The organism is Chryseobacterium sp. AG844, from assembly GCF_003182335.1.
Classification (GTDB): Bacteria; Bacteroidota; Bacteroidia; order Flavobacteriales; family Weeksellaceae; genus Chryseobacterium; species Chryseobacterium cupriresistens.
Genome location: NZ_QGTV01000030.1, coordinates 1 through 57400 on the forward strand (window position 1 = coordinate 1; position 57400 = coordinate 57400).

Consider the following 57400-nt stretch of genomic DNA (forward strand, 5'->3'; position numbering starts at 1 on the left):
GCTGGAACGCCCGTGGCCTCTTCTGTCGTGGGTAACCACTCTGTAGCCTTTCTGTAAAAAGAAAATCACCTGTGCATCCCAATCGTCTGATGATAAAGGCCATCCGTGGTGAAACATTAATACCGGGCCTTGCCCCTGATCTTTGTAAAAAATTTCTGTTCCGTCTTTTAATGTTAATGTGCTCATTGTTGTTTATTTTTAATGTTATAAATTGATTTTGTTTAAATATTTTTCTGATTAATAGGCAGTATTTTCACGTACCAACTGGAAAAGGTCTTCTGCACCGCCATTGAATTTATTTCCATTAATGAAAAATGAAGGCGTTCCGTTGACTCCGCTGATGATGCCGCTTTCAAAGTCCGAGTCTACCTTTTCTGCCAATTCCTTCTTATGAATATCAACTTTGAACTGAGGGATATTTAATCCCAGTTTTTCTGCAAGCTTTAACGGAAGATCAGCATTCAGATATTCCTGGTTTTCATAAATGGCATCATGCATTTCCCAGAATTTTCCCTGCAAAGCTGCCGCTTCTGCCGCCAGTGCTGCCGTTCTTGCATACTGATGCATTTCTGACAGAGGAAAATTTCTGAATACAAATCTGATCTGATCTCCGAATTCTTTCATTAACTCTTTAAGAACCGGATAGGCTGCTCCGCAGTAAGGACATTGATAATCCCCGTATTCTACAATGACTAAGCTGGCATCTGAGCTGCCCTGAGTGTGGTCAGCATTGCTGACTGATGGTTTAAGTGACATAATTATTTCGTGTTAAGGTTTTCTAATGCTTCTAAAATTCCGTCTGCACCAGGATTGATTGCGGTGGGAGAGAGATAGCTCCATTCGATGAGGCCGTCTTTATTGATGACAAAAAGGGCTCTGTTGCATTCTCCTTCTTCGTCATTGTAAACACCATATTTCCTGGCTGTTTCTCCTTTGGCTTCAAAGTCTGCAAGCAGTGGAAAGTGCAGGTTTCTGGATTGTGAAAATGCCAGGTGGCACCATTTGCTGTCTACGGAAATTCCGAAAATCTCCGCATCATATTTTTTGAAATACTTCAGCATTTCGTTGTATAATGCCATCTGGTCACTGCACACCGGGCTCCAGTCTGCCGGGTAAAATGCAAGAATGACATTTCGTCCTCTGAATTCGGATAAGGTAATCTTCTGATCCGGGGTTGCAAATAATGTAAAATCAGGGGCAACCGTATTTTTTTCTAGCATAGGATTAGTTTTTAAATGTTGGAATTGGTATTGTAAATGCACAGATGAGCAGTAAGGCTGCCGGAAACATCAACGTCCAGTTTCCTGAATAAGAGAGCAGGAATGGAGCTGCTGAAGCACCCGAGAGAAAACCCATCCATAAGAATAACAAATGAAAAATATTCACTTTGTATTCCTTCCGCTCGTCTGCCTGATTACTCATGACAAACAGAGCTGCTGTTCTTGCCAGGCTGTTTAAAGTTCCTGTCACAAAATCAGTATTGATCTTTTGGTTACCCACCGAAGTGACAATGGTGTTCATCAGACCCATTGAGAAACCGATAACAGCTATAGACATTTCATTAGCAATATGCTCATAATAATCAGTCATACTGTAAAGGATCATGATGCCGGAGACAGTGTAGAAGATCATCTTTGTGCTTCTGAACTTCTTTGATAATGATAGACACGTTCCTGTATAAATCCCCGCCAGAAAAAAGATGATTACAATGACAGAACTGATGATAACACCATATTTTTCACTGAAAACTGCTGCACCTAACTGGGTCGTATTGCCGCTCATAAAAGAAACGTAGGTTTTCCACCGTATCAGTCCTGTAGCATCTGTATATCCTGCGATAAAAGCAAGGAATACTGCCAGTTTCTCCTGTGTTCTGACGGTCTTGTCAGGAAGCAGGATTTTTGTTTCCGGAAGCACAGGCGCTATTTTCTAGGTTTGATGAATACTTTCTTTTCCGGGAATTTTTCTATTTCTCCTTCCTTCAGTCCGAAATTGGTGATGACCACATCTTTCGGGTTTCCTGCCAGCCATTCGCTGATATCAATGGATTCATAGGTGCCGCTATTAAATCCGATCAATACTTTACAGACGGTATCTCCGGTATTTTTGATATAATGCCCGGCTCCCATAGGTACATAGCCTACATCACCGGCATTGAACTGTTCTGTGACAGATACTCCTTCCGCCAGGAATACCGACATTTCTGCCTGTCCGGATATAAAATACTGCCACTCATCGGCATTAGGATGCCAATGCATTTCTCTTAAAGCTCCGGGCTGCAGCTCCAGTACAGAACCGGCCATTGTGGTGCTGATCGGAAATTCCTTACTCGTAACCAGTCTCTGCAGCCCTCCGCCGGGAATGATTCTTGGCTGCTGGGAATGCAGAGGATAGCGGTGAAGGCTTGTCAGTTCAATGTCTGATTCCTCGGGAAGGGCTGTGGCATTAATGGACAGTTCATCCGGAACAACTCCTGCTGCGAAGTAAACCTCTTTCTGTGGAAGTTCTGCTACTTCTTCAAGGCTTAGTCCTAAATTCTGTGCAACGATTTCAGGGGGCATACTTGACACAAAATCTGTAATGCTGAAGGTATGGTCTTCCGAAAAATTACCGTTGTCAAAAATCAGAATGAAATGACATTCCTCTGTTCCGGTAGCCTGGATGGAATGTCCGTAGCCTTTCGGGAAATACCATACGTCACCGGGTTCAAAATTATCGGTATAACTCTGTCCGTCCGGATGGATAATCGTTGTACGTACCGTTCCTGAAATTACATACGCCCATTCTGCGGCATTGGCATGCCAGTGAAGTTCTCTCATGCTTCCGGGCTGTAATCTCATAGAAACTCCGGCAATACCTACAGAAGCAGGGAATTCTTTTACGGAAGCACCTCTTGTTGTACCGCCGTCATTGGTACGCGGTTCTTTTTTTTCTAATTCGTATCTGAAACTTAACGATGATGGATTCATGGTATTATTTTTTTGTGATTAATGCTCTTTGTTTTTGCTATTGTAAAGCTACTTCTGAATTTTACTTTTTCTTGATGTCATTCGGTGAAAAGGCAAAATGAGTCGTTGAGAATATGAAGGGCTTGCTACTTTCTTAAAAAGGCTGGTTGTATTGCCCTGTCAGTGCTTTATTTTCAATGCTTTTTGCAAAGTTTGGTGTTTCCTCATGATTGTGGGCATCAGAAGCGGCCTGTCTTGATGCAGCAGCATCTGCAAGGTTGATCCCGTGTTCTTTCATATATTCAAACATTTCGGGGGTGGCTGTCGCATGAATTTCATTGGTATAAAGACAGGTGTTTTCATCAATCTTTGTCACTTTCAGTTCCCATAAGACCTGAACTTTTGTGCGCCCGTTTTGGGTAATTGAATCCGAGATGGAAAGCATGCGGCAGTAATCAGGACGGTGAATATCTGCAACATAATGCTGTACCATCAGTGCATCTCCAATCGTTTCTACATTTAAAGACACTGGTTGGCCATCAAAAGTAACTGAAATAGCAGCTCCGATATGCTGGGTAGAGCAGCGTTGGTATTCGGCGTCCGGCAGATTAAGCAGCCAGTCTGCGATATTCACTTTTTTAATGGGTGCATGGATGATGGCACTTACGCTTGAATGAGATAGTGCGTTTTCGGGAGTTTGTAAGATTTCCATAGTTGTTGATTTTGATTGTTATGTTATTGATGATGTAAAGCTACAAATCGGCCGTTCTCATTTTTAATGCTGTTCGGTCAATAGGCGAAAACTGTCGTTGAATAAGCTGGTGGTGTTCAAATGGTAACAGGGTGAACACTATGAAAACAAAAAAATCACTGTGGGTTACAGTGATTGATAAATGATAATTTTTAAATAGGGTTATTGATACAGCCATTTTTTGATCAGCCTGGTATAATTGGGCATCACGGCAAACACCATCAGAAAAACGATGATTCCGGAATTGATGAATCCATCAGAATAATGATTGGGCGGAATATGTAAAAACCGTAAAAAAGGAATGATCAAAGCAGGAATAAGAACAGACAGCGGATAAATGGCAGACCAGGTTGCCAGAAACTGTTTCCAGCGTACCGGAACTTTATTCCCTTCATTTTCTGTAGTAAAAAGAAAATCAAGCCCGGATCTGATCTGGTAATGGTCGTTTTTCCTGAACAGTGGATTCGCTTTCTCAATAAGCTTTTTCCGGTTATCCGACTCCATCCAGCTTTTAAGATGATTAATCGTATCAAAACGGATAATGACAGTGTATACAAAAGTCAGATCGGGAATAGGACGAATAATCTGCAGATCAATAAAGCCTTCAGAATGTTTGGTGACAGGCACAATTTCGTCCAGCCATTTTTCATACTGTGATTGTTTTCCATCCAGAATATGATGGGTAATCACTACGGAGGCACCCTGATTTTCCATAACTGATTTTTTATGGGTTAATTTAATACGCTCTTTTATACTGCCACGGAATTTCTGTTTCAACACCTAATGCTCTGGCTGAATGCATGGCAAAATAAGGATCTCTAAGATGTTCCCGGGCGATAATCACCAGATCTGCATCTCCATTGGCAATGATATCATTGGCCTGTTCCGCTTCTGTAATCATTCCCACAGCTCCTGTTAAAATCCCGGTCTGTTCTTTAATCGCTTTTGCAAAAGGAACCTGATATCCCGGAAATACCTTATCCTTGCTTACATTGGTAAATCCGCCGCCGGATGCCGTAATGAAATCTACACCGTTTTCTTTTAGGATTTCCGAAAGTCTGATACTGTCTTCCAGAGTCCAGGCTTCATCCGATTCTATATAATCAACTGCAGAAATTCTTACGAACAGAGGCATTTCAGCAGGAATAACTTTCCTGATTTCCTGAACGGTTTCTACAAGAAAACGGATTCTGTTCTCAAAACTTCCGCCATATTCATCCTGTCTTTTGTTGATCACTGCGGAATAAAACTGATGGAATAAATAACCATGGCCTGCATGCAGTTCAATGGTATCAAAGCCTGCTTCAAGGGCACGAAGGGCTGCTTTAACGAATTTAGTCTTCAGTTCCTGGATCTCATCAATGGTGAGTTCTTCTGCAAAAACTCCGTTGAACTCATGAGCTGAGGAGGATTTTACGGTCCAGCCTCCTTCTTCCGGAGTGAGGGGTTTCATTCTTTCATTGGGATGTTTCAGGCTTCCTTTTCCTCCTGCATGCCAGAGTTGAACCCCTATTTTGGAGTCCTGTTCATGCACAAAATTTACGATGTTTTTCCAGGCATTTTTCTGTTCATCGTTCCAGATCCCTACATCGGATAATGTAGCCAGACCTTCTTCTGAAACAGCTGTACATTCGGTAAGAATCAATCCTGCACCGCCAACAGCCCTGCTTCCAAGGTGAACGAGATGCCAGTTGCCGGGAACTCCGTTTTTAGCGCTGTATTGCTGCATAGGAGATAGTACAATCCTGTTCTTTAAGGTAAGACTGCCAATGTGTATGGGTGAAAATAAATTCATTTTTTCTTATTTTTAAATTGTTTTTGAAAATGCTTCAGCTTCGGAAACTGCTTCTGTCAGAACTTTCTGTACTTCTGTTAGTATTTTTTGCAGATCAGAGCTTTCTGCTGATGCTGTTTCAAGAATATCAAGTTTTTCCTTTAACAGAGGATGTAATCCCATGATGGCAATGCTGGATTTCAGATCATGAGCCCACAGTTTCACCTCCTGAAAATCTTTGTTTTCGTAAGCCGTTGTCAGTTTCTGTAGATGATTGGGAATATTCTCAATAAACTGTTGAGTGACCATTTGTTCGAAGCTTTTGTCGCCACCGCTTACCGCCTGCATATAGGAGAGATCAATATACTGATAGTCAGATGACGGATTTTCGGTTTTCTTTTCGTTTTTATTATTTTCTTTAAAACCGAGTTTAGAAATCAGCATAAACAGCTCTTCTTCATTGACAGGCTTAGGAATATATTCGTTCATCCCACGGCTCAGGCATCTTTCTCTTTCCCCTGCCAGCGCATGGGCGGTCATTGCGATGATCGGAATATCCAGTCTGAGTTCTTCCCGTATTTTTTGGGTGGCAGCATATCCATCCATCTGCGGCATCTGTATATCCATTAAAACAAGGTCGCATGCATTGCTTTTGAGATAACTTACTCCTTCAAGACCATTCGATGCAATATGAAAATCAATATTCCACTGGGAGAGCAAATGTTTCATCAGGCTTTGATTGATCACATTATCATCAACCACCAGTACTTTCAGGGGCGTATTGGATTTATCTTTAAAATAGTGGGGATCAACAGCTGGAATGACAGTAAGCTGTTCCTCAGCAATTCCGTAAGGAATATAGAAATGAAATGTAGTTCCTTTGCCCTGTTCACTGCTTACTTCGATGTTTCCGTTCTGCAGTACAATCAGGCTTTTCACTATGGATAAACCTAATCCTGTTCCACCGTAATTTCTCGTAGTTGAATCTTCTCCCTGGTTGAATCTTTCGAAGATTTCAGTGAGCTTTTCTTTGTCAATTCCAATTCCTGTATCTGAAATTTTAAATCCCAGAACGGCTTCCTTCTCTTTCTTCTGTTTACTGTAGATTTCAACAGCAATATTTCCCTGATGGGTAAATTTTATGGCATTTCCGATGAGGTTTACTAAAATCTGCGTCAGTCTTGTGGCATCTCCCACCAATGTGTCAGGAATGGAAGGATCAATCGTACTGGATATGGTAAGTCCTTTTTCTCTCGCCCGTTCTGTAAAAAAAGTTTCTACGGAATTAACCAGTCCGTTGATGCTGAAAATTCCCGGGGTAATGCGCATCATCCCGGCTTCTATTTTGGATAAATCCAGTATGTCATTAATGATCGCCATCAGGTTTTCCCCGGAACGTTGTATTGAAGAAACAAATTCTGCTGAAGTTTCATCCAGTGGGCGTTTTTGCAGCAAATTGGTGAAACCGAGAATTCCGCTTAAAGGAGTTCTGATTTCGTGGCTCATATTGGCAAGGAAATTTTCTTTGGTCTGTGCTGCTACCAACGCTTTTTTCTCGGCAATATCAAGTTCGTTTATAAGTAACCTCTGGCGTTTGAACTGACGAAGAATGTGATATCCAACGACAGAACCTCCCAAAATCAGTAAGACCAATATTGAAATGTCATAAAATCTTGCTTTCTGCCCCATTTCCTCACTTTTCTGGCTGAGTTCAACCATATTCAGCTTTCTGCTTTCATATATTTTAGCCGTGATGCTGGTGATTTCATTAGAAATTTTTCGTGCACGCGGATTGGCAATCGAGGTATTATCGTCCATGTTTCCAACAGAAAGATAACGGTGCAGGAGTTTATCTTTGGTTGTTTTCTTTTCCATGGCAAGAACGCTTAATCTGTGAATCAGCTTTTCTTCCTCAGCATTTACATTGTCTTTGGAAAGAGAATCCAGGAAATTTTCAATCTGACTGATTTTTTGGTCAATGCCTTCAAGATGCGTGGTGTCATTCGTTGCAATAGACGCCCTGATTCTGCTTTCCACTCCCAGAATATCACGGTCAATCTCCCGTAAATGATTGCTTGAACGCAATTCGCTCAGCAAGGTATTGTTATTCTGAATCAGCGCCTTGGTATTCCCTGCAGAATTGAGCTGAACAGCTATCAATAGGAGTGAGCCTGCAATAAATGTCAGGATAATAAAATAGCTGAATCGTTTGTTATCCATTACTGAAGATATATTTTTCATAAATAACGGTCTGATTTAAGATAAAAATTCCGGTGAAGAGCCGGGATTACTCCGGGCCCATTCAAAAATAGAGATCAAAAGATGGACAAACATGCCATATATCTGTCATGCTAAAAGACATTCATTCTGGTATTGAGTGCCTTACGGTACGCATCCGCTACGGGAATGAATTTGCCGTTGATCATAATACCGCCGTCCTGAAGGGTGTCAATTTTGCCTACAGAAACAATATAGGAACGGTGAACTCTTATAAAATGATCCTTGGGAAGACGTTCTTCGGCAGTTTTCATTTTACCGTGAATGGCAAACATCTTTTCTTTGGTGTAAAACTTTACATAATCACCCATGGCTTCTGCGTAGAAAATATCATCCAGTTTTAAGCGCCTTGTAATATTGGAATCCCTTACAAAAAGAAACTCATCCCTTGTGATTTCCACATTTTCTTTTCTGCTTTCAAGAATCGTCTGTGCCTTGCTTACAGCCTGCAGAAATCTTACCGGCATAATGGGCTTCAGAAGGTAATCTGCAATATTAAGCTCAAAGGCTTCCAGTGCATATTCCTTCTTTGAGGTCGTGAAAATGATGATGGTCTCTTTACCGGAAAGGGTTTTCGTGAGTTCAATTCCTGTCATTTCCGGCATTTCTATATCGAGAAATATCAGATCGACTGAATTGGACTGAAGATAATGATAAGCTTCTATGGCATTGGAAAACTCGCTGACAATGGAAAGATCCGGAACCTGTTTGGCGAGGTGTGCTAATGTTGTTCTTGCAATATCATTATCATCCACGATTAAGGCTTTCATAGGTATAGTTGTTTATGATTCACACAAAGATAATTATAACTTTTTTATTTTGTGTTATCTGAAATAGGAACGGATCATCCAGGCCATTTCTTCATGAGCTTCCATCAGGCCTGTAATGAAATCACTGGTGCCATAATCTTTGTACTTTTCTGCAAATGGAGTGATGTTTCCACGGAGAAATTCAATGATGCTTTCATGGTCACTTAATAAATCTTTCATGTATCCGAGGCCATCGTTTGTTCTTTCACTGTATTCCGTTAAATGAGTCAGTTCCAGATAGATTTTCATAGTCGCCGGTGCATAATGTCCGATTTTACGCATTCTTTCTGCAACGCTGTCAATCAGTTCATCCAGTTGTTTGTACTGTTCTTCAAAGAAAATGTGATTGGCGTGGAAATTATCTCCGGTTACGTTCCAGTGGGCATTTCTTGTTTTGATGTAAAGCAGTGTTTCATCTGCTAATAGTTTTGCTAATTGTTCTGCAACAGCTTCTGTGTTTTTTTCTGTAATTCCGATTTTTGTTTTCATAATAATAAGATTTTAGTTGGGCATTATTGCTTTTTTCTGATGTAAAGGTCTGCAATAACGCAACAAAACGGCTTGGAATTTCGATGAACGGGCAGAATCAATCGGTGAAAAGCGGACAATTTCCACTTTCCATAAGTTTCAAAATAATATAACACATAATTTTATCAACTGCAGAGATGCTTCCTTAAAAAATCAAGACTGCCTTCAGCCAGCTCCTGGGCATCATGAGGTGATTTCTGCCACAAGGAAACCTGTTCCTGCATTCCGGGAATTGAAGAAGAGAAATTTTCAAGAACGAGATTCCCTTCAAAATTGATATTTTTCAATGCTGAGAAAAACTCTTCCCAGTTGACAGTTCCTTCTCCCGGCATACCCCGGTGGGATTCTGTAACATGAATATGCTTCAGCATTTTTCTGGAATTGATAATCGGATCATAGAAATTATTTTCCTCAATATTCATATGAAAGGTATCAAGGTGAAGGAAAAGATTATTTTTGCCTGTTTTCTTTATAAGTTCCAGGACATTTTCTGCCGTATTGCAGACATAGGATTCATAGCGGTTAATAGGCTCTATGGCAATATCGATACTTTTGGTTTGGGCGTAATCCGCCACATGGCACCACACATCAGCAATGATTTCTTTTTCGTTTTCTGTAAGTGGCTTTCCTGTAAAAACACCGATTCCGCCATGCAGGACACCAGCCAGAAGATGGGTTTCCAGTTCATATACTTTATCGATGGCTTTTTTGATAAGCTTTTCCGCTGCTTGGGGATAAAACGCAATGTGAGCATCTTTGGGAAGGTTCAGTGAGCATACTGCTTCCAGATGGTTGTCTTTCAGCTGCTTTTTTACGGTTTTGGCATCAAAATCCATTGATCCGGGCAGCAGAATTTCGATCAGATCAAAGCCAGCCTGAGCCGTTTTTTCTATCGCATATTTTCCAGATTCCGCATTCCATAGCGGTGTGATCCAGGAGAGTAGGGAAGCCCCTAACTTTATATTCATCATATTTTTTTATTTAATTTAAAAAATCCACCATTCTGTTCGTATTCCGAAATAAGTCCCGTATCTTTTGGCTCCTGACTGCTGTAAAAACGGTGAGTAAAGACTGTTCATAGCCTCATCATTGTACCTTGATACTTCTGCAATAAAACGGATGTGGGGTCTTGCCCAGACGCTTCTTTCAGCGGTAGGTACGATGGTAGGAGCCAAAACCAGCTTCATCATTGATGCTGCATCCTGGATTCCGTTTTTTCGTGTTGCATAGTGAAATTCAGAGAGAATATGAAACCAGTTGTTGTAATAATAAGTGGCTCTGATTCCCGTATTAAATTCTGTTTTTTTGTTGAAAATTTCACGGTTATAATAGTCCATCGCTTTGTCAGTACTGCTTGATCCTCCCTTACTTTTGGTGAAAACGGCATAGGGATTAAGCGACCAGCGGTTTGAGATATTCCAGAGGAAATGTTCAACAACCGTAAAAGAGTAAGCTCCTTTATATGTTTTTGTGACTTCATCAGGAGCTCCGTAGGTTCGCCAGGTCTGTGTATTACCATTATCACCTCCATTGGCAATTCCTGTCCCGTATCTTACAGAAAGCTGATTGAATGAACCCGGAATTGTCGTTGCAATATCTGTATTTAATTTAGCTCCAAAAACCCAGCCCTGATCAGATGGATATTGCTCTACAGAATTTTCCCCTGATTTTTCTACATGATGAAATTCTGCCAGTAATTTCAGCTTGTGCTTTGTATTTTTAAAGGGAAGGGTCTGCTCAAGGACAAAAACTTCTCTCTGTCTGTAGATCAGGTTTTTTGATCCGCTGATCACATTGGTGTATGAATATGGAGTGGAATTGCTGGCTGTGGTATCAATAGCTGCCGGGAAAAACATTGAAAACCTTGTGTTTTTATGTTTTAGTCCCCAACCGGTTGCCGAATGGTCATCAAAATAAAAGTAATCTGCAATATGAATGTCATCATATCTCAGCCATCTTGATCCCGCCCAGACATCCCAGTCACTTCCCATAATGTTTCTTGCTTCAACAAAGGCTTCCGGCAAGGCAACAATCATTCCCTGATTGGATTTTGAGTCTACATTTCCCAGAAAAGTCCCTCCTGAATAAAAGCTCAGTCTTGCCTGCATATCGATCTTTGTACTTTTTGTACTGTCACCGTTCACCACCGGGCTAAAATGGAAGGATGGTAAGAAATCTACATAATCTCCCTGATCCATTCTGCCTCCTAAAGATCCCTGATTGTTCAGATTCAGCTGTCTTCCTGTTTTTCCATCGGCATTCGGAGAATAACCGGCTCCGATTCTTCCCGTTGTTCCGAAGGAAAATTTCTTATTGGTTATCGTGATCTGGGCATTAATTTCCCTGCCAGCACACGTAAGTAACATGAGCCAGGCTAATAAAAGCTTTGTTTTCATAGGGATTATTTAAGTGTTTTAGGCTTGTAGTACTTTAATGCAAATAATAAAATAACAACATAGCACAGAATAGGAAGCAGATACGCATGAGCAATATCTTTTTCAGCAATTCTTCCCATGATCGGTGGAAAAACAGCTCCTCCAAACATGGCCATAACCAGGAATGAGGAAGCCTGCTGAACTTTAGATCCTAATCTTTTAAGCCCAAGACTGAATATGGTAGGATACATCACACTGAGGAAAAGATTGAGCAAAATAAGGCTGACAAATGATATCCATCCGAAACTTTGGGAAATAATCAGGCACAGAACAATATTACATGCGGTAAAAATAGCCAGCAGTTTGTTGGGAGCAATAAATCTCATCAGGAAAGTTCCGATAAATCTTCCGATCATCATCATGGCCATACTTAAAGAAAAGTAATAGGAAGCCTGAATTTCCGGAAGGTGCATTTTTTCTACCCCGTAATTGATAAAATAAGCCCAGGTTCCGCCCTGTGCGGCAATATTAAAAAACTGGGCAATAACTGCAAATATAAAATGTCTCTGTTTGTAAAGTGGTGCATGCGGATCTGATACGGAAACATCTTCTCCTTTTTCATTGTCTGAAATGATGATATCTTCTGCATGAGGGTCTTTCAGATCAGGAACTCTGATAAAGCTGAAAATAATGGTAATCGCGAGAATGACAATCCCAATCCAGGTATAAAGATTTTTTACTGAATCCAGGGATCCTGATCCTGAATCAGGAGTTCCGAAAATAAAATATCCGCCTAAAAGAGGACCGATAATAGCTCCCAGACCATTAAAAGACTGGGCAAAATTAACCCTCTGATCACTCGTCCTTTCATCCCCCAAAGCGGCTACAAAAGGATGGGCTACCGTTTCAAGGGTTGCCATTCCCATCGCAAGAACAAAAAGAGCTAGTCTGAAAAAGTTAAATGAGGAAGTGTCGGCGGCCGGAATAAACAGAAAGGCTCCCAGTGCAAACAATGAAAGACCCAGGATGACTCCTAATTTATAACCAAATCTTTTCATAAACAGACCTGCCGGAACGCCCATCAATGCATATGCCCCAAAAATGGAAAGCTGTACCAGCCCTGATTTGGACTTCGAAATGTGAAGAACGTTCTGGAAATGCTTATTCAGAACATCACCCATGGTAAGAGCAATAGCCCAGAAAAAGAATAAGGAGGTAACAAAGGACAGGATGATATAGTATTTCTTATCTGTAAATTTTGGAGTATTCATATCGTATGTTTTTAAGAGGTTTTACAGCTGTTTTTTTCTCTGAATGCCTTGAATTCTTCATAGGTATAATCCGGACATGCTCCTGATTTCGAAGTGATAAAGGCTCCCAGTGAAGTTGCCTGTTTCATGATCTCTTCCGGCGATTTTCCCTGAATTCTTTTAGACAGGAAGCCGGCCAGAAAAGAATCCCCACTGCCCACAGTATCTGCAATTTCAATATGAACTGCCGGAAAATTATAGGCAGTATCCCCCACAAAATATCTGGCGCCTTTACTTCCCTTGGTCAGAACAATTTCATTTAAATTAAAGTAAGCCTTAAGATGTTTAATGCTGGTATCTTCATCAATATAGTCTTCACCGAGATATTCAAGAATTGTTCTGAGCTCTGCCTTATTCATTTTAACAAGGTCAGATTTGTGCAATAATTTTTTAATGAATTCAAAATCGATAAAAGGAGGGCGGAAATTAACATCAAAAACCCTGAACTTTGAATATTCCAAAAGTTGCAATAGTGTATTTTGGGAAGCTTCACTTCTGGTGATCAGACTTCCAAAAACAAATGCTTCTGAATTTTGAATCAGTTCTTTATGTTCCGGCAGAGGTTGGATATAGTCCCAGGCAACATCCTGTACAATATCATATGCAGCCTCTCCATGCTCATCAAAATCAGCAATGACCGTTCCTGTGGCTTTTTCCTGGTCTACCTGTATAAAATCTGTGGTTATTCCCCAATCCTGAATCTGATTAAGAAGACGGTGTCCTAATTCATCATTTCCTATACGGCTTAGCATCTTGGTATCGATTCCCATTTTGAAAAGATTATAAGCAACATTAAATGGTGCACCACCAGCTCTGGACCCTGTAGGAAAGATGTCCCACAGAACTTCTCCAAAGCAAACGACATCGTTGAATTTATTTGTTATCATATTAGGTTAAACGTTTAAGTTATTGTTTAAAAAAAATGTTTTATATCAGATTAATTATTTTAAAGAGGCTTTAGCAACCAGCTTTGCGGATAATGTTATTCTTTTTCCGGTTGCAGTATAATCAGTGATTTGCCAGTCCAGAAGCTTGATAGCCTCTTCAGCCATTTCTTCAATGGGCTGCTGGATGTAGGTAATCTCCGTAGGGAAGAGGTCATAGGCATCCGTTTCATCAAATGCCAATACTGAGACCTGTTCCGGAACTTTTATATTGTTTTTAACGAGATAGGAAAGCCCTGCTACCGCAAGTTTATTACTGGAAAAATATAACGCAGTATTTTCTGGAGTTTTCCCCAACGTACTTTCAAGCTTAGAATGTACCTCCTGTACAATATTTTCCAATCCTACCAGAAGATATTGAATTTCAACTGTTTTGCTGGAAGAGCTTACCGCTTTCTCAAAGCCATGCTGGCGGTCCAGAAGGTGTGGAAGATCAGTTTCATAGCCAACGTAGATCATTTTGTCAAAGTTCTTATTAAGAAGCAGGCTGGCTGTACTTTCTGCGATCTCCTGGTTATCAATGGTAATTCCGGGAACAGAAACACCTTTAAGATATCTGTCGATCGTTACAACAGGATATTTAATATGAATAAGGTTTTCTAGTGTCTTTTCTGACCCTGCTACGGGGGCAACGATCATTCCGTCTACCTGCTGCTGTGAAAAGAGTTCGGTAAGTTTTTTAAATTTTTCTGCATTCTCATCAGAACTGCCGATGATCAGGGTATAACCCAACTTTAAAGCTTTATCTTCAAGATTTCTTGCCATATGGGAATAGAAGTCATTGGAGATATCCGCCACGATTAATCCAAGAAGCTTTGTTTTATTGGTTTTCAAACTTTTTGCAATCTTATTCGGAGTATAGTTAATCGTTTCAGCAATTTCAAAAATTTTTTTCCGGGTCTCCTCACTGATACGCTGTCCTTCCTTTCTGTTAAGAACATAAGATACGGTGGCTACGGAAACTCCTGCCAGTTTAGCAATATCTTTTATGGAAGACCTTTTCATTTTATTTTTTTAATGCACAAAAATATTTCAGAAAATAGTAAAAAAACAATAGCTGTTTTTTTTGGTGGTTTCCGAAAAATATGTAATTTCGCACTTTTTTTAAAAATAACCAACATCTTCATTATCAGCGTTTTACTTTATTGTTGTCTTTTTTCAATATGAATAAATTGTTAACTTATTGAATGTAGAGATTAAATTTAGGTTAAACGTTTATCCAATAAATTTAATTTTTTAGATTTAAATAGCTGGAAACTAAGTTTTATATTTAATAATAAAGAAACATAATAATGAGAGTTTTTACTTTATACTATAAAATAAAACCCTGCAACTCATATGAATTGCAGGGCTTATTTTGAGAATACAGTCTTTTAACTTAAAATATCACATGGCGCTACACAGATCACCCATGGACATCTTTTGATTCCCGGAGGTGGGCAGCAGGCTTCAGAGCAGCTTGTCGCTCCGCCATTAATATTCCTCAACTGGTCTCTTGAAATTTTTTTTACATTTTTCATAGTCAAGTAATTGAATTACACTGAAATTAAGGCTGGTTTCCGCCACCGCATCCGTCGTAAGGCATACATTGCCACTTACCACCGATTAAACAAAGTTGACCACCTCTGCAGTCAATTCCTCCCTTAATTGTTTTCAATTCTTTTCTTTCGATTTTCTTTAAATTTTTCATAATAAATTGTACGTTTAGTTCAATTCGAAATTAATAAAATTTTATCAACCATGATAGAATTATTGTAAAATTTTTATTTTTTAGTTGCTTAATTGTAGAATGATTAAAGTTTATTTTATGTAATGAAGTAAAATGTTTTTTGGGAATAAGTTTAAACCAATCCTTAAACTATTCCTCTCATTTCTATAAAATCTTGCCCTGTGACAAGTCCGTTTTCCGATCGGGTTGGTAACTTTGACTTAAAATTAATCCACCAAATCTGATAATATTATGAAAAGTCTATTCAAATTCTCTGCAGTATTGTTCTTTATTATTATCCTTGCCTCCTCTCCGGTATATGGACAAAAAATAAAACCTTCTGAAAGTGGTTATGCACCTGTTAATGGCATCAAAGTTTATTATGAAGTCTATGGCAAAGGAAAGCCTCTTGTACTGTTACATGGCGCTTTCATGACGATTGATTTGAACTGGGGTGAATTGATCCCGGAATTGTCCAAAAACAGAAAAGTAATAGCTCTTGAATTACAGGGACATGGTCACACGCCTTTTTCAGAAAGGAAATTATCACATGCTACTTTAGCCAGTGATGTTACAAAGGTAATGGACTATCTGAAAATAGACAAGGCAGATGTGGCAGGGTACAGCTTTGGAGGTGAAGTGGCCTATAAACTGGCTATTCAAAGTCCGGAAAGACTGAACAAACTGGTTATCATTTCATCAACCTATAAAACTAACGGATGGCTGCCCGAAGTAAATAAAGCTCTTGAAGGAATGAAACCTGAACTCTTCACAAACAGCCCTATGCATACTGCCTATAATGCTGTAGCACCTGATAAAACAAAATGGAAACCATTTCTGGAGCAGATGATGGCTTCTGCCGGACAGCCTTTTGACCTGGGTGATGATAATATCTCTAAAATTCCGGTGCCTGTCTTAATCATAGCTGGTGATAATGACGGATTGGATAAAACAGAACTTTCAAAAACCTATAAATTATTGGGAGGTGATGTTTTTGCAGATATGGGCGAATTGCCAAAGTCCCAGCTGGCTATCGCTCCCGGACAAACCCATGTGAGTCTGATGATGCAGACGGCAATGATTCTGAATTATCTTAATGGTTTTTTGAAATAATAGAATGCCATCAAAGAATTGAAATCTGTTTATAAAGTTCAAAATCTGTACTATGAATACAAAATTTGAGGCCGGAATTAATATTGCTATAAAAATTCCCAAAAATAAATACGAAAAAACGGTTGCTTTTTACAGGGATATTTTAAAATTGAAGGTTGAGGAAAAGCCGATAAAAAATCCCACTGTTTCCAGAACCCACGAGGTGAAATTCGGGAATAATATCATATGGCTGGATTGTGTTGACAACTATACCCATTCCGAAACATGGCTGCAGCTTACCGTTCCCGATGTAGAAGCTGCTACACAATATCTGCTGTCAAACGGTGTGGAAACCTGTGACGAAATAGAAGAGCTTCCTGAAAATATGCACTGGATTACCGATCCTGCCGGTACCGTGTTCAATTTACAGGAAAGAAAATAGCCAAAAACAGAAATACAATGTAAAAAATTGCTTAAAATGGGGCTTTGACTAAAATTTTAATATCTTTAGCCATCAAATCATTACAATTTAAAATATTTTTATGCAGACGAGACCATTCCATTTCATTGTCACCATCTTTTTTCTGGTATTAAGTGCAACTGCATTTTCACAGAAAACAGCCGCGTTGGGTTCTTTACTGGACAAAAACTCAGAATTCATATTCCCGCAGACTCCGGATAAAATTTCAAAAGCATTGAACGTAAAAACTGTTTTTTATGAAGATGCCAACGAAGAAAAATATGCAAAATGGCCTATGAAAACAGGACTGGAGCTTTATTGCAGCCTGGGAAAAGACAATAGTATCAATGAAATGTTTTTTGTGACTTCAGACAATAAACCTGTCATTGTGGAAGGACTTCCTTTTGGTCTTGTTCTGAATAAAAGTACATTACAGGACAGTAAAACGAAGTTCGGTAAGTACAATGCCAAAATACAAAAATCGGGAGCAGACAGTGAATTTCCTGGAGGGTCAAAACTGGTTTTTAAAAAAGGGAAACATTATACAACATTGCTTTTCGACAGTAAGAACCTGTTAAAATCAATAGGTTTAACAACAGAACTTACGGATCCGGCTGCCAATTAAGTACTAAAAAACAAAATAATTATAGTATCCGTCATTATTGACGGATTTTTTTATCCTCAGACGGTGTTAACTTTAAAAGAAATCTATATCGTCAGTCCATGGTTGTTTTTTACCTCAGCCATCACAAAAGTACTGTGCGTGCTGCCGATAGAATCTACGGATCCCAATTTGTTAAATACAAAATCCTGATAATGCTTCATATCCCGCACCTGAACTTTCAGAAGGAAATCAAAATCTCCGGAAATATTATAGCATTCGGCAACTTCTTCAATTTCTAAAATTTCTTTTACAAAATCATACCCCACAGACCGGTCGTGAATTTTAAGTTTGATCTGGCAGAACACCGTAAATCCGCGGTTCAGTTTTTCAGCATCAAGAACTGCCGCATATCTTTTAACAAAACCTTCCTGTTCAAGCCTTTTTACCCTTTCGAAAACCGGTGAAGTAGAAAGGTTCACTTCTTTAGCGAGCTCTTTAACGGTGAGTTTGGCGTTTTTCTGGAGGAGCCTGAGCAGCTGTACATCCTTATCATCGAGTTGTTCCACAGAATATTATTCTTTTAAATGATTAAAACAGTCAAATATAAAGAATTATATGCTTTTATTTTTACTTTATGAAGTTTAATTTGCTTAATTATTTGTTTCCAATTGTGGTTTTATTCTGTATTACTAATTTTACACAAAATTAAAAACTTTTACTGATAACCTTTGTTAAAGGTAAAAGTACAGTTCTTTACAGATACTTCATCAAACAGGAAAGGTTTTACTTAAGGTAGATTAATAGGGAATCGTGTGCAAATCACGAGCTGTCGCGCAACTGTAAGTAACCCACCAAAAGTTTCTGTCCTTGCAGATCCACTGCCAAAAGCGGGAAGGATGACGGAAACTGTTACAAGTCAGGAGACCTGCCTTTACTGAATTGACAATGCTTTCGCGGGCTGAAGCTTTGGGTCATACAGATGGTGTATCAGATTTTGTATTTTCTTCTGAAGGGAAATACATTGTCTGCTATGTCACTATTTCCTGAAACTTTTTCCGCAAAACATAACGAAGCATTGTAAAGGACTTCCCAATAAGTTTAATTAAAAAGTTTAAAAAAATGCAAACTCACATTCTTGGCTATCCGCGTATTGGTAGCAAAAGAGAACTCAAAAAAGCCTGCGAGCAGTACTGGTCAGGTAAAATCCTTTTGGAAGAACTTCTTAACACCGGAAGAACTCTCTGCAGTCAAAACTGGAATATCCAGAAAGAAGCAGGAATAGATCTTATCCCATGTAATGATTTTTCATATTATGATCAGGTATTGGATATGAGTCTTGCCGTAGGTGCCATTCCAACAAGGTATCATGAAGTGGTGCTTAAAAAAAACAATACTGAGCTGGATCTTTACTTTGCCATGGCAAGAGGATATCAGAAAGACGGATTGGATATCACTGCCATGGAAATGACCAAGTGGTTCGATACCAACTATCACTACATCGTTCCGGAATTTTATAAAAATCAACAGTTTAAGCTCAGTTCAGATAAGATTTTCAATGAATTTGCAGGAGCAAAACAAGCGGGAATCAATGCAAAACCGGTGATTATCGGACTGGTTTCTTATCTGTTATTAGGAAAAGAAAAAGAAGAGGGATTTGATAAGCTGGATTTGGCAGTAAATCTTCTTCCAGTCTATACCGAGATTTTAACCAAACTTCAGGATCAGGGTGCGGAATGGATTCAGTTTGATGAACCTTTTATGGCATTGGATTTAACAGAGAAAGCCAAAGAAACTTATCGTTATGTGTATGCCGAAATCAGAAAACGTTTCCCGAAACTGAAATTTATTGTGGCTTCCTATTTTGACGGATTAAAAGACAATACTTCACTTGCCGTTTCACTTCCTGTCAATACATTGCATGTTGATCTGGTTAGAAATCCTGAGCAGCTGGATGATATTCTGAATGTTATTCCGGACAGTTTAAACCTTTCATTAGGATTGGTTGACGGTAGAAATATCTGGAAAAATGATTATGAAAAATCCTTGTCTTTCATCAGAAAAGCGGTTGAAAAATTAGGATCTGAAAGGATTTTCATTGCACCATCATGCTCATTGCTTCATTCACCTTGTGACCTTGATTTTGAAACCAGTCTTAATCCTGAAATTAAAAAATGGCTGGCTTTTGCAAAACAAAAAGTAAAGGAAGTCGTAACGCTTAAACAACTGGCATCCGGAACGGAAAATGAACAGGTTCTTGAAGCATTTGAAGAAAATAAAAAAGCAATTGAAAGCAGAAGAACTTCTTCTCTTATCCATAATGATAAGGTAAAACAGAGAGTAAATTCAGTTACTGAAAAAGATGCTCAGAGAATAAATACTTTCAAAATCCGTAAAGAAGAACAGCAGGAAGTATTGCAGCTACCTTTATTTCCAACCACTACAATCGGATCATTCCCGCAAACCACAGAAGTAAGAAGCTGGAGAGCAAAATTTAAAAAAGGAGAGCTTACTGCAGAACAATATGATACCTTATTGAAACAGGAAACGCAGAGAACAATCCGCTGGCAGGAAGACATCGGAATTGATGTATTGGTTCATGGAGAATTTGAGCGAAACGACATGGTGGAATATTTCGGGGAACAGTTGGAAGGATTTGTATTCACTAAAAACGGTTGGGTACAAAGCTACGGAAGCCGTTGTGTGAAACCTCCTGTCATCTTCGGTGATGTTTCCCGCCCAACTCCGATGACGGTGTACTGGTCTCAATATGCCCAATCTCAGACTAAAAAATGGGTAAAAGGAATGTTGACAGGTCCGGTTACCATTTTACAGTGGTCTTTTGTACGTGATGATCAGTCTCGTTCAGAAACTTGTAAGCAGATTGCCTTGGCAATTCGTGATGAAGTGGTGGATCTGGAAAAAGCAGGGATCAGAATTATTCAGATTGATGAACCTGCCATCAGAGAAGGTCTTCCATTAAGAAAAACAGATTGGCAGAACTATTTGAAATGGGCCGTAGAAGCTTTCAGAATTTCAGCAAGCGGAGTGGAAGATGCTACCCAAATTCACACTCACATGTGTTATTCTGAGTTCAATGATATTATTGAAAACATTGCCGATATGGATGCAGACGTCATTACCATAGAATGTTCACGGTCTCAGATGGAGCTGCTGAATGCTTTCGCCGATTTCAAATATCCGAATGAAATTGGTCCCGGAGTATATGATATTCACTCACCAAGAGTACCATCGAAAGAAGAAATGACTGAGCTGCTGAGAAAGGCTCAGAATGTAATTCCTGCCAATCAGCTCTGGGTAAATCCGGATTGCGGACTGAAGACAAGACATTGGGAAGAAACCGAAAAAGCTTTAATCGCAATGGTTGCCGCTGCTAAAGAAGCTTCAGTAGAATATGCTGTTTAGAAAAATTTAAAATAATTAGATCATATAATTCAGATCGTGTTATGATTTTCATGGCACGATCTGTTATTTTTAAAGGTTAAAATAATGGATATCCTATAATATTCTATTCATTTTTATATTCTATTTTTGCAGCTCGGCAAATTTTGACATTCGATCATTTTAGATAGATGTTAAAAGCTGAGCAAACTAATATACTATACATTAAAACCATGAAAGAAGCATTTCCTGAAATGAGATCGGAAACCTATAATCCTCAATACATCGCCACAGTAAGGTGGAGTATTGTGATTCTTTTTGCTGCCATTGCTGTTGTTTTACTGAGATTTTTTATCGATACCCTATCAGAACCTTCTACAGACACAGCTTCTGATATGATTTTCTTTTTGCTGTTTCTTATCGCAGGTTCACTATCCGGGTGGCTCGTGTATGAAATGATGAGGAACCAGGATGAAAAAATCATTGGTCTGCTCATTAATCATCAGGGAATACTGTTTCTCAACAAGCATAATAAAGTACTGTCAGCAATCAAATATTATGATTTGGTAAAAAGTGATAATCCTTATACAAAAGATATATTTTCAGAATCTGCTACAAATGGAAAATACGGAAGTTTCAGAAAGAACCTGTATGTTCATCAAAAAGATGAAAACAGACAACCCCAAAAGAAACTGGTCGGCCTGGATGTGATTCCACTTAAAAACCGATATGATCTTATCGGGCATTTTCTGAAAGGTGTACAGATGTTTCGCCCGGATCTGAAAATTAATCCGGAAGTGTACAAAGATTTTTATCTTGATGAAAAAGCATTACGGTACACTCCGGAAAATCTTAAAAGCGATATGAAAGTGAAAATCATTACAATAGCAGTCGTTATTCTTGTAATTCTTGCTTTCAGGTATTTCTTTTTAGATGAGATCTAAGTTATTTTGCCTGTAAAGCACTAGGCGGATAGCCGAATTGTTTTTTAAAGGCAAATGAGAAATGAGATAAATTTTCAAATCCAAGATCCAGATAAATATCAGAAACAGACTTTCCTTTTTGGCTTAGCAGAAAATGAGCTTCCTTTAATCTTCGAAGCTGAAGCCATTGTCTTGGAGGGATTCCGAATATCTTTTGAAAATCCCTTTTAAATGCAGACAGACTTCTCCCCGTTAAATAAGCAAAACGTTCTACATTAACATTGAAGTGAAAGTTTTTATTCATAAAAGCTTCAATATCTATTTTATAGGGCTCGGAAAAATCAAACAAAATATCCTTAAGGCCGGGATCGTAATTCAACAGTAAGAGGAGAGCTTCTTTTTGTTTAAGCCTCAGGATTTCTTCGGAAGCAGGAAGATCTTCATACGGTAATAATGAGTACATAAAAGAATGTAATGCCTTTTGCTCTGGTTTTATATAGGCCTGAACATTGTCCTTTTTTTCTGCCTGATACCCATATTCTCGGCTGAAATCATGAAGCATGGCATCGTCAAAATAGATGGATATAGTTCTGATTTCCCCGTTTTTGGGTGGATATTTTGCAAATTTTAATAAATGGTTTTTTCTGGCAGAATAGAGTTCTCCTTCTTTAAATATCGTTTTTGTGATGCCGTCATTAAGTTCCATTTCCCCGGAAAGCACCAGGCCGAGGCTGTGAATCCGGGCAAACTGTTCTCCTTCCCTGAATTCTGAAAAATGACAGGAGTAATTGATGGGAAAAGGAATATTATTTTCGCTCATAGCTCAGATAGTTGTTTCTTGATCAATTCTTATTCAAACTTACAAAACTTTTAAGGATCATAGAATCTCCACAGCAAAGTAATCCTGAGAATATTTGCTGTGAAGAAGATTATATTAAGCCAGAATCGTTTTGGGTTCCAGGTAAGCTTCCAGTCCGAATACACCAAACTCCCGTCCAATACCGCTTTGCTTGAAACCACCGAAAGGAGCGTATGGATCGTGGGCAAACCCGTTAATACAGATTCTTCCGGCATCAATCTGTGCAGCTACACGTTCTGCATGTTCATGATTATCAGAACTGATATAAGCTGCAAGACCATAAGTAGTGTCATTGGCAATGGCAATTGCTTCTTCCTCATCAGCATAAGGAATAATAGACAGTACAGGCCCGAAAATCTCTTCCTGTGCAATGCGCATATCATTACGGACATTGGTAAAGATGGTTGCTTTTACAAAATTACCGCTTTCAAGACCTTCCGGTTTTCCTTCACCACCTGCAAGCAGAATGGCTCCTTCTTCCTGTCCCAGACGGATATAACTTTGCACTCTTTCAAATTGTTTTGTACTCACCATAGGTCCTACAAGAGTATCTTCTTCAGCAGGATTTCCTACTTTTACCTGTCCGGCTGCTTTTTTAGCCAGTTCATTTACCTCCTCCAGTCTGTTTTGCGGAACCAATAATCGGGTAGGGGCTATGCAGGCCTGGCCATTGTTCATATAAGCCCCGAAAACGGCCATTGGGATTGCTTTTTCAAAATCGGCATCTTCAAGAATAATATTAGGAGACTTTCCTCCAAGTTCCAGGGTTACTCTCTTCATGGTGTCTACAGCTCCTTTGGCAATTGCTTTTCCCGTAAGTGTAGATCCGGTGAATGAGATTTTTGCGATATCAGGATGCTGAGTAATTTCATTTCCAACTACATTTCCTAATCCGTTAACAATATTGAAAACTCCTTCCGGAAGGCCGGCTTCGTGGAAACATTCAGTAAGCAGCTGGGTTTGTGCCGCACTCATTTCGCTGGGTTTGATAACAGCGGTACATCCGGCAGCAATGGCAGTGGCAAGTTTATTACAGATAAAGCTGTTGCTGGCATTCCATGGGGTGATGATTCCAACTACACCTAAAGATTCAAAACGTACTTTGGAATGTCCCACCGTTCTTTCGAAATCATAAGATTCCAAAGTATTGATGGTGGCTGTAAAGGCAGAGACTGCATTTTGGACACTCATTCTGCTGAACTGTAAAGTTCCTCCATATTCATTCACCATAACAGCAACCAGCTCATCTTCTCTTTTGCTTACAGCATCGTGCAGTTTTCTGAGAAAATGGATCCTTTCTTCCTTTGTTGTTTTTGAAAAAGTTGTAAAAGCTTTCTTTGCTGCTGCAATGGCCATTCTGGTATCTTCTTCATTTCCCAGAACCACTTCTCCGGTTTTTTGGTTGGTAACGGGATTGATAAGATCAAAAGTTTCTGTTCCTCTTGGCGTAACAAATTCGCCGTTGATGTAAATTTTATTAATCTGATTCATTTTTGATGATTTTAATACCACAAATTTCGGCAGAAACGAAAAAGAGAGGTTTGTTGTAAAGCTCAATTTTTCTTTGTTGTATGGTCCATTCTAAAGCTTGTTCATTTTATTTTTGAATTTATCCGTAAAAAGTTCCGTTCTCCAATAAAATTGACTACTTTTATCATAACCAAGTAAATAAAACGTTTTGAGAACAACTCTTAAACTTATTTTCGCTTAGTATCAGTCTCAGTAACCACAGGCTGATCGTTCTTTCGTTTGGGTAATTCTGCCCGAACAGGTTTTTATTTCATCCTATTATTTGTCGTATTCACTGTTAAAGGTGACTTTATCTCTGCTATTCCGGCTTTGACCAATGCTATTGATCAAAACTTTACTGCAGAGAAAAACTATAGCTTACCTGATCTTTGAATAATACTACAGAGGTATACCTTTCTGTAATGCGTGAATAATATGGAAAAATCCAACAAAGAATATTAAGCACGATTATAAGTAATGAATACCCAATATATCTGGGAGGTAAAAGCGAAAAATACTCCCTTACTCAAAAAGAAATGCAATCAATGTAGCAGCGACAGATTTCAATGCAGTGATAAATTCAGACTGAATGCCCAGAAAAAGAATATTGATATATGGTTGATTTATCGGTGTGTAAAATGCAGCAATACCTATAATATGACCATATTTTCAAGAATCAGAACAGAATCTATCAGTAAAGAAATATTCCGTAAATTCTCAGAAAACAATGTGGAAACTGCCTGGCAATACGCTTTCTCACAGGAAATAAGAAGAAAAAATAATGTGGAAGCCGACTTGGAAAGTGTGGAATATGAAATTCTATACCCAAATCTTCCCGTAGAAGATCTTATGAATAGGGAAGATGAGTTCATTTCTTTTCAAATACAGTCTTCTTTTGATTTTAATATGAGAGTCTCAACAGTAATCCGGACATGTTTAGGGCTTTCATCATCTAAACTGAACCTCTTGCTTGCTTCAGGTAAGGTTTACTTTAATGAGAAGCCTCTTCAAAAGAAATATAAGTTCAAGAATGAAGATATTGTTGATATCAACAGGCAGGAGCTGATCAATATTTATCTTATCGGAAAAGAGGATTTTTTCTCAACACAGTAAATGATCAATAATTATAAAAGCCTTCCGGTTGTTGATCGGGAGGCTTTTTATTGAGTTCACTTTATGTATTTCATTTGGATTAATCCCATTTATTTTGGGTTGAAACGGCATATTTTCCTGCGCCGGTAAAGAAAAAGCTTAAGCTTACAAGCATATAGATGACAAGCAGTTCCAAAGCCCAGCCTCCAAAGTCATTAAGCTTGAAAATGTTGGCTGTTTGCGCCAGTAGGGTAGCCGTGAAGCAATTGGCAGCAAAGATTAATCCTGCCAGACGGGCCCGGAATCCTAAGATCAACAGTACAGGAGCTATAACTTCTCCCACAAATACACCATACGCAAAGAATGATGGTAAGCCGTACATGATCATCATGTCCTCAATAAACCCAATTCCGTGAATCAACTTACTGATTCCATAAACAGACATGGGAAATCCGATTGCTATTCTTATGATCAGCATTCCTAAATCAATGTTCTTTTTCATTTCTTATCATTATTTAAAAGTTATATTTTACAAATGCCCCGATATTTTCCAGGGTCTTTTTGCCGTTATTAAACTGGTCGAAATTCGAGGCCAGCCCGTACATCCTTTTATCCTGTTTCAGGCCCAGTCTGATAAACTGCAGCCCTCTGGGGTATCCGCTGTCATCGAGGTTTCCAATAGCGAGTACACTGAAATATCCCTTTACATTTTCTGTCAGATAAGGGGTGTATTCAAATGATACAGACTGTTCCAGAGAAAATCCTTTCTGATACGTAGTTCCTATAGAGTAGGAAAGTGAATAGGAGGACTGGATGATTTTATATTGCAGGTAAATACTGAAAAATGCGCCGGGATTTTTCGTTCCCAACGCCGCATTGGCACTTAGTCTTTTGGTAAGATTATACGAGAGGGTATTTCTGATGAAGAATATGTTTTCTTTGTCTTTGGTGTATTCTGTATCAAATAGGGTAAGATTGTTCAGTTTCAGCCGTTCGTTCAGCTGATAATTAACATTGTGCATATAAGTATAGGAACGATGTCCTAAAACAAGATCCGGGGTATAGGAAAGTTTCTGTGCATTCAGGTTCAGCGAAGCTAATGCAAGAACTGTTACAGCGATAATTTTTGCCTTCATATTTCACTCATTAAATTTCTGTGAGCAAAATTATTCGGGCTGGAGGGGAATAAACTTAAGAAATCTTAAGAAACGTCAGACAGGTGTTTTTTTCTCAGATAGCTCAGATATTCTACGGTGATTCCGAGGTAGGAAGCGATCATGTATTGAGGAAAACGCTGTTCGATATTACGGTAAGTAGTGACAAATGTGCGGTATTTGGTATAAGCATCAACACGGGAATGTTCAAAGGTTCTTTCCTGTAACGTAACATAGGCACTCTGCATCTTCAGACGCCAGAATTCTGAGACAGCCGGAACTTCTTTGTACAATAATTCCAGATTATTTTTACTGATCTGTATGATGGTGGTATCTTCATTAGCCTGAATAAACATTCTTGAAGGCAGTTCGCTAAGATAGCTGTAAAGATCATTTACCCACCAGTTTTCAATACCCAGCTGAGTGGTATTTTCTTTTCCTTTTTCATCAATGTGGTACGCATAGAGGCTTCCCTGTGCAATGAAACGCATATGTCTGGAAACCTGTCCTTCGCGAAGCAGATAATCTTTCTTTTTAAGTTGTATAATTTCTAATTTGGAAGTAATACAGTCAATATCTTTATCTTCTAAAAAAACGATTTCTCGAAAGTGTTCTATGAGTTGTAAAACTATTGTATCTGTATCCATCATTAGATTTTGTACTATAGGCACAAATTTACGTAAATATTAAATTACGGGATTAAGATGAAACATTTATACATAAGAAGACCACAATTTATCGTGTAAATTGTGGTCTTCTACAACTAAGAACTATTTAACTACGATTCTGTTTTCAAATAACCATAATGCAAAGCTGTATCTTTTCCGAATAGACTTGAGAAAATATTCTGAAACTCATGGATATACTTGCATTTTATAGCATTTCCATATATTTTAAGCCCTTCCATTATTTTTCTGGAACTCAGGTCTATATCATATTTTATAAAAGCTTCCGGTCTTTCATACCGTATACTCTGATCTGAACTGTCTGTTCGTGAAAAGCCGAGCTTTTCAAGCCATTCTTCCGTTATTTTAATCGGTTTAATGGATGCTGCCGGGACCGAAATACTTTGAATATCATTTTCAATTTTAACAAAATAAGCCTGTTCGACATTTTGAAAGATCTCAGCAATGGTATAAATCTGATTTTTATACTCAACCAAGTTCTTGATTTTTAGATCTGCTACGTTCATAATATTTTGATTTTAAATGGTGATATGGTCTTTAGTAAAATAGCAAATAGTATGCCCGACATTGCATTGTTAAGCCCCGTTTTACAAAAAGGATAGGTTAAATTTTGCTATAAAAAATTAATAATACGTTAAAATAGTACACTTATGCGCAAACTATCACATAATCATGAAATAAAGCATGTGGTATCTATGTGGTATTAGTTTTTTATTCCCGCTTTTGGATTGGTATTAAAAGTGGTAAGAAGAAGAGCGGTTATAACACTTATCATAAGAACTGCTATGAAAACATTCCAGGAATAAGCATGAAGCAGATAGCCGGTACCACTTCCCAGAATACTTGAACCAAAATAATAAAAAAGCCAGTAAATAGAAGTGGCTGAAGATTTTCCCCGCCTTGCATACAATGCAGTCATCTGGCTGGCCATAGTATGAGCAGCGAAGAATGAAAGGGTGAAAAGCCCGAGTCCGAAAATAAGAATATAAATATTTTCAGATAATAGAAGGGCAGCTCCGGTAAGCATGCACAGGATAGAAGCTTTCAGAATGCTATTCATTGGAAACCTTCTGGAAAGACGGCCTACGATCATCGTTCCAAAGACTCCAAAAATATACATCAGAAATATAAAGGCAATGATAAAGTGGCTTAATGAAAAAGGTTTTGCTTCCAATCTGAATGTAAGATAATTATAAACACTCACGAAAACTCCCATCAGCAATGCTGCTGTACAGTATAACCGAAGCATATAAGGGTTGGTAAGGAAAAATTTCATCTGTTTTACCTTAAGATGATAGTCTGTTTTCTGTGGATTGAAGAACTTTGATTCCGGAAACAGTTTCCAGAATACAGCGCCTAGGATTAAACTTTCTATGCCAATCAGAAGAACGGCATTACGCCATCCGAATTCCCCCGCAAACAAAGTAGCCATTATTCTTCCGCTCATTCCTCCAATGGTATTACCGCTGAGATACATACTGATGGCTGCTGGTACTGCCAGAGCATCCACTTCTTCCGTAAGATAGGCCAGAGCAACTGCAGAAACCCCGGAAACAACAAAACCTTTCAATACTCCAACGGCAATCAGGAGTGTTAAATCGGGTATCCAGGTAGAAATAACAGTAAGGCTCGCAGAAGAAATCAAAGAAAAAACCATGAGGCTTTTTCTGGAATAACTGTCAGCTTTAAAGGCAAAAAATAATAAGCCCAATGCCATACCTATTGTGGATGATGAAACCAGCAGGGAAGTATCGCCTACAGACACTCCGAACTGCTCTGCAACCATAGGCAGCATCGGCTGGAAAAGATAAAGTTGTGCAAAAACCGAGAGTCCTGAAAAGAAAATACAAAGTTTTATATATCGGAAACGTGAGCTTCCCTGAAGTGCTTTTTCAGATGAATTCATGATTTTTTTGCATTAAAATGCAGTGGTTTGATGGAAAAATTAAGTGATGTAAATTTCCTGATTATTTTCCGAATTTAAAAATCATTATCTCAATGATGTGGATTGGCGAAACAAATCAATGAAGCTGCAGACTGTTGATGTACTCTGAAGGAGTAATATTCTCCATCTGTTTGAAAACTCTGTTGAAGGTGGACTGATTAGAAAATCCTGCTTCTGTGTAAATATACATAAGGGTTACTTTTTCAATGTCATTTTCATGAAGTAATCTTTTTACACACTCAATTCTGTGCATATTCAGGTAATTATTGAAGTTGGGATATCCTTTTGTACGAATTGATTTTGAGATATAACTGCTGTTAATATCCATTTCTGTAGAAAGCTTTGAAATATTAAAATTAACATCTTTATACAGCTGTTTCTCTCTCATCACTGATTCAATTTTTTCAAACAGTTCATCCGCAAAAGGAGCTTTGTCTGCTGTAGGAACCGGCTGTATCGCTGTACTCTGGGCTTTCTCCTCAATTTCATGGTAAATTTCAACCCGTTTTATTTTATCCTTAAAATAGAGCAGGAGTGATATTACGGCTACATTGGAAATCATAAGGATGGTATCGGTAATTCTCACATCTTCTGGTTGGTGTATCGGGAATTTAAAGCTGAAAGATTTAGAAATAAGGTATCCCGCTATAATATTCAGCAAAACATACATGCTGTAAATAAAAACATACTTTCTTTGAAAGAAAACATAGGCTGCCAGCGGAATCGGAATAAGCCAGACAAAACTCGCTATAGAATTGTTCCAGAAAGCCAACATAATGTAAAAATTATAAAGTGTCGCAATAATAATGTAGGAATGCACAATGACATTCACCGAGTAGGATTTGCGTACAATCAGATATGTATAGACCATTAAAAAAAGTCCTCCGAAAAGATACCAGGCCATTATTTTATCGGGAATAATAAAAGTAAATATTAAACCAAATAGGGCAAGAATAACAGACATCAGAATATTATAATAATACACCAGTTGTCTTTTGTACTGTTCAATTTTTATGTCTTTTTTGGTGGTCATTTGTGGCAGAAGGTAATTTTAAATCATTCCAATATTTTCTCTTAACAGTCAGATTTCAGAAAATGACTGGTTTAACTTTCTGGTTATTAGTGATTTGTGTTTTGTGAGCTGTTTCCTGTTTTTCATTGATTATTGATGGATTTGATTTATCAGCGCGGATAACTTTGCATCAGCTAGCTCAACAAAGGCTGATTGATGATCTTTCAATTAACCCCTAAACGATTTATTCAATTTTTAAATAAATCAAATAATTTTTAAACAAATATACTAAAATGAAAAAAATAAAATTACCTCTTGCCAGCATTATGATGTGTTTTTCAATAGCGGCATTTTCCCAGGTTGGGATCAATACAGATTCCCCTAAAGTAACTTTGCATGTAGAAGGAAAGCCCGATGTGGCTACTGCGGCTGATGGAGTGATGGCTCCCCGAATGACAGGAGATCAGTTAAGAGCTAAAGATAATGTTTATCTGGCAGCTCAGACTGGAGCTTTGGTGTATGTAACACAGGCTGTAACTGTTCCTTCTGTAAAAACAGCAAAAGTAGATAAAGCCGGCTATTATATGTTCAACGGAACTACCTGGAAATTTGCTTTTGGGGGACAAGATAATGATATTCCCATTGGAGATTTAATCTATTATCACGGAAGCATTCCTGCAGGTACTTCGGGAGCCAATACATTGGCCAGTACCTATCTTACTGATCTTCCGGTTTTGGGAGGTTTTCTAAGACTTGATGCCCAGTTTAACAGCAGTTCAGCAGGTACGGGAGCGGCTACCACTTTTAATCCGAGACTTTACAATGTGGGAACTTCAGATGTGAAAATCTGGGTTTCGGAAATGTCTACCCATACCGGTGATTCTGATAATGGAAATATTAAATTATCACCGGGAGCTTACAGACAATTTGATGATGGTGTTTATCTTACCCAGACCCATAATGAGACGGTAACATTTGATATTACCGTACAGGAACCGGAGCCAAGATGGTACAGAGTGTATTATGCATTCCGTGTAGATAATAAATCTACAACAGGAAGCAGCGATGCTACAACCACAGATTCCAATACTTCTGATAATACAAGGGAGTTGTTTCTCTCGGTACAGAGACTGTACTAATACACCGACAGATGATTCTAAAAATACAATGATAAAAAATAACGCATAAAAAATCACTGGGTTAGCTATTAAAATCTCATGAGATTTGTGTTTTTTCGGGGCAGGAATACTTTAAATTCCGGCCCCGTTTTCTTAATGCATCATTTCATAGACTTTAATCAGCTCTGCAATATTTCCGACATTAAGCTTTTGAAAGATTCTTTTTTTATAAGTACTTACCGTAGACATCTGAATATTTAGCCTGTTGGCAATTTCCAGATTACCGTTGCCGTCCGCAAGAAGTTTAAAAATTTCGTATTCCCTTGATGATAACTTTTCGACAGGATTATTCCTTTTGTTTTGAATAATCAGGCCAATCAGCTCCGCAGGGTAGAAATAACCCTTTTCAATGACCGTTTTTACGGCATTCTTAATTTCCTCTTCACTGCTTTGTTTATTCAGATAGCCTTCAGCTCCTTCTCTGATATACTGGATCGCAACATCCTTGTCATATCCTGAGAAAATGAGAATCTTTAGGTCATTCTGAATATCTTTTAGCTCCGGAATCATCTTTTTATACTGGGTTCCCGGCATATCAATATCTAAAATAAGAAGATCATACCGTTGATCTCTCAGCTTTTCTTTCACCTGGTCATAATTTTCAGCAAAATCTATATTCAGACCCGGATAAGCAGTTTCAAGAACCAGACAGGTTCCTGCCCTTACTACATAATGATCATCAGCAATTAAAATTTTTTCATTCATAAAGATTAGTTTTTTTGAGCGTTACTTCCACAACAGTTCCCTTAGGATGGTTTTGCCTGAAATTCATTTCAGCATTGATCTTTTTTACCAGATGGATAACCATATGCAGACCCAATCCTTTTCCTTTAAAACTGGGGGTTTCCAGTTTTGGATTTCTGAACAGATTCATATAGATAGCAATCTGTTCCTCAGACATTCCTGTTCCTGTGTCACTAATTATTATTGTGGATTTTTGTAGATTTTCGGTAATCCTAAGGGTAATGTTTCCCTGAGAGGTATTCTTCACAGCATTATCAAGGAGGTTATGAATAATGGCTGTTAAAATACTTTCATTTACCCTGGAATAGATGACACCCTCAGTAAGATTGGTAATCGTAGTTCCTTTTTCTTTAGCAATTTCACAGAACAGCTTGTTCTTGGTCTCCAGGATTCTGTTGATGGGATATTCCTTTTCTTCGAAAATATTTTCTGCCTTATAAAGTTCAGTATACTCTTTCAAATTCAGCGTAAACTGATAAAGCTGCTCTGATGATTTATAGATACTGTCAAAGTACTTTTTCTGAAGTTCCACATCATCAGACTCATGAAGTTTCTGGGAAAGCATGGCTATAAATCTGATAGGAGTGGTAATGTCGTGGCTGATGGTTTCCACCAGTTTTTTCTGGTATTCCGTTTCTTTCTGAAGGTTATTTTTTACGACTTCCAGGTGAAGAGAGGTTTCCTTCAGTTCAGAGTTTTTATTATGGACAATCTGTTTTAAAGCTTTATTTTTTATCCTAAGAAAATTCGTGGTTAACTGAACGATAACGATGATGATAATAAGGATAATGATGGAGGCAGACACTCTGAACAGTAATGTCTGATAAAAAAGAGGCTGAATTTTGAAACGAACGGTCTTTTCTTCATATTTCCCGTCAGCAGATATCAATACCCTTACCCTCAGGGTGTAATCTCCCGGAGAAAGATTGCTGATAGTGTATTTTAATTCTTTCCCTGTTGCAATCTTTTCCCATCCGGTATTTTCTTTTCCGGATATTTTAGCTTCAATATAAAGGTTTTCAGGATTGGAAAAATAAGGAATATCAATAAAGACATCCGCTGTTTTGTAATCATTTTTCAAATCAAGGATCTGATGGAAATACTGAGGCTCAGAATTACCGATTTTTACCCTTTCTATATAAATGTTATTTCTTCCCGGGTAATACGTCTGAATATTTTCCGGATTGAAAAACACAAAACCATCCATTGAAGGGAATACAAAATCCCCATTCTCAAGAGCATAGGCGTTAGGTTCTGAACTTCCATTAAATTCATTGGTCAGAAAACCATCCTTTTTAGTGAAACGATAATAGAAAACCGGAGTGTTTTTATGGTCTGCATAGCGCAGCAATTGCTTTTTGGAAACTTTAAACATCCCATTGTTTGAAGAAATCCAGTAATATCCCTTTTTGTCTTCAAGAATATAATGAGCTGACTGAAGATAATCGTTGATGTCATTCGGCATCTTGATAAGCTTATGATTCCTGAAAAGATAGAAGCCGCTTTTCTCCGTCGTAATCCATATCAGATTATCTTTTGTCCTGATAATGCTTTTGACATGGATATTTTTGATCAAAGGAGTTATGGTATTGCTTCGCAGTGCTATGGAATAAAGGCCGTCGCTGTTTCCGGTCAGAATTTCATTCTCATTATATTGATGAAAAATATTGACAAAACTTTTAAAAGTATAGGTGTAATCCGGCTGGCTGAATATATCCTTTTTGTATAAATGAAGCTGAGTGCCTGAAAGATCTGTGAAGGTAGTGCCGTAAAGAGTTCCGCTTTTCATAAATGTTTCAAGCCCCTTTTTAACAAAAGTGGAATCCTTCTTTTTATAGCCCGAATTTTTATAAAACCTGACAATATGGTTTCTCTTTTTGATCAGAATATTTCCGGAATTGTCATACATCATGAGATAATTGTCATTGTTTCCGAAAAGGTGGCTGTTTACAATTCCGTTTCTTCCGAATTCTGTTCCGTCCTCAGCAATGATTGTGCTTTGGCTGAAAGGAAGAGATGCGAAATATACATTGCTGGAAAAATCAGCTTTTTTTCTTGATACATAGAAATTGGAAAGCTGAAGAACATTCAGACCGTTATTAAGCGTTCCCAGGTACAATTTGTTGAACGCTTTATCATAGAACATCGAACAGTAGGAATGATTTCCGATTTCTTCAAAATTGACAAGAAATTTTAAACGGAGATCCTTTTCGTTGCCTTCTAAAAGGTAAATATTGTCGTGGTTAATAATAAAAGTCTGATTGGTAATCTGCTGCCAGTATATTTTCGTATCAGGATGGTTAAAAAGTGTTGGTTGATCAGAAACAGAAAGATTTCCCTTGTAGATAGAGTAGGTTTTTCTTTTTTTCAGATCATTGATGAAAAGGTGGTTATTCAGTACAAAAATGTAATTCAGGTCTTTATTGGTAAAAGGCAGTGTAATCTTTATTTCCTTGTTTCCTTCCTTATAAATGATGGCATTTTTTTCGGTAAAATGATAAACAGAATTCTTAAGCTGAATAAAATACTGGACGTCATTATAGAAATCCGATGTAATGATATTATTGGCAATACGGTGCAGGATATCGGTACCATTGCAATAGGTCATTTTATCATGGGCAGTGAGCCTTGCGATTTTGGGAAACCTGTTTTTAATAATGATTTTACTTTCCTGAAAATTATTAAGAACCGTTATACTATCAAGACAGGGATCTCCTATAAATTCACCAAAATGCAGATTATTTACCCTGAAATTACTGAAGGTAATAAAAGAACTGCCGTCATACCTCACCAGCCCGTTTTCGGTAGAAATCCAGATAAAGCCATATTTGTCTTTGACAATGGCCTTTGCACTGCTTTGTGGAAGCCCATTGTCTATGTTGTACCACATAGAGGTATAGTGCTGTCCGGAAATGTTTAGATAGATGCAAGCAAAAATAAATGCCCAAACTCTCATATATGTGCAAAACTTATCTATATCTGCTGCTAATGCAATAGACGGTTAATAATGGTATTTGTACAAGTCAAAGTTTTTTTAAAAGGCAGGAACGATTGAGAATAAATTTTTATCATTGAAGTTTTCTGGTCTTTTGTGTTTTATATTTTTTGATCGTGTAAAAATAGTGAAATTATGGCGATAAATTAGTATTGCATATTTTGTTTTCTCTAAGTTTTATCATGTTTTGCAGACAATACATCATTCCGGGTTTTTACAAATATTATCGTATTTCAATAATAAGTGATAAATTAATGTAAGATTTATTTAAAATTCTCGCCTATAGATCTCAGTATTATGCTGGATTTGTGATTATTTTTAGAATTTTATAAATGGTAAATAATGTTGTGTTTGGAAATTTTTAATTAATGGCTGAATATTTTGTTATGTGTTTTTTTGTAGTAATAGTTTGACAAAAAATACAGGTTTATTCTACATGATAACTTTGCCGTTGCCTATGGATATTCATATTTTTGCAAAATATTCTCATAACTATTAAAGAAGATTTATTACCCAAATAATGATTCTAAGAACACAAACGGTTTTTATCTCAAAAAAACAAAAGAGACTGTACTTAAAGTAAACAGTCTCTTTTTATTACCAGCAATCAGAATACACAGAGTTGAATAAATGATAGATGTAGTCTTCTGTTATTTAAGTTTCGGCTGAAGCCAGATGAAAACGTCTTATTTTAGACCGGGCTAAAGCCCGGCCCTATTGAATTTCCAATATTGAAGATAAAACATAGAAAGTATAGGATTTTTATGGTAATTATTTTGTTTTTTTCTCGCAGATAACCTTTTCTAAACAAAAAACCTCCCGGAAATGATGGGAGGTGAATAAAATTGACTGTATATTGAAGTGTAATTCAATCGTTATTGGTGAGTTTCAAGCCACTTCAGCCTGCGCTGGTCAGGCAGATGTTTTACTTTAAAGTTTTCGAAAACAGCATTGAATCCTTCTCCGTCAGGACAGGCTGCCATTAAGCCAACCATTACAGGAGTGTTGTCCTGAAGAGGAGCATTCCGCATCATGATATAATTTTTATCATCAAAAGAATAAAATATTTCCACAGCATCCAGCCTTCTCACTGCTTTTATCCATAGGGCAGGAGGTGTTTTTTCCAATGTAATGACACTCCAGTCACTTTTGTTGTGGGTTACCACAGTGCTGAGATTGTATTTGCCGTCTACAAATTCTACTCCGGCTTTGATATAATGTTCCTGATCTGTTCTCAGCATAAGGCCCATCTGGTCAAATCTTGCTTTATAACTGCCTGCTATTTTTACTTTTGCTTCAAATTCACCACCATAGGTAGCATAATAGAAAGGAGCGTCATCTACCGTAAATCCATAATGGGAAACCCTCCAGTAATCACTTTGTGGGGTTACGAACATGGAAAGACTGTTGTTTTTGATTTCCCATTTTTCAGGTTCGTTAAACCATGTCATTTTTTCCAGACTCTGGGCGGAAAACTTTTGAATCAGGAATAAGGCGCAAAAGCCGAAAATCATTTTCTTCATTCTCTTTGGGATAAGTTCTAAGCGTAAATTATTATTTTAGCAAAAGTATTATTAAACCTTATTTGCGTCAATACTGATAAATAACCATTATGGAAATCCGTAAACAGCTTAGTGATCAATTACTGGACAATACCCCGAAAAAATGCAGTCTTGACATCGGGGTTTATAAACAGCAGGCGTTGGCATATTCTCAGATGGAAGGTGCAATATGTGTGCTGAGTGATATGCAGGAGAATAAAAGCTTTGTTTATAAATCTGCAGCAGCATATGAACTTGGACTTAAGATGGAGGAAAATCCTGCAGAGATAAACTCCATCTGGGAAGAAGAGATGCTGAAAAAAATACATCCCGATGACCGTCTGAAAAAGTACATCCATGAACTCCGTTTCTTTAAATTACTGGATGCTATGGAGATGGAGCAGCGCGCGGCATACAGTGTTGTATCAAAAATAAGAATGAAGGATAAAAATGAGAACTACAGATGGGTAAAACACCGTATGTTTTATGTTTATTCTCCTGATAACGGACGGTTGAGGCTGGCCCTTTGCCTTTATAATATGGCTCTGACTCCCTCTAATGCTTCCGGTTTTATGATTGTGAATACCGAAAAAGGAGAGGTGGTTGTAAAAGATAAGCTTGATTATAGAAATATTTTAAGCCCAAGGGAACTGGAAGTTTTAAAATTTATAGGGGAAGGGTATGCAAGCAAAGAAATTGCAGATCTTCTTTCTATAAGCATCAATACCGTAAACAGACACCGCCAGAATATACTGGAAAAGTTAAAAGTAAAAAATTCTACACAAGCCTTTAAGGATAGTTTTTATTAAACGTTCATTCTGGAATATCCGAAAAGTTCACCATGTTATTTTGTGTCTTATGATTAATTTTATAACTTGAATACAGATTAGCAAGACCCATATGATGAAAAGAAGTGAAGAAATTACCCGTCAGTATTTTACCTTTTTAGATGAGCATATCCAAAAGGTGATTTCCGGAACTGTACCTGAATTTATGGAACTGAATGAAATTGCCAGAGAACTTGCTGTCTCTCATAAACATCTTACTGATACCATTAAAAAGGAAACCGGACAGCATCCCTGTTTTTATTATGATGAAAAAATTATTGAACAGGCCAAAATGATGCTCATTGTTACGGATAAATCTGTAGCAGAAATTGCCCGTATTTTTACTTACGACCCTTCCAATTTTTCAAAGTTTTTTAAAAAAATGACCGGTTTTACTCCCGGAAAATTCAGAGATTCCCATTCCGTTTAAAACTGACTGTTTTTATTCTTTAAAATTCCTGTTACAGGAGTTTCGGGGAATTTTTCGTCTCCGGGTAGGGATTTAATCCTGCTGAATTCCTACTGTAAAAGACAATTTAGTGAATTATAATGTTAAAATTTATAGAAAATAATCTTTTATAAATGAGATGGTTGTAAAAAATAACTGTCATTTTTTATTATTTATCTATTAATATTTCTTTATTGTTTAGTTTTTTTATTAAATTTAGGTAAGAAAAAACTAATTAATTCAATACACATAAATGTTAAAAAGAAACCGGTATATGGTATTAAGTTTGGTTTCCAGGGGATAAGAATAAATTATTGTGTCTTTAATAATATTTAATCTTAATATGGGAGCTTAAGCCCTTCAAATAGTTATATATTTGTTTTTTTTAAAACCACAACAAACAAGATTAAGGATGAGCATCAATTTCACAACAGCAACCATTAAAGACTTTGAGAATATACCAGACAATGATATGGCTCAAAGAGCTGAAATTTTTTATGAATATTTAGACTTTGTAAAGTCTAATGGCCACATGAACTACAGACTGAAGAATACTTCAGGAACCAATGCAGTACTGAATGTTAATATTGCAGATCACAACAGAGAATTTGTTAGTTTTGTATCAAGTGATTATTTAGGATTTACGCAGCACCCAAAAGTAAAACAGGCTGCCATTGAAGGAATCGAAAAATATGGTACAGGAACAGGAGCTACTCCTCTTATCGGAGGATATTTTGATTACCACAATGCATTAGAAAAAAAAATCTCAGGTTTTTTTAAAAGAACAGAAGATGAAGCTGTAGTATTTACTACGGGTTATACAGCTAATAGTGCTTCTTTACAATGCCTGATGCAGAAAGAAGACCTGGCTATTTTAGATATGGCTGTACATGCCAGTGTGCACGAAGGATGTGCTTTTACCAACAAAAAAACATTTCCGCACAATAATTTGGAATCTTTGGAACACATTTTGAAGGTATCTGAAAATCTGTACCGTACGAAACTCGTTATTGTGGATGGAGTGTATTCCCAGGATGGTGATACCTCCCGTATTAATGAGATCTATGACCTTGTGAAGAAGTATAATGCCTTTCTGATGGTAGACGACGTACATGGTGTCGGTATCCTTGGAGAATCTGGTAGAGGTACTTTGGAACAGGCCGGGTTATTGGATAAAGTAGACCTTATCACAGGTACATTCAGCAAAACATTTGGAAATCTGGGAGGATATGTCATTGCAGATAAAAAAATAGCAGCATTCATCAGATTCCATTCCCGCCAGCAGATTTTCTCAGCGACAGCTCCACCATCATCAGCAGGAATAGTTAAAGCCATTGATTTAATTGACGAAGAACCCATCTGGAGACAGAAACTCTGGGATAACATCAATTATTTCAAAAAAGGGCTTGACGACTTAGGGTTGGATACAGGCGTTACCTGCTCTGCAATTATCCCTGTAAAAATCGGAGATCCTTATGTAACAGGAGAAGCCGGAAAACTACTAATAGAAAAAGGAATCTATACCAATCCGATTCTGTACCCGGCTGTACCCCGAAAAGATGCGCGTATCAGGATGAGTGTGACGGCAAGACACGAAAAAGAACATCTCGATAAAACGCTTAATGCGTTTGATGATATTAATAAAAAATTGCATATTGCGAAAAAATAATAATTATGCCTAGAAAAGTAGTGCAGGGCCCCATTAGGGACAAAGAAAAAACAAAGCAGAAACTGCTTGCTGCAGTTGGTAAAATTTTAAGAGTAAAAGGATATTCCGGATTAAAAGTAAGCAAAATAGCTGCCGTAGCCGGATTTGATAAAAAATTGATCTATGAGTACTTTGGAAGTACTGATAAGCTGATCGATGAATATATCAAGTCTCAGGATTACTGGAGCCAGGTCAACCAGGATGTTGATATGGATTTCTCGGACGGTGGACACGAGCTTACCAAAATGGTTGTCTTGAACCAGTTCGAAAACCTGAAGAAAAATAAAGAACTTCAGAAGATTATCCTTTGGGAGCTTTCAGAAAGCAAGCCTATTCTTAAGAAATTAGTTGAACAACGTGAAGAAGTTGGAGAAGTTTTATTTGGAAACATCTCAGATCCTTACTTTGGTGAAGGAGTAGCAACAAGACACAGAGCAATTATGGCTCTGATTGTTTCCGGAGCTTACTATCTTAACCTTTATACGGGGTACAACGCCAATAAGTTTTGCGGTATTGACCTGAAAACTGAAGAAGGACGAAAAGAGATTGAAGGCGCTATTGTTGAGTTGATTGACTTTGCATACAGCAAAAAGAAATAGAGGTTAAAAGTTTTCCGATTTGAACAGAAATATGTTTTTGTTGATATTTGAAAACTTTTAATTTTCAAATTAAAACTATATTTCTTATTTTTGACCAATGGAAAATTTTATAGTATCTGCAAGAAAATATCGTCCTCAGGAGTTTGATACGGTTGTAGGACAATCCCATATTACGGATACTTTAGAACATGCAATTGAAGAAAGTCAATTAGCTCAGGCATTACTTTTTTGCGGTCCTCGTGGTGTGGGTAAAACTACTTGTGCCAGAATTCTGGCAAGAAAGATCAATGAGAAAGATGGCTCGGTTTCAGAAGATGGCTTTGCTTACAATATCTATGAATTGGATGCTGCATCCAATAACTCTGTTGATGATATCAGAGAACTTATAGATCAGGTACGCTTTGCACCTCAGGTGGGTAAATACAAAGTATATATCATTGATGAGGTTCATATGCTGTCTTCTGCCGCTTTCAATGCATTCCTTAAAACGCTGGAAGAGCCGCCTGCGCATGCTATTTTTATTTTGGCTACCACGGAAAAACATAAAATTATTCCAACAATTTTATCCCGTTGTCAGATTTATGACTTCAAAAGAATCGTCATCGAAGACATACAGAGCCATCTGAGAAACATTGCCCAGAAAGAAAATATCCAGTATGAAGATGATGCCCTGTTCCTGATTGCTCAGAAGGCAGACGGTGCATTAAGAGATGCACTTTCTATCTTCGACAGACTTTCTACTTTCTCCCAGAAAAATATTACACTGGCAAAAGCTGCCGAAGTGCTCAATATTCTGGATTACGATCAATATCTGAATATCGTGGATCTTGCCAGGGAAAACAAAATTCCTGAAGTGCTTTTCGCATTTAATGAGATTGTAAAGAAAGGTTTTGATCCTCATATTTTCATTGCCGGATTAGGAAATCATTTCAGAGACCTGATGATGGCACAGAATGCTTCTACCATGGAACTCATTGAAGTAGGAGAGAAGACCAAGACCAGGTTTGTAGAGCAGGGACAGAAATGGGCCGCCCAGCAGCTTATTGATGGTATTGAAATCTGCAACCATGCAGATATTAATTATAAGAATTCCAAAAACCCTAGACTTACGGTTGAAATTGCATTAATGCAGCTGGCTTCACTGACAGCTAATTTAGGTGATACTAAAAAAAAAAATTCCTGATACTGGCTCCGTTTCTCTGTGAGAAACAGGAAGTGAAAATGCCGGAAAAAACTCCGGAGAAAAAAGAAATTAAAACAGAACAGCTGTCTGTTGTTTCTCAGACAGTTCAGGAAGTTTCTGTGACCAAAACTACCAAGCCTTTGTCAAGACCGGGAATATCCTCTGGTTTCAGCATCAATTCCTTTTTGAATAAAGAAGATAAAGTGGAAACAGCAGAAGATGTTGTGGTGAGAACTGAAAATCTTCCTCAAAACCATTTTACAGATACGGATCTGCAGACGGAATGGAAAATTATGCTTAAACAGCTTCAGGTAAAAAATAACTTTGTATTTAATGCGGTAAAAACCTTTAAACTGGTAAAAGCTGAAGAGCATAAAATCAAAGTTTTGTTCCCGTCAGACTCTGCAAAAGTGGAATTTGATAAAATAAGTGGAGAATTTTTTAATCATTTTAAAAGAAAAATTCAGAATCATATTATTGAGGTAGAATACGTCAGAGACGTTGAAAATCTGAAGATTGAGGTGGTGACGAAGAGAAAATTATTTGAAAAGTTTATAGAAAAAAATCCACTTTTGAAAGATCTTGATGATTTAATGAAGTTTGATTTGACATAATTTTTATATATTTGTCAAATATTTCTGTCAGAAATAAGTTTCTGACAAAAACAAATTAAACCAGAAACGCTAAAACAAGACATTTCCAGATATAATGGAAAAATTGATTAACACATATCAGTCTTTTTTTGCACCCGCTAATTATTTTTTTAGCGGTTATTTTAGTTTTTCTGCTTCTTATTATAGAAATTTCAGAACGTATTACCGATTTTATTGGTACTGTTAACTGAATTTCTTTCCAAAAAATACAGGAGAAGTAGAGCCCTATTATTTTCCTGATTCCTTTAAACAATTTTGAACGGCATTTTTTGAAAAGAATTATAAATTAAATTTTATAATCCAAAGGGCTATTGCTGTCAATGAATAAATAATATAAAAAAACAATAAAATTTAGAATAATGAATTTAAATGATTTAAAAAATGAGTGGATCGATGGGCTTACACAGCCACTAATGATTGCAGGACCATGTAGTGCGGAAAGTGAAGCTCAGATGCTTGAAACGGCCAGGAGAATTAAGGAATCCAATGCCAATGTATCCGTTTTCCGTGCCGGAATCTGGAAACCGCGTACCAAACCCAACGGTTTCGAAGGTGTAGGAGTGATCGGTTTGAACTGGCTGAAAAAAGTAAAAGAAGAATACGGTTTTAAAACAGCAACTGAGGTAGCCAATGCACACCACGTATTTGCAGCTTTAGAAGCAGACGTAGATGTTCTTTGGATCGGAGCGCGTTCCACAGTAAATCCATTTACGGTACAGGAAATTGCAATGGCATTAAGAGGAACTGATAAGCCGGTATTTGTGAAAAATCCTGTAAATCCGGATCTTGCTTTATGGATCGGAGCTTTGGAAAGACTTTTAGGACAGGACATTAAAAACCTTGGAGTTATTCACAGAGGATTTTCAACCTACCAGAAAACAAAATACAGAAACAATCCAAACTGGCAGATTGCCCTTGATTTCAAGAGCCAGTTTCCAAATATTCCAATGTTAATCGACCCTTCTCACATCTGCGGAAACAGAACAGGTCTTGCAGATATTACACAGGAGGCACTTAATGTAGGATACCAGGGAGCGATCATTGAATCTCACTGTAATCCTGATGAAGCATGGAGCGATGCTTCCCAGCAGATCACTCCTGAAGTTCTTGCAGATCTTATCGGAAATCTGAAAGTGAGAAGCTCTAATCTTGCCGGTTTTGAAGGAGAAATGGGAAGACACAGAACTTTAATCTCCGATCTTGACTTCCAGTTAATTGAACTTCTTTCTCAAAGAATGAAAATTTCTGAAAAGATCGGTAAGCTTAAAAAAGAAAATGACATTGCGATCTTCCAGCCTGAACGTTGGAAAGTAATCACAGAATACGCTACCCAAAAAGCAAAAGAAACAGGAATGTCTCAGGAGTTTATTGAAAAAGTATTCAAAGCGATTCACGAAGAATCTATTGAAGTTCAGAATAATATTATGATCGAGAGATAAATTGCGGATAATAGTAAGAGTAGTATAATTTTTACTAGATATTCAGTAAAAAAAATAAATCAGGGCTTAGCCATCAGTATTTAGGAGAATTGAAACATTGTGTTTTTGACCCTATTTTCTGAATGCTAAGCCCTAATTGCGTATATTTGCACCAGCATTATCTATGAAAGGAAAAATCATTAAATCTACAGGCAGTTGGTACCAGGTTTTGGAATTGGAAACACATAAAATTTTCGAGGCCAGAATCAGGGGGAAATTCAAATTAATAAAAACCAGACTTACCAATCCACTTGCTGTAGGAGATTTTGTTGAGTTCCAACTGGAACAGGATGACATTGCCTGGATCACGAAAATTGAACCCCGCTCTAATTATCTGATCAGAAAATCCGTAAATCTTTCCAAAGAAGCTCATATTATTGCTTCCAATATTGATTTGGCATGCTTTATCTTTACCCTGAAACATCCTGAAACGTCATTAGGATTTCTGGACAGGTTCCTGGCATGCTGTGAAGCTTATAATATTACACCACTGATTCTTTTTAATAAGATTGATGTATTGCACGAAGAAGAAATTGAAATTGTAAAAGATATTGAATTCCTATATCAGGAGATAGGGTATGATACCCTGGAAATTTCTTCCTATTCAAAATTAAATCTTGACCAGCTTCAGGAAATTCTTAAAGATAAAACTTCCGTATTCTTTGGCCACTCAGGTTGTGGAAAATCTACCTTAGTGAATGCTTTGCAGCCGGGATTGAATTTAAAAACTTCTGAAATTTCAGATACCCACCTGAAAGGAAAACACACAACAACTTTTGCCCAGATGCATTTCTGGGATTTTGGAGGAAACGTTATCGATACTCCCGGGGTTCGTGAATTTGCAATGATTGATATTGAAAAAGAAGAAGTACAGCATTACTTTCCTGAAATTTTTAAAAAGAGAGAAGAATGTAAATTTCATAACTGTCTTCACATCAATGAGCCTAAATGTGCTGTTATCGATGCCCTTGAAACAGGAGAAATTCAGCATTCGCGCTATGCTACTTACATTAAACTGATGGACGAGGCAGAAGAAGCGTCTCAGAAATAATCAATACAATCTTTATGTAACAGGACAAATTTGTTAGAGATAATATAGAGACTATCATTGGATGGTCTCTTTTTTCTGTTTTAAACTATTTTGTCGAAAGTGTTAAAGAATAATATTTACTGTTATTCTTTTTTTTAAAGATCAATTTAATGTATTCTGGATATTTTATTTCTTGTAATTATTTTTTTAATTTTAAATGAAAAAAATATTCGTTTTTAAATAACTCTACTTTTCAATTTTACAATTTTGGCAGATAACTCCACTTTTGTCATATTTCTGACCACCATGAGATTGGATTTTCAAAAAATAAAATTATTTCACCAATTGAAATAAAATGGATAAAATCATTAAATATAATCCGATATTCATTAAAAAATTATATAATTAATAAAAAATACTGCCATTTTTTACAAATAAAAAACCCAGCCGAAGCTGGGTAAAAACTAATAACCATGAAAACTCAAATTAAACATGAGAATCGCAATAGAATAAACAATTACTGTGCCAAAGTTTATCTTATAATTTCTTAATAAAAGTTATTTTTATGTTAAAAAAAAATTAAAATAAAAATCAAAGATATTTTTTGTAATTTTGCGCTATTAAAAAAATATACATTTATGTCTAACATTACATTCACTATGATTAAGCCTGATGCAGTTGCTGACGGACATATCGGTGCTATATTGGGTAAGATTGCTGAAGGAGGTTTTAAGATCAAGGCTTTAAAATTAACTCAGCTTACAGTTGCTGATGCAAAAAAATTCTATGAAGTACATGCTGAGAGACCATTTTATGGAGAATTGGTAGAATTCATGAGCTCTGGTCCTATCGTTGCAGCAGTTTTAGAAAAAGACAATGCAGTTGAAGACTTCAGAACATTGATCGGTTCTACTAACCCTGCAGAAGCTGCAGAAGGTACAATCAGAAAAATGTTTGCAAGAAGCATCGGAGAAAATGCTGTTCACGGTTCAGATTCTGACGAGAATGCATTAATCGAAGCTCAATTCCATTTTTCAGGAAGAGAGATTTTCTAAGAAAATCATCTTACAAAATAAAAAATCCGGAGAATTTTCTCCGGATTTTGTTTTTATGGGGATCTTTAAAGATTATTTTCAATGGCTCCCACTTTTTCTCTGTATAGCTCAACAGGTTTATTAAGCAAAACCGCGATCACCGTCAGTTGTTGATCAAGTCTTTCTTTAGGGATATCAATATAAATAATTCCCGGTCTGTCGCTCCAGTACAGTTTATTATAAATCGTATGAGGAAGAATAGTGCCTTCACCCACAACTCTTATTCTGGCAATCTCGTTTTTTATCCCTTTCAGAGCAATAGGTCCCGTAGGAACTCCTTCCACAAAAAGATATAGAGTCTGTTTGTCTTTTGATAAAGCGCTCATTCCTGGGTAGTGACCCGCCGGAAGGCCTTTTCCTGTTTCAAATAAAGCTTCGGCATGCTTGCTTATCCATTCTATGGTTTCCGGATTTGTTTTAGACGTTTTTTTTATTTTCATGTCAAGGCCATCTAGAGTAAGGCCTTCATGGCTAACTAAATTCTGATCATAGTTTAAAGCATTGGCGATATCATAGACGGCTTCCTGGGTATTTTTGCTTTCCAGTATTTCGGGAAGAGAATGTTTTTCCTTCTTAAAATCGTTCAAAAATGCAGGAGGAGTGTCAAAAGTAAGTTCTGCCACCGTGACATCCTTGTCAAATTTTACTTTGGAGAAATTTAAATTCAGTGTTTTCTCAGCATTATAATCCATTGTAACAACAGCAGATGGATCTCCAATGATTTTTACAGAAAGGGGGTTTGTTGCAAGTCCATAGATTTTTGTAAGTTTTTTAGCTTCTTCAAGATACAGGAACAACGATTTTTTCGAGGTTGAAAACGCTGATTTTCCTTTGTAGTTATCAAAAGAAATTCCGCGGGTTGTTTCATAGATGGCATGTTCATTTTTGGATGTCCATCTGCCCAGGTTTTTCAGAATTTCAATTTGCTCTTCCGGAATGGTGCCATCTGATTTCGGACCGATATCAAGCAAAAGATTTCCTCCCATGCTGATCACGTCTGCCAAAGTCCTTACAATCATATTGGGTGTCTTATAACTTTTGTCAAAAGGCTGATACCCCCAGGAATCATTCATGGTATAACAAAGCTCCCAATATTGATTTTGAGGCGGAACTACCGGAATGCCCTGCTCGGGAGTGTCGTAATCTCCATGATTATTGAGTCTTGAGTTAATAATGATATTAGAATTGTATTTCCTGAGTAAATCCAGGGTTTGAGAAGCTTTCCATTCTTCGGAAGTATGTTCCCAGTCTCCATCAAACCAAAGGAGGTCAGGAGAATATTGGGCAGATAGCTCATTAAGCTGACCCTGATAATAGCTGATAAAATTCTGCCAGCGCTTTGGATCATTTTTAAGTTCATAGCGTTTTTTTGTCCGGGTATTGATGTCATAGTACGGATGGCTCCAATCCGGCAAAGAGAAATAAAGTCCAGTTTTTAATCCGGACTTTTTCATCGCAGAAACAAAAGGAGTTAGCACATCTTTTTTAGCCAAAGAATTTTGAGGGATAGTTGTTGCTTTTTCTGCTCCCGAATTCCATAGTGAAACTCCGTCATGATGTTTTGTGGTAATGACCGCATATTTTGCTCCGGATTCTTTTATCAGATCTACCCATTGTTGCGGCTGGTATTTTGAAGCTGAAAAACCATTCAGCTGTTTCATATAGTTTTCGTGATTAATATAATTATTGAAGAATGACCATGATTCCGAGATTCCATTAACCGAATAAATTCCCCAATGAATAAAAATTCCCAGTTTGGCATTTTTAAACCATTCCATTTTTTTGCTGTTGTCAACTGTCTGAACCTGTGCGTCGATATTACTTACAGATAATATCAATCCAAGGAAGACAGCTTTAATCAGACTGCTTTTCATATATAGTTTTATTTTAACATTAAATATAGATAAAGAAAACATTATAGTGTAGAATAGTTTGTGATATTTAATGATAATTGTTGTCAAAACGTTTCTTATTATTGTATTTTTATAAATGGAACGTTTATTGTAAAATTTACCCGAAAAAGCAATTATGAAAATTCCAGCAATATTAATGGCAAGTTTATTGGCGGTAAGTGTCTCTGCGCAGACTACTAAACCAGAAACTAAAACAAAAAAGCCTGTCAAAAAAATAAAGAAAGCCACTTCCGCGGACACCGTTGAAAAGAAAAAACCGGGAACCCCTAAGCCGGTAGTTAAAAAAGATACCCTTGTACTCCGCGAATATGGTTGTCCGGCCTGCGGAATGGGATAGAAGATGAGAAAGCCCATGTTAGGAGTGTCAATGATGGCGGAAGCAGATTTTCTTTCTGCTGTTTTGCCATTGTTGCAGGATAATGCCATAGAAGTGATGGAATGGTCTTTTGATACGCTTTATCACACCAATGAGCCGGATTGGCTTCGGGATCTGTTGAATTTCTACGCAGAAAATAACCGTTTAATAGGGCATGGAGTATATTATTCTTTATTTGATGCGATATGGACGGCAAGGCAGGAAGAATGGCTGAAGAAATTGAAAGAAGAAGTCAGCCTGCGGAAATACAATCATATTACGGAACATTTTGGCTTCATGAATACTGAAAATTTTCATCAGGGAGTTCCGTTGCCGGTGTCTCTGGGGCCGGAAACCCTACAGATTGGGAAAGACAGGTTATATAGACTTCAGGAAACGGTGGATATTCCTGTAGGCGTGGAAAATCTGGCATTCTCATTTTCCATTGATGATGTGAAAGAGCAAGGGGTTTTTCTTGACAAACTGATAGAAGATACTGATGGTTTTCTGATCTTCGATCTGCATAATATTTACTGCCAGTCCTGTAATTTTGAAGTTGGTCTTCAGGAAATAATAAACTTGTATCCACTCCATAAAATAAAAGAGATCCATCTTTCAGGCGGAAGCTGGCAGGAGAGTGCGTATGGAAAGAAGCAGGTGAGGAGAGATACGCATGATGATGTTATTCCTGAAGAAATTCTCTCTGTTTTACCCTCGGTTCTTACACAATGTCCAAATCTGGAATACATTATTATTGAAAGATTGGGGCATACCTTGAAAACCGAAGAAGAAAGAAATGATTTTCTGGATGATTTTAATAAAGTCAGAACAATAATTGAAACTTCAGACCTGAAATTCAAAGAAAATAAACGTTGGTGCAAAAAGGAAGTGAAACTTTCCGAAAAACCTTTGGAAGACCTGCTTTTGTATGAAGAACAGTCGAAACTCACAAGGCTTCTTTATGATAACTCAGATGTGAAGGCTATTCAAGATGCGGACTTTCATTATTTTAAAACACAACACTGGGACGCTGAAATGATTCTTACAGCACAGAATATCATTAAAAAATGGAATCCTTATTAATTCTATTCTCTGATAACCAAAATCAAAATATATGAAAATGACAACATTAGTATTGATCATTACCGCTGTCCTCGCTGCTTTGATAGGAGGACTTTTCTATGCGTATTCATGCTCAGTTGTTCTCGGCCTGGGAAAACTTTCTGATACAGAATACCTGAACGCAATGCAGAATATCAACAGGGAAATCCTGAATCCTGTATTCTTTATGAGTTTTATGGGAACGGTGGTTCTTCTTCCCTTATCTACATTTTTGCTCCGCGGACAGCAGCCTGTTTTTATTTTTCTTCTTCTTGCTACACTGGCTTATCTGATTGGAGTTTTTGGGGTAACGGTTGCCGGAAATGTTCCGATGAATGATACTTTGGATAAATTTGATATCTCCGGTTCTACAGCAGAAGCGATCAGACAGATGCGGGAAAATTTTGAAAACAGATGGAATTTTCTCAATAATATAAGAACTGTTTTTTCCGTCATTACCATCCTTTTTGTAGTCTGTGCCTGTGTCTGGAATAAAGAATTATAAAGGATTAAGTGAAAATACCTACTATTAAATTACGTATTTCTACCGATGTGTACGTCTGGTTTTATTCAGATCTTTGTGTTGTTAGCAAGACCATTTTAAACATTTCAATATGTTGAAAAAAAGATTATAACCAGGACGACTTAAATTTCCAAACAAGAGAAAAGGCAGCCAATGGCTGCCTTTTGTTTATCATAAAGATAGTTTCTTTAGATTTTTAAAAGCTCGATTGTTCTTTCCGGGCTTTCAGCTGAGAAAACAGCATTTCCCGCAACAAGAACATCGGCACCTGCTTCAAATAATTTGGAAGCGTTATCAAGATTTACTCCTCCGTCTACCTCGATAAGTGCAGTTGAGTTGTTACTTAAGATCAGATCCTTGGTTTCTGCAATCTTTTTGTAAGTATTTTCAATGAACTTCTGCCCTCCGAATCCCGGATTTACGCTCATTAACAATACAAGATCCACATCTGCAATAATATCTTCAAGCATCAATACAGGAGTAGAAGGATTTAAAACAACACCTGCTTTTGCTCCCTTGCTCTGAATATGGTGAATAGTTCTGTGAAGGTGGGTACATGCTTCATAATGAACAGAAACAAGGTCAGCACCATGATTGATGAATTCATCAACATATTTTTCAGGTTCCACGATCATCAGGTGAACATCCACAAATTTTTTAGCATGCTGCTGAACAGTTTTCATCACCGGAAAACCAAAAGAAATGTTAGGAACAAATCTTCCGTCCATGACATCAATGTGGAACCAGTCGGCCTGAGAATTATTCAGCATTTCAATGTCTCTTTGCAGATTCCCAAAGTCTGCTGATAAAAGGGATGGAGCAATAAGCTTCGTTTTCATTTTTACTTTTTATACTTTTACTTTTATTATCCTATTGAAAATGAATGGTCATGGGTGAAGTAATAAATGGCTAGATATCCTGTTATTAACACCACTTCTATGACAGATAACTTTTTATTGTTAATATTTATGAGTAGAAATCTGTCGATTACAAGCAGTCCAAACAGTACTAAAAAGAAAATTATTTCTATTGTAATTCCTAAGCTTCCACTGGGATTGGATGTAAATAATTGATAGACAATTAAAGGAATCCCTAGCACTACAAGTGTAATAAATACAATAGAGATAAAGGTTGGTCTTTTTATTAAATCAGAAATAGCCTTCATTTTAATTAATGATACTTCAGTTTCATTTCCGGCTTGATCTTAAGAACTGTTTCATAGATAAGTTTGATGACATTACCTACATCTTCTTTAGATACCATTTCTACTGTAGTATGCATATAACGCAAAGGTAAGGAAATTAAAGCACTTGGTACGCCGCCGTTAGAGTGGGCAAAAGCGTCTGTATCAGTTCCGGTTGCTCTGCTGGCTGCAGCTCTCTGGAATGGTATTTTCTTGGTCTTTGCGGTGTCAATAATTAATTCTCTGATGGTGTGGTGAACACTTGGTGCGAAGAATACTACCGGCCCGGCACCACATTTCTGATCTCCTTCTTTTTTCTTTTCAATCATTGGAGTGGTTGTGTCGTGGGTAACATCCGTTACAATGGCAATATTTGGTTTGATAGTATCAGCAATCATGTCTGCACCATATAAACCTACTTCTTCCTGTACAGAATTGGTAATATAAAGTCCGAACGGTATAGATTTTTTATTTTCTTTTAGCAGCCTGGCAACTTCAGCAATCATGAAACCGCCGATTCTGTTGTCCAGAGCTCTGCAGACAAAATATCTGTCGTTCATTTCAAAGAATTCATCCGGGTAGGTGATCATACAACCTACAAAAATTCCCATTTCTTCCACTTCTTTTTTAGAAGTCGCACCACAGTCGATGAAGATATTTTCAATTTTAGGCGTAGGCTCATTCTGATTGGTTCTTGTATGAATAGCCGGCCATCCGAATACTCCTTTTACAATTCCGTTTTCACCATGGATGTGGACAACTTTTGAAGGAGCAATCGTCTGATCAGAGCCTCCGTTTCTGATGACGTAAATTAATCCGTCATCCGTAATATAATTGACATACCATGATATCTCATCTGCGTGTGCCTCAATCACTACTTTAAATTCAGCTTCCGGATTAATGATTCCATAGCAGGTTCCATAATGATCTACTTCAATTTTATCCACGTAAGGTCTGATGTAGTCCATCCAGACTTCCTGACCTTTATGTTCGTAACCTGTTGGAGATGATGTGTTTAAATATTTCTCTAAAAATTTCAAAGATTTCTTTTCAAATTTCATAAAAAGGAATGATTTTTGCGTTTAATTTTTCTTCTTATAAGTGTAAAAATAATGAATTTTAGTAAGATTATCTGCCTTTTTATTTTCTTTTTTGGAGTCAGTGTTTTTGGTCAGAAAGATGGTATAGTGGCAAAACCACTCAATCAGTATCCGCCTGAATCTCTGAAAGTGGATGAATTTGGCAATAAGTATTATTATGACGAACAGCAGAAGATTAAGGTGTATGAAATCAATGGGGAGCCTGTAGTTGTATTGGATGAGTTGGTTTTAGTGAATAAACCGAGATTTAATAATCAGCTGGATAAGAATTACTATTATTTTCTGAATAAAAAGCTGTACAGGGTGTATCCGTTGTTTGTGACTGCATTGCAGCAGTACAGAGATATCCAGAAAGATATGAATGATCTGGACAGCAAAGCCAAAAGAAAGTTTGTAAGAGAAAGGCAGAATATACTGGCTGACCAATATGAAAAGCAATTGAGAGATCTTACAACTACAGAAGGACAGGTTTTTGCAAAACTGATGAACAGGGCAACCGGAAAAAATGTATTTGAGATTATCAAAGAATTAAGAGGCGGATGGAGTGCCTTCTGGTGGAATGTAAAAGGAAAAATGGCTGATATTGATCTGAAAGAACGCTATGATCCCCATACCAACAGAAGTGATGAATTCATAGAGTCCTTATTGCAGTCCAACTGGAACTCTGGTTATCTGCAGCCTTATCCCGGAGCTAATGATTTTAAAGTAAAGAAATAATAAAAATTCCTGTAAGAACGCTTACAGGAATTTTTCTTTTAATTTATCAAATACAATTTTATCTATGGGAAGAGGAAAAGGATTGTCCGGTCTGTCGATATCAATCCATTCTGTTTTTTCGATACAGGGATCCAGAATAATAAAGTCTTCCTCGTTAACGATATCTACTATATAATATATGGTAAGAAGCTGTTCGTTTTCTCTGAAGCGCGATACCAGAAAATTTTCCTGAGTATAGAAATGTTCCAGCACATTGATTTTTACATTCAATTCTTCATCAAACTCGCGGTGCAGACATTCAAGAACTCCTTCACCATATTCCAATCCGCCGCCCGGAAATTTCATTAAAGGTTCGCCGGCATATTCTTCAAATAAGGTCAGAACTTGTTTATCTTTTACCGCACAGGCATACACTCTAATGTTGATCTTGTCTATCATATATATAATGTATAATATTTTGTATAGCTAATGTAAGGAATTTTGTTGGAAAAGCTGGAAGTTGGAAACATGAAGCTGGAAGTTTAATACCATCTAATAATATTGAATCATATTATATTGATTATTATTTTAAAATAAAAATCAAAATTAATTAAGCACCCGGCAGTAAACATCCAGCTTCCTTCTACAACTTAATTGCATTAATCATCTCTCTTTTTCCCGGAGGTCCTTGTTTTTTCTCCACCTGGAAATTCAGTTCCTGAAGAATTCTTCTTACGCTGCCTTTAGAAGAGTAGGTGGTTAATAATCCGTTAATGGCCATTTTGTCAGCTACCAGTTCAAACAATGGCTTTTCCCAAAGGTCTGGCTGTACTCTGGCTCCAAAACAGTCGAAATAGACGAGGTTGATTTTTGGCAGATCAATGTCTTTCAGGTCGAAAAAATCACATTCTATCTTTTTTAAATTGAATCCACTAATAATTTCTACTGACTTTTCCCAATCTGCCAGATGAATTTTCTGATAAATATTTTTAAACTCTGGGTTATCGAAAAGTTCAAAGTAAGCCAAATCCTTAACTTCGGATTCATTTATGGGGTATTTTTCGAGCGAAAAATAATTGATGACATGATTTTTGTCAGTTTTTAAATATTCATTAATTGTTACCAAAACATTCAAACCTGTTCCAAAACCGAGTTCTAAAATATTAATTTCGCAATCATTTATTAAATTCAGTCCATTTTTGATAAACACGTGTTCGGCTTCCTGTAAGGCTCCGTGATGAGAATGGTAGTTTTCATTTAAATCATTGATAAACAATGTTTTACTTCCGTCGTTTGTGGTCTTAATCTCTCTTTTCAAGCTAATTTTTTGTCAAATTTACTCTAAAATTTTTATATTTAGAAAATTATGTTAAATTTGTAGAACATCGTAAAAATTTTAAAAAATGATAATTCAAAAAACTGAAAACTCCAGAATTTCTACATTTGACCCTAACAATTTTTCATTTGGTAGTACTTTCATCGATCATATGATCATTTGTGAGTATGAAAACGGAAAATGGGGTGATGTAAAATTAGTTCCTTACGGTCCGATTCCATTTACGCCTGCCATGATGGGAGTAAACTACGGACAAGCTTGTTTTGAAGGTATGAAAGCCTATAAAGACAAAGACGGGCAGGTTTTCCTTTTCAGGCCTGAAAAGAATTTTGAACGTATCAACAAGTCAGCGAAACGTCTTGCTATACCGGAAGTGACTGAAGAAATGTTTTTAGACGGATTGAAAGCTTTGGTAGATATTGACAGAGAGTGGATTCCACAGGGGGAAGGAATGTCGCTTTATATCAGACCTTTGATTTTTGCTACAGAGGAAGCTTTGAAAGCAAGAGTTGCTAATAAATATATGTTTGCCATTGTTGCAACACCAGCACAAAGTTATTATTCAGAACCGGTATCTGTAAAGATCTCTGATCACTATTCAAGAGCGGCAAACGGAGGGGTAGGTTCTGCAAAGGCTGCAGGTAACTATGCGGCTTCTTTCTATCCTACGCAGTTGGCCATTGAAGAAGGGTATGAGCAAATCATCTGGACGGATGATGCTACACACGAATATTTCGAAGAGAGTGGTACAATGAACGTGTTTGTTAGAATCAACGATACGATCTATACACCGCCAACATCTGAGAAAATCCTTGACGGAGTAACGAGAGACTGCTTCATTCAGTTAGCGAAGAAAAGAGGTATCGAAGTGAAAATTGAACCGATTGCGGTAAAAACTGTAATCGAAGCTTTAAAGAACGGTGAACTTAAAGAAGTATGGGGGGTAGGTACAGCAGTAGTAACCACTCAATTCCAGGCTTTAGGATATCAGGGAGAAAAACTTGCGCTTCCGAGATTATCTGATGAAGAAAGCTATGCGGCTATCCTTAAAAAAGATTTGGTAGATTTACAAACCAACTTGTCTGAAGATCCGTTCGGATGGAGAGTAATGGTAGATCACGTATTGGAAACAGTATAATACTATTGATATAACGATATGAAAGCCGGGTTTTTCCCGGCTTTTTCATATCTGTCTATTCACGTAAAATGGACGAAGAGTTTTTGGCTAAGATCAATGCGTTACAACATTCACATATTTCTGTGTCAAGTTTTGTAATTGATTCGCGAAATGTGTATTTTCGCAAAAGTTTATGAAAAAAATACTCTTCATATCAGCCATAAGCCTGTTGAGCTGCAACAGAAATACACAGACGGTGCATCCCCCTGTAGGCGGGGTTTTGAGCCAGAAAGATCTGGATGTTTCTAAAAACAGGATGAAAAATTTAAATGTTATAGAACGTGGCCAGATTCAGGACTGGATCAGCGGCCAGTCTGTAAAATACTATCCTACGCAGCTTAATTATTGGGTAACCGTGGAAGGCTATGATCAGAGAGAAAGAAGGAAAGACGAAACAACCATTTCCTATTCTTATGATCTGTATGATTTTGACCAGACTAAAATCTATGATCAGCCTTTTGAGAGAAGAGATGCCAGATTCGGACACTTTGATGAACTGAGAGCAGTGGAGAACGCTTTGCGTTTTATACATGATGGAGAGGAAGTAACACTTTTGGTACCGTCTTCTTTGGCCTACGGAACTTACGGAGACGAAAAGAAAATAGACAACGACATTCCATTAATCATAAAATTAAAAGCTTTATAAATACATGAAATTGTTTAACAAGAATATAATTCTGGCAGCGGCAAGTATTTCGCTGATGAGTTGTACCCCAATTTATAAAAAAATGAACGTAGACAAAGAAACTTACGAAGGTCTTAATGACGGACTTTATGCCAATCTTCAAACTACAAAAGGTAACCTGATTGTAAAATTTGAAGACAAGAAAGCACCAGTAACTGTAGCCAACTTTATCGGTCTTGCAGAAGGGAAAATCGACAACAAAGCTAAGGCTAAAGGAGTTCCTTACTATGACGGAACTATTTTCCACAGAGTAATCAAAGATTTCATGATCCAGGGAGGTGATCCTCAGGGAACAGGAATGGGAGATCCTGGGTATAAATTCGAAGACGAAAGAAACGACCTTAAACACACAGGGAAAGGTATTCTTTCTATGGCGAATTCAGGACCAAATACCAACGGTTCTCAATTCTTTATTACTGAAGTAGCTACACCTTGGTTAGATGGAAGACATACGATCTTCGGAAAAGTGGTAAAAGGAAATGAGGTAATTGATGCGATTGCGAACGTTGAAAAAGGAGCTCAGGACAAACCTAAAACAGATATCGTTTTAGAAAAAGTTTCTGTTTTCAGCAAAGGTGATGAGTACAAGCACTATGATGCAGCTAAAACTTTCAATGAAGGAAAGGCTAAAATCGCAGAAAACAATAAAGCTTTCATCGCTAAAGAAGAAGCTGAAAAGAAAAAAAGAGAAGAAGAATTCAAAGCTAACCAGGAGAAATTGGTTGAAAACCTGAAAGCTGGTATGCAAAAAACTGAATCAGGCCTTTACTATAAAATTACAAAAACAGCTGACGGTAAAGCGCCAAAAGCTGGTGACAATGTATCTGTACACTATGCAGGTAAACTGGTAGACGGAACTGAGTTTGATTCTTCATTCAAGAGAAACGAACCTATCGAAATTCCAATCGGAATGGGAAGAGTAATCAAAGGATGGGATGAAGGTATCCTGTTATTGAAAGAAGGTGAAACTGCTACATTATTGATCCCGCCTGCAATGGCTTACGGAGAAAGAGGAGCAGGAGGAGTGATCCCGCCAAACTCATGGTTGGTTTTCGATGTTGAGCTTGTAAAAGTAAAATAATTGAATCTTCAAAATAGTATCAAAAGCTGTCCGAAAGGATGGCTTTTTTATTGGCCTCAAATACATTCTGTAACGATTGGCATACAGGTTACGACACATTTTACGATATGGAAAGATTAACCGTTTTCCAGTAAAAGTAATTTTAAACTTTATAATAACCATTCAGCCATGAAAACCCAATCACTTCTGTTTCTGTTCGTTCTGCTGTCAATGAAGACTTTTTCACAGACTAAGACTAATCCTGACGATCCAGCGATAAAAAAATCACTTACTTATTTTGTCAACAGCATTCAATCCAAACAGATAGATCAGGCGGTAAGCGGCATATATCCAAAATTCTTCACCATAGTGTCAAAAGAGCAAATGACCCAGATTTTGAATATGACTTACAATAATCCATTTATGAAAATTGAAGTAGAAGATCTGAAGTTTGGAAATATTGAAAAGCCTGAACTCATAACCGGGGAATATTTTTCTATTACCCCTTATTTTTTGAAACTGAAATGCAATGTCAGTTCATTAAATGATGATATGAAAAAGAGAATGAACGGTGCTTTGACAGCCAAATACGGAGCAAATAATGTGAAATATGTCGCCAGCGAAGGTTCATATC

Annotated in this window: 59 protein-coding genes and 1 riboswitch (1 of these 60 cut by a window edge); of the genes, 24 read left to right on the forward strand and 35 right to left on the reverse strand. The window is 37.4% G+C overall.

What is annotated here, in order from left to right:
* The 18 genes from DEU40_RS20665 to DEU40_RS22545 all read right to left on the reverse strand — a co-directional run.
* Window positions 1-186 (reverse strand): alpha/beta fold hydrolase (locus DEU40_RS20665; RefSeq protein WP_146207891.1); only part of this gene is annotated, 186 nt, incomplete at its 3' end.
* A gap of 51 nt (window positions 187-237) precedes the next feature.
* Complete coding sequence (locus tag DEU40_RS20670; RefSeq protein ID WP_110011603.1) at window positions 238-756, reverse strand: DsbA family protein; 519 nt, start codon at window positions 754-756, stop codon at window positions 238-240.
* A 2-nt stretch (window positions 757-758) separates the two neighbouring features.
* Window positions 759-1220, reverse strand: a complete 462-nt coding sequence (locus DEU40_RS20675) for a redoxin domain-containing protein (RefSeq protein WP_110011604.1) — start codon at window positions 1218-1220, stop codon at window positions 759-761.
* 4 nt (window positions 1221-1224) lie between these two features.
* Window positions 1225-1917 (reverse strand): YoaK family protein, encoded by a 693-nt coding sequence (locus tag DEU40_RS20680; RefSeq protein ID WP_181398012.1) that lies wholly within the window; start codon window positions 1915-1917, stop codon window positions 1225-1227.
* 5 nt (window positions 1918-1922) lie between these two features.
* Window positions 1923-2969 (reverse strand): cupin domain-containing protein, encoded by a 1047-nt coding sequence (locus DEU40_RS20685; protein WP_110011606.1) that lies wholly within the window; start codon window positions 2967-2969, stop codon window positions 1923-1925.
* Window positions 2970-3102: 133 nt separating this feature from the next.
* Window positions 3103-3660 carry a hypothetical protein gene (locus DEU40_RS20690; protein WP_110011607.1) on the reverse strand — a complete coding sequence of 186 codons (558 nt, stop codon included), beginning with the start codon at window positions 3658-3660 and terminating at the stop codon, window positions 3103-3105.
* A 201-nt stretch (window positions 3661-3861) separates the two neighbouring features.
* Window positions 3862-4413 carry an antibiotic biosynthesis monooxygenase gene (locus DEU40_RS20695; protein ID WP_228406588.1) on the reverse strand — a complete coding sequence of 184 codons (552 nt, stop codon included), beginning with the start codon at window positions 4411-4413 and terminating at the stop codon, window positions 3862-3864.
* A gap of 22 nt (window positions 4414-4435) precedes the next feature.
* Window positions 4436-5494 (reverse strand): NADH:flavin oxidoreductase/NADH oxidase, encoded by a 1059-nt coding sequence (locus DEU40_RS20700; protein WP_110011609.1) that lies wholly within the window; start codon window positions 5492-5494, stop codon window positions 4436-4438.
* Between the two features lie 12 nt (window positions 5495-5506).
* Window positions 5507-7714, reverse strand: a complete 2208-nt coding sequence (locus tag DEU40_RS20705; RefSeq protein ID WP_110011610.1) for a hybrid sensor histidine kinase/response regulator — start codon at window positions 7712-7714, stop codon at window positions 5507-5509.
* A 110-nt stretch (window positions 7715-7824) separates the two neighbouring features.
* A complete protein-coding gene (locus DEU40_RS20710; protein WP_002978774.1) occupies window positions 7825-8520 on the reverse strand; it encodes a LytR/AlgR family response regulator transcription factor in 696 nt (231 codons plus the stop codon).
* Window positions 8521-8574: 54 nt separating this feature from the next.
* Window positions 8575-9048 carry a Dps family protein gene (locus tag DEU40_RS20715; RefSeq protein WP_110011611.1) on the reverse strand — a complete coding sequence of 158 codons (474 nt, stop codon included), beginning with the start codon at window positions 9046-9048 and terminating at the stop codon, window positions 8575-8577.
* A gap of 164 nt (window positions 9049-9212) precedes the next feature.
* Window positions 9213-10058, reverse strand: a complete 846-nt coding sequence (locus tag DEU40_RS20720; RefSeq protein WP_228406589.1) for a sugar phosphate isomerase/epimerase family protein — start codon at window positions 10056-10058, stop codon at window positions 9213-9215.
* Window positions 10059-10073: 15 nt separating this feature from the next.
* Window positions 10074-11483: a carbohydrate porin gene (locus DEU40_RS20725; RefSeq protein WP_110011612.1), complete on the reverse strand. Its 1410-nt coding sequence runs from the start codon at window positions 11481-11483 to the stop codon at window positions 10074-10076.
* Window positions 11484-11488: 5 nt separating this feature from the next.
* On the reverse strand, window positions 11489-12733 hold the full coding sequence (locus tag DEU40_RS20730) for a sugar MFS transporter (protein ID WP_110011613.1): 1245 nt from the start codon (window positions 12731-12733) through the stop codon (window positions 11489-11491).
* 11 nt (window positions 12734-12744) lie between these two features.
* Window positions 12745-13659, reverse strand: a complete 915-nt coding sequence (locus tag DEU40_RS20735; RefSeq protein WP_110011614.1) for a carbohydrate kinase family protein — start codon at window positions 13657-13659, stop codon at window positions 12745-12747.
* 54 nt (window positions 13660-13713) lie between these two features.
* Entirely contained in the window at window positions 13714-14721 is a 1008-nt protein-coding gene (locus tag DEU40_RS20740; RefSeq protein WP_110011615.1) for a LacI family DNA-binding transcriptional regulator, read from the reverse strand.
* A gap of 368 nt (window positions 14722-15089) precedes the next feature.
* Window positions 15090-15236: a bacteriocin-like protein gene (locus DEU40_RS22540; protein WP_171006234.1), complete on the reverse strand. Its 147-nt coding sequence runs from the start codon at window positions 15234-15236 to the stop codon at window positions 15090-15092.
* A 26-nt stretch (window positions 15237-15262) separates the two neighbouring features.
* Complete coding sequence (locus DEU40_RS22545; RefSeq protein ID WP_171006235.1) at window positions 15263-15406, reverse strand: bacteriocin-like protein; 144 nt, start codon at window positions 15404-15406, stop codon at window positions 15263-15265.
* 270 nt (window positions 15407-15676) lie between these two features.
* Between DEU40_RS22545 and DEU40_RS20745 the strand changes: the two genes are divergently transcribed.
* From DEU40_RS20745 to DEU40_RS20755, 3 genes are all read left to right on the forward strand, one after another.
* On the forward strand, window positions 15677-16537 hold the full coding sequence (locus DEU40_RS20745; RefSeq protein ID WP_110011616.1) for an alpha/beta fold hydrolase: 861 nt from the start codon (window positions 15677-15679) through the stop codon (window positions 16535-16537).
* Between the two features lie 52 nt (window positions 16538-16589).
* Window positions 16590-16958, forward strand: coding sequence for a VOC family protein (locus tag DEU40_RS20750; RefSeq protein WP_110011617.1), 369 nt, complete (start codon window positions 16590-16592; stop codon window positions 16956-16958).
* Window positions 16959-17058: 100 nt separating this feature from the next.
* Window positions 17059-17601: a hypothetical protein gene (locus DEU40_RS20755; protein ID WP_110011618.1), complete on the forward strand. Its 543-nt coding sequence runs from the start codon at window positions 17059-17061 to the stop codon at window positions 17599-17601.
* Between the two features lie 83 nt (window positions 17602-17684).
* On the opposite strand, the gene DEU40_RS20760 is transcribed toward DEU40_RS20755, so the two are convergent.
* The gene (locus DEU40_RS20760; RefSeq protein WP_047422640.1) at window positions 17685-18146 is read right to left on the reverse strand and encodes an Lrp/AsnC family transcriptional regulator; all 462 of its coding nucleotides are present in this window, start codon (window positions 18144-18146) and stop codon (window positions 17685-17687) included.
* Window positions 18147-18341: 195 nt separating this feature from the next.
* Window positions 18342-18528: riboswitch (cobalamin riboswitch) on the forward strand.
* Between the two features lie 171 nt (window positions 18529-18699).
* Here DEU40_RS20760 and metE point away from each other — a divergent pair.
* Both metE and DEU40_RS20770 read left to right on the forward strand, forming a co-directional pair.
* A complete protein-coding gene (gene metE / locus DEU40_RS20765; RefSeq protein WP_110011619.1) occupies window positions 18700-21003 on the forward strand; it encodes a 5-methyltetrahydropteroyltriglutamate--homocysteine S-methyltransferase in 2304 nt (767 codons plus the stop codon).
* Window positions 21004-21212: 209 nt separating this feature from the next.
* The gene (locus DEU40_RS20770; protein ID WP_146207892.1) at window positions 21213-21923 is read left to right on the forward strand and encodes a hypothetical protein; all 711 of its coding nucleotides are present in this window, start codon (window positions 21213-21215) and stop codon (window positions 21921-21923) included.
* Between the two features lies 1 nt (window position 21924).
* Here the strand turns inward: DEU40_RS20770 and DEU40_RS20775 are convergent, their stop codons facing one another.
* Together DEU40_RS20775 and DEU40_RS20780 are read right to left on the reverse strand one after the other, a co-directional pair.
* Entirely contained in the window at window positions 21925-22722 is a 798-nt protein-coding gene (locus tag DEU40_RS20775; protein ID WP_110011621.1) for a helix-turn-helix domain-containing protein, read from the reverse strand.
* 114 nt (window positions 22723-22836) lie between these two features.
* Window positions 22837-24252: an aldehyde dehydrogenase family protein gene (locus DEU40_RS20780; protein ID WP_110011622.1), complete on the reverse strand. Its 1416-nt coding sequence runs from the start codon at window positions 24250-24252 to the stop codon at window positions 22837-22839.
* A 495-nt stretch (window positions 24253-24747) separates the two neighbouring features.
* Here DEU40_RS20780 and DEU40_RS20785 point away from each other — a divergent pair, with 495 nt between their 5' ends.
* Window positions 24748-25383 (forward strand): DUF1062 domain-containing protein, encoded by a 636-nt coding sequence (locus DEU40_RS20785; RefSeq protein WP_110011623.1) that lies wholly within the window; start codon window positions 24748-24750, stop codon window positions 25381-25383.
* A 79-nt stretch (window positions 25384-25462) separates the two neighbouring features.
* Here the strand turns inward: DEU40_RS20785 and DEU40_RS20790 are convergent, their stop codons facing one another.
* The 6 genes from DEU40_RS20790 to DEU40_RS20815 all read right to left on the reverse strand — a co-directional run bounded on the left by DEU40_RS20790 (window position 25463) and on the right by DEU40_RS20815 (window position 30180).
* On the reverse strand, window positions 25463-25864 hold the full coding sequence (locus DEU40_RS20790) for a DoxX family protein (RefSeq protein WP_110011624.1): 402 nt from the start codon (window positions 25862-25864) through the stop codon (window positions 25463-25465).
* A gap of 13 nt (window positions 25865-25877) precedes the next feature.
* The gene (locus DEU40_RS20795) at window positions 25878-26498 is read right to left on the reverse strand and encodes a hypothetical protein (RefSeq protein WP_110011625.1); all 621 of its coding nucleotides are present in this window, start codon (window positions 26496-26498) and stop codon (window positions 25878-25880) included.
* Between the two features lie 65 nt (window positions 26499-26563).
* Complete coding sequence (locus tag DEU40_RS20800) at window positions 26564-27163, reverse strand: Crp/Fnr family transcriptional regulator (RefSeq protein WP_110011649.1); 600 nt, start codon at window positions 27161-27163, stop codon at window positions 26564-26566.
* A 131-nt stretch (window positions 27164-27294) separates the two neighbouring features.
* The gene (locus DEU40_RS20805) at window positions 27295-27708 is read right to left on the reverse strand and encodes a hypothetical protein (RefSeq protein ID WP_110011626.1); all 414 of its coding nucleotides are present in this window, start codon (window positions 27706-27708) and stop codon (window positions 27295-27297) included.
* Between the two features lie 197 nt (window positions 27709-27905).
* Window positions 27906-29108 carry an MFS transporter gene (locus DEU40_RS20810; protein WP_110011627.1) on the reverse strand — a complete coding sequence of 401 codons (1203 nt, stop codon included), beginning with the start codon at window positions 29106-29108 and terminating at the stop codon, window positions 27906-27908.
* 115 nt (window positions 29109-29223) lie between these two features.
* Window positions 29224-30180 carry a helix-turn-helix domain-containing protein gene (locus tag DEU40_RS20815; protein WP_110011628.1) on the reverse strand — a complete coding sequence of 319 codons (957 nt, stop codon included), beginning with the start codon at window positions 30178-30180 and terminating at the stop codon, window positions 29224-29226.
* Window positions 30181-30452: 272 nt separating this feature from the next.
* On the opposite strand from DEU40_RS20815, the gene DEU40_RS20820 reads away from it, so the two are divergent.
* The gene (locus DEU40_RS20820) at window positions 30453-31298 is read left to right on the forward strand and encodes a hypothetical protein (RefSeq protein WP_062670381.1); all 846 of its coding nucleotides are present in this window, start codon (window positions 30453-30455) and stop codon (window positions 31296-31298) included.
* A gap of 132 nt (window positions 31299-31430) precedes the next feature.
* On the opposite strand, the gene DEU40_RS20825 is transcribed toward DEU40_RS20820, so the two are convergent.
* From DEU40_RS20825 to DEU40_RS20835, 3 genes are all read right to left on the reverse strand, one after another.
* On the reverse strand, window positions 31431-32042 hold the full coding sequence (locus DEU40_RS20825; RefSeq protein ID WP_110011629.1) for a response regulator: 612 nt from the start codon (window positions 32040-32042) through the stop codon (window positions 31431-31433).
* Window positions 32035-34971: an ATP-binding protein gene (locus tag DEU40_RS20830; protein WP_181398013.1), complete on the reverse strand. Its 2937-nt coding sequence runs from the start codon at window positions 34969-34971 to the stop codon at window positions 32035-32037. The genes DEU40_RS20825 and DEU40_RS20830 overlap by 8 nt, the downstream gene beginning before the upstream one ends.
* A gap of 980 nt (window positions 34972-35951) precedes the next feature.
* Complete coding sequence (locus DEU40_RS20835; protein ID WP_110011631.1) at window positions 35952-36599, reverse strand: DUF1349 domain-containing protein; 648 nt, start codon at window positions 36597-36599, stop codon at window positions 35952-35954.
* Between the two features lie 89 nt (window positions 36600-36688).
* On the opposite strand from DEU40_RS20835, the gene DEU40_RS20840 reads away from it, so the two are divergent.
* The 9 genes from DEU40_RS20840 to DEU40_RS20880 all read left to right on the forward strand — a co-directional run bounded on the left by DEU40_RS20840 (window position 36689) and on the right by DEU40_RS20880 (window position 45598).
* Window positions 36689-37426 carry a response regulator transcription factor gene (locus DEU40_RS20840; RefSeq protein WP_110011632.1) on the forward strand — a complete coding sequence of 246 codons (738 nt, stop codon included), beginning with the start codon at window positions 36689-36691 and terminating at the stop codon, window positions 37424-37426.
* Between the two features lie 91 nt (window positions 37427-37517).
* Window positions 37518-37874, forward strand: coding sequence for a helix-turn-helix domain-containing protein (locus DEU40_RS20845; RefSeq protein WP_110011633.1), 357 nt, complete (start codon window positions 37518-37520; stop codon window positions 37872-37874).
* Between the two features lie 430 nt (window positions 37875-38304).
* Window positions 38305-39561: an aminotransferase class I/II-fold pyridoxal phosphate-dependent enzyme gene (locus DEU40_RS20850; RefSeq protein ID WP_110011634.1), complete on the forward strand. Its 1257-nt coding sequence runs from the start codon at window positions 38305-38307 to the stop codon at window positions 39559-39561.
* Window positions 39562-39566: 5 nt separating this feature from the next.
* Window positions 39567-40199, forward strand: coding sequence for a TetR/AcrR family transcriptional regulator (locus tag DEU40_RS20855; protein ID WP_047375406.1), 633 nt, complete (start codon window positions 39567-39569; stop codon window positions 40197-40199).
* Between the two features lie 97 nt (window positions 40200-40296).
* Window positions 40297-41382, forward strand: a complete 1086-nt coding sequence (dnaX, locus tag DEU40_RS20860) for a DNA polymerase III subunit gamma/tau (protein ID WP_110011635.1) — start codon at window positions 40297-40299, stop codon at window positions 41380-41382.
* Window positions 41383-41420: 38 nt separating this feature from the next.
* Window positions 41421-41996, forward strand: a complete 576-nt coding sequence (locus DEU40_RS22710) for a hypothetical protein (RefSeq protein ID WP_228406590.1) — start codon at window positions 41421-41423, stop codon at window positions 41994-41996.
* A gap of 398 nt (window positions 41997-42394) precedes the next feature.
* The gene (locus DEU40_RS20870; RefSeq protein WP_047431451.1) at window positions 42395-43474 is read left to right on the forward strand and encodes a chorismate mutase; all 1080 of its coding nucleotides are present in this window, start codon (window positions 42395-42397) and stop codon (window positions 43472-43474) included.
* A 163-nt stretch (window positions 43475-43637) separates the two neighbouring features.
* Entirely contained in the window at window positions 43638-44564 is a 927-nt protein-coding gene (gene rsgA / locus DEU40_RS20875; protein WP_110011636.1) for a ribosome small subunit-dependent GTPase A, read from the forward strand.
* 617 nt (window positions 44565-45181) lie between these two features.
* Entirely contained in the window at window positions 45182-45598 is a 417-nt protein-coding gene (locus DEU40_RS20880) for a nucleoside-diphosphate kinase (protein WP_034722935.1), read from the forward strand.
* Window positions 45599-45663: 65 nt separating this feature from the next.
* On the opposite strand, the gene DEU40_RS20885 is transcribed toward DEU40_RS20880, so the two are convergent.
* On the reverse strand, window positions 45664-47511 hold the full coding sequence (locus DEU40_RS20885; RefSeq protein ID WP_110011637.1) for an alpha-L-fucosidase: 1848 nt from the start codon (window positions 47509-47511) through the stop codon (window positions 45664-45666).
* Window positions 47512-47665: 154 nt separating this feature from the next.
* On the opposite strand from DEU40_RS20885, the gene DEU40_RS20890 reads away from it, so the two are divergent.
* From DEU40_RS20890 to DEU40_RS20900, 3 genes are read left to right on the forward strand one after another with little or no spacing between them, the layout of a single operon-like run.
* Complete coding sequence (locus DEU40_RS20890; RefSeq protein WP_110011638.1) at window positions 47666-47887, forward strand: hypothetical protein; 222 nt, start codon at window positions 47666-47668, stop codon at window positions 47885-47887.
* Between the two features lie 3 nt (window positions 47888-47890).
* Window positions 47891-48988, forward strand: a complete 1098-nt coding sequence (locus DEU40_RS20895; protein WP_110011639.1) for a DUF692 family multinuclear iron-containing protein — start codon at window positions 47891-47893, stop codon at window positions 48986-48988.
* Window positions 48989-49025: 37 nt separating this feature from the next.
* The gene (locus tag DEU40_RS20900) at window positions 49026-49511 is read left to right on the forward strand and encodes a DUF1772 domain-containing protein (protein WP_228406591.1); all 486 of its coding nucleotides are present in this window, start codon (window positions 49026-49028) and stop codon (window positions 49509-49511) included.
* 206 nt (window positions 49512-49717) lie between these two features.
* Here the strand turns inward: DEU40_RS20900 and rpe are convergent, their stop codons facing one another.
* Window positions 49718-50368: a ribulose-phosphate 3-epimerase gene (gene rpe / locus DEU40_RS20905; protein ID WP_034698534.1), complete on the reverse strand. Its 651-nt coding sequence runs from the start codon at window positions 50366-50368 to the stop codon at window positions 49718-49720.
* 331 nt (window positions 50369-50699) lie between these two features.
* Complete coding sequence (locus DEU40_RS20910; protein ID WP_062670358.1) at window positions 50700-51773, reverse strand: M42 family peptidase; 1074 nt, start codon at window positions 51771-51773, stop codon at window positions 50700-50702.
* A 51-nt stretch (window positions 51774-51824) separates the two neighbouring features.
* On the opposite strand from DEU40_RS20910, the gene DEU40_RS20915 reads away from it, so the two are divergent.
* Entirely contained in the window at window positions 51825-52529 is a 705-nt protein-coding gene (locus DEU40_RS20915) for a DUF4294 domain-containing protein (protein ID WP_110011641.1), read from the forward strand.
* Window positions 52530-52550: 21 nt separating this feature from the next.
* On the opposite strand, the gene DEU40_RS20920 is transcribed toward DEU40_RS20915, so the two are convergent.
* Both DEU40_RS20920 and mnmD read right to left on the reverse strand, forming a co-directional pair.
* Window positions 52551-52967 carry an NUDIX domain-containing protein gene (locus DEU40_RS20920; protein WP_110011642.1) on the reverse strand — a complete coding sequence of 139 codons (417 nt, stop codon included), beginning with the start codon at window positions 52965-52967 and terminating at the stop codon, window positions 52551-52553.
* 184 nt (window positions 52968-53151) lie between these two features.
* The gene (gene mnmD / locus DEU40_RS20925; RefSeq protein ID WP_110011643.1) at window positions 53152-53826 is read right to left on the reverse strand and encodes a tRNA (5-methylaminomethyl-2-thiouridine)(34)-methyltransferase MnmD; all 675 of its coding nucleotides are present in this window, start codon (window positions 53824-53826) and stop codon (window positions 53152-53154) included.
* A gap of 85 nt (window positions 53827-53911) precedes the next feature.
* On the opposite strand from mnmD, the gene DEU40_RS20930 reads away from it, so the two are divergent.
* The 4 genes from DEU40_RS20930 to DEU40_RS20945 all read left to right on the forward strand — a co-directional run.
* Window positions 53912-54982 carry a branched-chain amino acid aminotransferase gene (locus DEU40_RS20930; protein ID WP_110011644.1) on the forward strand — a complete coding sequence of 357 codons (1071 nt, stop codon included), beginning with the start codon at window positions 53912-53914 and terminating at the stop codon, window positions 54980-54982.
* A 172-nt stretch (window positions 54983-55154) separates the two neighbouring features.
* On the forward strand, window positions 55155-55667 hold the full coding sequence (locus DEU40_RS20935) for an FKBP-type peptidyl-prolyl cis-trans isomerase (protein ID WP_110011645.1): 513 nt from the start codon (window positions 55155-55157) through the stop codon (window positions 55665-55667).
* Window positions 55668-55749: 82 nt separating this feature from the next.
* On the forward strand, window positions 55750-56787 hold the full coding sequence (locus DEU40_RS20940) for a peptidylprolyl isomerase (protein ID WP_228406592.1): 1038 nt from the start codon (window positions 55750-55752) through the stop codon (window positions 56785-56787).
* 168 nt (window positions 56788-56955) lie between these two features.
* A protein-coding gene (locus tag DEU40_RS20945) for a hypothetical protein (protein ID WP_110011646.1) crosses the window boundary here: on the forward strand, window positions 56956-57400 show its 5' portion. 131 nt of this gene lie beyond the right edge of the window; 445 of the gene's 576 nt are visible here — the first part of the coding sequence; its start codon is at window positions 56956-56958; its stop codon lies off the right edge, out of view.

Excerpts from the sequence above, each read along its gene's own strand:
- DEU40_RS20670 (WP_110011603.1), bottom strand. The coding sequence starts at position 756 with ATGTCACTTAAACCATCAGTCAGCAATGCTGACCACACTCAGGGCAGC.
- DEU40_RS20675 (WP_110011604.1), bottom strand. The coding sequence starts at position 1,220 with ATGCTAGAAAAAAATACGGTTGCCCCTGATTTTACATTATTTGCAACC.
- DEU40_RS20685 (WP_110011606.1), bottom strand. The coding sequence starts at position 2,969 with ATGAATCCATCATCGTTAAGTTTCAGATACGAATTAGAAAAAAAAGAA.
- DEU40_RS20690 (WP_110011607.1), bottom strand. The coding sequence starts at position 3,660 with ATGGAAATCTTACAAACTCCCGAAAACGCACTATCTCATTCAAGCGTA.
- DEU40_RS20695 (WP_228406588.1), bottom strand. The coding sequence starts at position 4,413 with ATGGAAAATCAGGGTGCCTCCGTAGTGATTACCCATCATATTCTGGAT.
- DEU40_RS20700 (WP_110011609.1), bottom strand. The coding sequence starts at position 5,494 with ATGAATTTATTTTCACCCATACACATTGGCAGTCTTACCTTAAAGAAC.
- DEU40_RS20705 (WP_110011610.1), bottom strand. The coding sequence starts at position 7,714 with ATGAAAAATATATCTTCAGTAATGGATAACAAACGATTCAGCTATTTT.
- DEU40_RS20710 (WP_002978774.1), bottom strand. The coding sequence starts at position 8,520 with ATGAAAGCCTTAATCGTGGATGATAATGATATTGCAAGAACAACATTA.
- DEU40_RS20715 (WP_110011611.1), bottom strand. The coding sequence starts at position 9,048 with ATGAAAACAAAAATCGGAATTACAGAAAAAAACACAGAAGCTGTTGCA.
- DEU40_RS20720 (WP_228406589.1), bottom strand. The coding sequence starts at position 10,058 with ATGATGAATATAAAGTTAGGGGCTTCCCTACTCTCCTGGATCACACCG.
- DEU40_RS20725 (WP_110011612.1), bottom strand. The coding sequence starts at position 11,483 with ATGAAAACAAAGCTTTTATTAGCCTGGCTCATGTTACTTACGTGTGCT.
- DEU40_RS20730 (WP_110011613.1), bottom strand. The coding sequence starts at position 12,733 with ATGAATACTCCAAAATTTACAGATAAGAAATACTATATCATCCTGTCC.
- DEU40_RS20735 (WP_110011614.1), bottom strand. The coding sequence starts at position 13,659 with ATGATAACAAATAAATTCAACGATGTCGTTTGCTTTGGAGAAGTTCTG.
- DEU40_RS20740 (WP_110011615.1), bottom strand. The coding sequence starts at position 14,721 with ATGAAAAGGTCTTCCATAAAAGATATTGCTAAACTGGCAGGAGTTTCC.
- DEU40_RS22540 (WP_171006234.1), bottom strand. The coding sequence starts at position 15,236 with ATGAAAAATGTAAAAAAAATTTCAAGAGACCAGTTGAGGAATATTAAT.
- DEU40_RS22545 (WP_171006235.1), bottom strand. The coding sequence starts at position 15,406 with ATGAAAAATTTAAAGAAAATCGAAAGAAAAGAATTGAAAACAATTAAG.
- DEU40_RS20745 (WP_110011616.1), top strand. The coding sequence starts at position 15,677 with ATGAAAAGTCTATTCAAATTCTCTGCAGTATTGTTCTTTATTATTATC.
- DEU40_RS20750 (WP_110011617.1), top strand. The coding sequence starts at position 16,590 with ATGAATACAAAATTTGAGGCCGGAATTAATATTGCTATAAAAATTCCC.
- DEU40_RS20755 (WP_110011618.1), top strand. The coding sequence starts at position 17,059 with ATGCAGACGAGACCATTCCATTTCATTGTCACCATCTTTTTTCTGGTA.
- metE (WP_110011619.1), top strand. The coding sequence starts at position 18,700 with ATGCAAACTCACATTCTTGGCTATCCGCGTATTGGTAGCAAAAGAGAA.
- DEU40_RS20770 (WP_146207892.1), top strand. The coding sequence starts at position 21,213 with ATGAAAGAAGCATTTCCTGAAATGAGATCGGAAACCTATAATCCTCAA.
- DEU40_RS20775 (WP_110011621.1), bottom strand. The coding sequence starts at position 22,722 with ATGAGCGAAAATAATATTCCTTTTCCCATCAATTACTCCTGTCATTTT.
- DEU40_RS20780 (WP_110011622.1), bottom strand. The coding sequence starts at position 24,252 with ATGAATCAGATTAATAAAATTTACATCAACGGCGAATTTGTTACGCCA.
- DEU40_RS20785 (WP_110011623.1), top strand. The coding sequence starts at position 24,748 with ATGAATACCCAATATATCTGGGAGGTAAAAGCGAAAAATACTCCCTTA.
- DEU40_RS20790 (WP_110011624.1), bottom strand. The coding sequence starts at position 25,864 with ATGAAAAAGAACATTGATTTAGGAATGCTGATCATAAGAATAGCAATC.
- DEU40_RS20795 (WP_110011625.1), bottom strand. The coding sequence starts at position 26,498 with ATGAAGGCAAAAATTATCGCTGTAACAGTTCTTGCATTAGCTTCGCTG.
- DEU40_RS20800 (WP_110011649.1), bottom strand. The coding sequence starts at position 27,163 with ATGGATACAGATACAATAGTTTTACAACTCATAGAACACTTTCGAGAA.
- DEU40_RS20805 (WP_110011626.1), bottom strand. The coding sequence starts at position 27,708 with ATGAACGTAGCAGATCTAAAAATCAAGAACTTGGTTGAGTATAAAAAT.
- DEU40_RS20810 (WP_110011627.1), bottom strand. The coding sequence starts at position 29,108 with ATGAATTCATCTGAAAAAGCACTTCAGGGAAGCTCACGTTTCCGATAT.
- DEU40_RS20815 (WP_110011628.1), bottom strand. The coding sequence starts at position 30,180 with ATGACCACCAAAAAAGACATAAAAATTGAACAGTACAAAAGACAACTG.
- DEU40_RS20820 (WP_062670381.1), top strand. The coding sequence starts at position 30,453 with ATGAAAAAAATAAAATTACCTCTTGCCAGCATTATGATGTGTTTTTCA.
- DEU40_RS20825 (WP_110011629.1), bottom strand. The coding sequence starts at position 32,042 with ATGAATGAAAAAATTTTAATTGCTGATGATCATTATGTAGTAAGGGCA.
- DEU40_RS20830 (WP_181398013.1), bottom strand. The coding sequence starts at position 34,971 with ATGTGGTACAACATAGACAATGGGCTTCCACAAAGCAGTGCAAAGGCC.
- DEU40_RS20835 (WP_110011631.1), bottom strand. The coding sequence starts at position 36,599 with ATGAAGAAAATGATTTTCGGCTTTTGCGCCTTATTCCTGATTCAAAAG.
- DEU40_RS20840 (WP_110011632.1), top strand. The coding sequence starts at position 36,689 with ATGGAAATCCGTAAACAGCTTAGTGATCAATTACTGGACAATACCCCG.
- DEU40_RS20845 (WP_110011633.1), top strand. The coding sequence starts at position 37,518 with ATGATGAAAAGAAGTGAAGAAATTACCCGTCAGTATTTTACCTTTTTA.
- DEU40_RS20850 (WP_110011634.1), top strand. The coding sequence starts at position 38,305 with ATGAGCATCAATTTCACAACAGCAACCATTAAAGACTTTGAGAATATA.
- DEU40_RS20855 (WP_047375406.1), top strand. The coding sequence starts at position 39,567 with ATGCCTAGAAAAGTAGTGCAGGGCCCCATTAGGGACAAAGAAAAAACA.
- dnaX (WP_110011635.1), top strand. The coding sequence starts at position 40,297 with ATGGAAAATTTTATAGTATCTGCAAGAAAATATCGTCCTCAGGAGTTT.
- DEU40_RS22710 (WP_228406590.1), top strand. The coding sequence starts at position 41,421 with ATGCCGGAAAAAACTCCGGAGAAAAAAGAAATTAAAACAGAACAGCTG.
- DEU40_RS20870 (WP_047431451.1), top strand. The coding sequence starts at position 42,395 with ATGAATTTAAATGATTTAAAAAATGAGTGGATCGATGGGCTTACACAG.
- rsgA (WP_110011636.1), top strand. The coding sequence starts at position 43,638 with ATGAAAGGAAAAATCATTAAATCTACAGGCAGTTGGTACCAGGTTTTG.
- DEU40_RS20880 (WP_034722935.1), top strand. The coding sequence starts at position 45,182 with ATGTCTAACATTACATTCACTATGATTAAGCCTGATGCAGTTGCTGAC.
- DEU40_RS20885 (WP_110011637.1), bottom strand. The coding sequence starts at position 47,511 with ATGAAAAGCAGTCTGATTAAAGCTGTCTTCCTTGGATTGATATTATCT.
- DEU40_RS20890 (WP_110011638.1), top strand. The coding sequence starts at position 47,666 with ATGAAAATTCCAGCAATATTAATGGCAAGTTTATTGGCGGTAAGTGTC.
- DEU40_RS20895 (WP_110011639.1), top strand. The coding sequence starts at position 47,891 with ATGAGAAAGCCCATGTTAGGAGTGTCAATGATGGCGGAAGCAGATTTT.
- DEU40_RS20900 (WP_228406591.1), top strand. The coding sequence starts at position 49,026 with ATGACAACATTAGTATTGATCATTACCGCTGTCCTCGCTGCTTTGATA.
- rpe (WP_034698534.1), bottom strand. The coding sequence starts at position 50,368 with ATGAAAACGAAGCTTATTGCTCCATCCCTTTTATCAGCAGACTTTGGG.
- DEU40_RS20910 (WP_062670358.1), bottom strand. The coding sequence starts at position 51,773 with ATGAAATTTGAAAAGAAATCTTTGAAATTTTTAGAGAAATATTTAAAC.
- DEU40_RS20915 (WP_110011641.1), top strand. The coding sequence starts at position 51,825 with ATGAATTTTAGTAAGATTATCTGCCTTTTTATTTTCTTTTTTGGAGTC.
- DEU40_RS20920 (WP_110011642.1), bottom strand. The coding sequence starts at position 52,967 with ATGATAGACAAGATCAACATTAGAGTGTATGCCTGTGCGGTAAAAGAT.
- DEU40_RS20930 (WP_110011644.1), top strand. The coding sequence starts at position 53,912 with ATGATAATTCAAAAAACTGAAAACTCCAGAATTTCTACATTTGACCCT.
- DEU40_RS20935 (WP_110011645.1), top strand. The coding sequence starts at position 55,155 with ATGAAAAAAATACTCTTCATATCAGCCATAAGCCTGTTGAGCTGCAAC.
- DEU40_RS20940 (WP_228406592.1), top strand. The coding sequence starts at position 55,750 with ATGAACGTAGACAAAGAAACTTACGAAGGTCTTAATGACGGACTTTAT.